The following is a 44,808-nucleotide window of genomic DNA, read 5'->3' as shown; positions in this document are numbered from 1 at the left end:
GCTCCACGCTTCCTCCCCACGGTCGGTCGCCCTTCCGCAGTTGCGCTTCACTTCGCTCGCTGTGGTCAACTTGCCGCGCGACTTGCACCCGCAAGAGTGCGCCCATGCTGGGCGCACAAAAAATGCCCGCCTATGTGGACGGGCTGAATCCATATCAGGAAGAGACAGTTCCAATAATACACAGATACACAGCACCTTGACGCGGCGCAATAGAAATTTCAGTAAAAACACCTATGGCGTCAAGTTGTCGCATCTGCGCGTCATTTTTTAAATGTTCTGCGAATAATCCGGCCGATTCGGCCCGAATTTCATCGCAAACAACGACGCAAATGACAGCGCAAGAACCGGCGCGTAACCTGATCGGCATGGCCCTAGAGTGGACGCATAACCCAGAGCCATCGAGGTCGACATGAATACCGCAGACACCCTGGACACGCTTCAACTGGAATCGGACGACGGCCGCTGGCAGGCCGTCGTGGATCGCGATCCGCGCGCGGACGGCGCGTTCTTCTTCGCCGTGCGCACGACCGGCGTGTTTTGCCGGCCGTCGTGTGCATCGCGCGCGCCGCGCCGGGAGAACGTCGAGTTCTTCACCACGAGCGATGCCGCCGAGCACGCCGGCTATCGTCCGTGCAAGCACTGCCAGCCGACCAGCCTGCCGCGCGAACTGGCCATCGTCGAGCGTGCGTGCAAGGTGCTCGACGCCGATCCGCAGCAGCGCATGACGCTTCAGCAACTGAGCGATGCCGTGCACATCAGCCCGTTTCATCTGCAGCGGCTGTTTTCGCGAATCGTCGGCGTTTCGCCGCGACAGTATCAGGCGGCGCAGCGCGCGGGCGTGCTGCGCGAAGCATTGCAGCGCGGCCGCGATGTCACGCGCGCCACGCACGACGCGGGCTTCGGTTCGTCGTCGCGGATGTACGAAGCCGCGCCCGCGGAACTGGGCATGACGCCATCGGCGTATCGGCGCAAGGGCGCGGGATCGACGGCGCACTTCGCCATCGCCGAGACCTCGCTCGGCTTCGTGCTGGTCGCCGCGACCGACAAGGGCGTTTGCAAGATCGCCTTCAGCGACGATCGCGCGGCGTTGAGCGAGCAGCTCGCGACGGATTTCGCGCAGGCCGAACGCATCGAGGATACGAAGCGGATGGAGCCGTTCGTCGCGCAGATTCGCGCCTATCTTCACGGCACGCGCGAACGATTCGACCTGCCGCTCGATATCGGCGCGACCGCGTTTCAGCGTCGCGTGTGGGACGCGTTGCGCAGCATTCCCTACGGCGAGACACGCAGTTATAGCGATATCGCCGCATCGCTCGGCGAACCGAAGGCTGTGCGCGCGGTGGCGAATGCGTGCGGCCGCAATCCGGTCGCGCTCGCGATTCCGTGTCATCGCGTGATCGGCAAGGATGGCGCGATCGCGGGCTATCGCTGGGGACTGCATCGCAAGGAAGCGTTGCTGGAAACCGAGCGCGCGAGCGGCGATACGGGCAAGATCGCGTGAGCTCGACATAGCTGCATCGGCGCGCTTTTCAGCCGTGCGCCGATGCGCCGCTTCTTCTTCCAAATCCCCTTAAAAGACCCGCAAACCCCTACGAACATTGGGCTCAAGCAAGCGTATCGGCGAGGTGTTAAAGTGCCCGCTACCCTAAAAATACGTCGCGCGCTTTGCACCACGCATCAATGTCAAACAAGAATACAAGCCACCCCAAAGCCGGCGCGTTCCAGCGCAGATTGGCCGCGCTCGCGTCCGGTCCGCATGCGGACGCATTGCGTCAGGGACTGCGTGGCATCGAAAAAGAAAGTCTGCGTGTCACGCCCGATGGCAAGCTCGCCATGACGCCGCATCCGCGCGCGTTCGGCTCGGCGCTCACGCATCCGTACATCACGACGGATTATTCCGAAGCGCTTGTCGAACTCATCACGCCCGCGGAAAAAGACGTGGCGATTACGCTCGACAAGCTCGACGCGCTGCATCACTTCGCGTTCGCGCATATGGGCGACGACGTGCTGTGGAACGACTCCATGCCGAACTCGTTGCCGCCCGAAGACGACATTCCGCTCGGCTATTACGGCACGTCGAATATCGGCATGCTGAAGCGCGTGTATCGGCGCGGGCTGGCGCTGCGCTATAGCCGCACGATGCAATGCATCGCTGGCATTCACTACAACTACTCGCTGCACGAAGACGTGTGGCGCGCGTGGCAGGCGCTCGATCCGTCGAGCACGCTGTCGGCGAAGGACTTCCAGTCGGAGCGCTACTTCGCGCTGATCCGCAACTTCCGCCGCACCAACTGGCTGCTGATGTATCTGTTCGGCGCGTCGCCCGCGCTGAACAAGCGCTTTGTCGAAGGCAAGACGCATACGCTCGAAGCATTCGATGCCGACACGTTCTATCTGCCGCACGCCACCAGCCTGCGCATGAGCGATCTCGGCTACACGAACAATCCGGCGCAGGCCGCGCTGCTGCCGAATTACGACGAAGTGAACGCCTACGTCGACGTGCTCGCCCGCGCGGTGAGCGAGCCGTACGCGCCGTATCAGGCGATCGGCACGCAACGCAACGGCGAGTGGGTACAGATCAACACCAACGTGCTGCAGATCGAAAACGAGTTCTACTCGACCATTCGTCCAAAGCGCGTCACGCATTCGGGCGAGCGGCCGCTGCGTGCGTTGTCCGAGCGCGGCGTGCAATACATCGAAGTGCGCTGTCTCGATATCGATCCGTTCGTGCCGACCGGCATTTCGCTTGAGACGTCGCGCTTTCTCGATGCGTACCTGCTGTACTGCGCGCTCGAAGATAGCCCGTTCCTGCCGCAGGACGCGAGCATCGAGGCCAACGCCAACTTCGGCGCGGTCGTGAAGGAAGGCCGCAAGCCGGGTTTGACGCTCACGCGCGACGGCCAGCCTATCGCCATGCGCGACTGGGCGGAGGAACTGTTCGACAACATCGCGCCGGTCGCGGCGACGCTCGACCGTCTCAACGGCAACGACGATCACACCCGCGCGCTCGATGCGCTGCGTCCGCGCCTCACCGATGCATCGCTGACACCGTCCGCGCGCGTGCTCCAGACGATGCGCGACAATAAGCAATCGTTCGATGCCTTCGCGCTCGATCTGAGTCAGCGTCACGCCGCGTATTTCCGCGCGCGTCCGCTGTCGGCGGAAGAAGAACGCGACATGGCGACGCTCGCCGCGCAGTCGCTGATCAAGCAGGAAAACGTCGAACGGAGTGACACCGAATCGTTCGATGTCTTCGTCGCCGGTTATCAGGACTACAAGCTCGACCGCGCGAACGTCTGAGCGGCCGTCGGGTCATATCAGCAGCTTTTTCCTTGCCGCCGCCGTCGATGACGCGCGTCGGCAAGGCTTACGTATGTTTGCAACAGACCGAAACGAGCGGAAGCATCGACCGATTTGTCTGGTAGAAAATCGATGATTTGTTCACGACTTGGCGGGGAAACGATGCAATTCAAACACTTAGGCGCGATGCTCGCGGCAGCGGCGCTTACGCTGCTGGCCGGCTGCGCATCGCAGGATCAGGTCAGCAGCACCGTGATGGAACAAGCCACGCAGCCGCTCACCTGCATGAGCAAGGCCGAGTGCGACGCCTGGTGGGCGCGCTCGCAAGTCTGGGTGACCAACCATTCGGAATACAAGATTCAGACGGTTACCAATTCGATCATCCAGACCGCCGGTCCGTCGAGCGGCAAGCGCGCGCTCGCCTATCAGATCACGCTGACGCCGACCAACGACGCTACCGCGACGATGGCTTTCGTCATCCTCGCGTCGTCGATCGAACCGTGAAGCGCTGCGTTATTGCGGCGTGAGCGGCCGGTTCGATTGGCCCGGCTGATTGTCGATGTTGAGCGGCACCGGCTGCGGAATCGGATTGACCTGCACGCCGTCCGGCGACGGCGCGGGCACGGCGGCCTGCGGCGTCACATAGCGCGCGGTCGACGGACCGTTGCGCACGAACTGCTTGAAGTCCGCGCCCGCTTCCCACGGATTCGGATCGCAGCCGAGCGAGCTGTCGCAATGCGCGGCGAAACCGATGCATATTGCGCGCACATGACGCGACAGGCGCGTGCCATGCACGCGCCATCTCAACATGTGAAGCGTTCGTCTCGCGACTGCGTCGCGCGGTTACGATGACTTCCTGCGCATCGACCACGCGGCGATCTTCGCGGATCATTTCGCTGGCACGTTCGGCGATCATCAAGGTCGGCGAATTCGTGTTGCCCGATGTGATCGTCGGCATCACCGATGCATCGACGATACGCAGACCGCGCAGACCGATTACGCGCAACCGGCTGTCGACGACCGCGCCCGGATCGTTATCGGTTCCCAATGCGGCACGTGCCGACCGGATGAAAGATCGTCGTGCCGACTTTTCCGGCGGCATCGACGAGTTCTTCCTGCGTCTGAAACTGGATGCCGGGGAGAATCTCTTCGGGCTTGTACGGCGCCAACGCCGGCGCACCGACGATGCGACGCGTCAGCCGCAACGCGTTCGCCGCGACTTCCTTATCGCGATCCGTGGAAAGGTAATTCGGCGCGATCAAGGGCGCCGCATGCGCATCCGGCGACGCGATATGCACGCTGCCGCGCGACGTCGGCCGCAGATTGCACACGGACGCGGTGAACGCGTTGAACGCGTGCAACGGCTCGCCGAACTTCTCCAGCGACAAAGGCTGAACGTGATACTCGACGTCCGATCGCGTGATCGACGCATCGTTCGGATTCGACCTCGCGAACGCGCCGAGTTGCGAGGGCGCCATCGACATCGGACCGCTGCGCGTCAGCGCGTATTGCAGACCGATAAACAGCTTGCCCCACCAGCGCGCCGACAGCGTATTGAGCGTGCGCACGCCGTTCACCTTGTACGCCATCCGCAATTGCAGATGATCCTGAAGGTTTTCGCCGACGCCGCGCAAATCCTTGACGACATCGATTCCAAGCCGCTGCAGACGCGCGCCATTGCCGATGCCGGACAGTTCGAGAATCTGCTGCGAATTCACCGCGCCCGCGCTGAGAATCACTTCGCTGCGCGCCTTTGCGATGTATTCGACATCGCCGCCGCGATATTCGACGCCGACGCATCGCGTGCCTTCGAACACGAGACGCTGCGTATGCGCGCCGGTGATGGTCGTCAGATTCGGACGCTTCATCGCTTCGCGCAGAAACGCCTTGGCCGCATTCCAGCGGATGCCGCCGCGCTGGTTCACATCGAAATAGCCGACGCCGGTGTTGTCGCCGCGATTGAAATCGTCGGTGGCGGGAATGCCGGTTTGCTGCGCGGCCTTCGCGAAGGTCTCGAGAATTTTCCACTTCAGCCGCTGCTTCTCGACGCGCCATTCGCCGCCCGCGCCGTGAAATTCGTTCGCGCCGCCGTGATGATCCTCGCTGCGCTTGAAAACCAGCAGCACGGAATCCCACGACCAGTTCGGATCGCCGCTGATATGCGCCCAGTCGTCGTAATCCTCGCGCTGGCCGCGCATATAGATCATGCCGTTGATCGACGAACATCCGCCGAGCACGCGCCCGCGCGGATACGACAGCGAGCGCCCGTTGAGCCCCGGTTCCGCCTGCGTCTTGTACAGCCAGTCTGTGCGCGGATTGCCGATGCAATACAGATAGCCGACCGGAATATGAATCCAGTGGTAGTCGTCCTTGCCGCCCGCTTCGAGCAGCAGCACGTTGACGTTCGGATCTTCGGTGAGGCGATTCGCCAGCACGCATCCGGCCGTGCCCGCGCCGATGATGATGTAGTCGAATTCGCCTTCGAGCTTGCGCGCGGTCTGTTTCATCGCTGTCTCCCTTTTTATGCTTCGGATTCAGCGAGCGTACCGCTGAAAAGCGCAGCAAATCCAATGAGAGTTGTTCAATAGCGATATAAGTCGCGCTAATATCAGCCGATGGACTACACCTTGTTGCGCGCCTTTCTGACCGTCGCCCGCGAAGGCAATCTGACGCGCGCGGCGGCGCAATTGCATCTGACGCAACCGGCCGTCAGTTTGCAGATCAAGAATCTTCAGGAGATGCTCGGCGTCGTGCTGTTTTCGCGGACATCGCATGGCCTGCTGCTCACGCGCGATGGCGAAGCGCTGCTGCCGCACGCCGAACGAGCGCTCGCCGCCGCATCGGATGTGCAGCGCGCCGCCGCCACGTTGCGTCATGAAGTGAGCGGCACGCTACGCATCGGCACGATTCTCGATCCCGAATTTCTGCGGCTCGGCGGCTTTTTGCGGCAACTGGTCGAAACCTATCCGCGCATCGAAACGGCGATGCGCCACGGCATGTCCGGCTGGGTGCTCGAACGCGTGAAATCGCGCGATTTCGACGTCGGCTATTTCATCGGCGATCCGACGATGGACGGCACGCGCGATGGCGAACGCTTTCATGTCGTGCGTCTGACGCCGTTTATCTATCGCGTGCTCGCGCCGGCGGGATGGAACAATCGCGTCAACAAGGGCAAGCGGAGCTGGGCCGCGCTCGCCAAACTGCCGTGGATCTGGACGCCGCCCGAATCCGCGCACAATCGGCTGCTGTCGCGCATTTTCCGCGACGCGCACGCGCATGCGTTGACCATCGTCGAAGGCGTGACGGTGCCGACGCAGCTGTCGTTCATCACGCTGGCGGAGCGCCGCGAGGAACCGGCGATCGCGGCGGCGCTGAAGCTGATCGAGGCGCAATGGGCGGTGTAAACCCGCGCGCGAACCGCTTTCAAACGAGGTTCACACATTCTTTGTTAGGCTGATCCTTTTCCCGATCAACCGTGATTCAGGAGCAGTCGTTCATGGCACGCAACATAGAAATCAAGGCTCGCGCGCATCAATTCGATCAACTTCGCGAACGCGCCCCCGCGCTCGCCACCGATGCGCCGCTCGTGTTCCGCCAGCAGGACTTCTTCTACGACGTGCCGACCGGACGCCTCAAGCTGCGTCAGTTCGACGACGGCACGCCGTCCGAGTTGATCTTCTATCAGCGCGACGACCGCGACGGCCCGAAAGTCTCGTACTACACGCGCAGTCCGGTGACGAATCCCGAAGCGATGCACTCACTGCTCTCGCAGGCGCTGTCGACGCGCGGCATCGTGTCGAAGGAACGGCATGTGTATATCGTCGGGCGCACGCGGATTCATCTGGATCGCGTGGACGGACTGGGCGATTTCATCGAACTGGAAGTGCTGCTCGCGCAAGACGACGACGAAGCCGGCGGCGAGCAGGAAGCGCACGACATGTTCAAACAACTGGGCGTCGAGACGCACGATCTCGTGCCGCTCGCCTATGTCGATCTGCTGAATCCGGCGGCGGAGGCGGCTTAAGCGGCGGTATCGCCGTTTTCCGCGGCAAGGTGACTAAGCGGTAATGGCCCGTTGCGCTTGAACGTCGTCAGCACGATGTTCGAGCGCACGCTGTCCACGCCCGGCACGCGCATCAGCTTCTTCATGACGAAGCCCGACAGCGCGTTCAGATCCGGCGCGACGATCCGCAGCAGATAATCCGCGTCGCCGACGGTCGCGTGACATTCGAGCACTTCCGGCAGCATGTCGATCTGCTGCTGAAACTGCTCGATGATCGTATCCCCGTGATGTTTGAGCTTGAGGCTCGTGAAGGCCGTCACGCCGAGCCCGAGCTTTTCGGGCCGCAGCACGACCCGATACCCTTCGATGACGCCGGTCGCTTCCAGCCGCTGCAGGCGCCGCCCAATCTGCGACGGCGACAAGGGCACCTGTTCGCCGAGTTGCTGATGCGTGGCCCGGCCGAAGCGCTGGAGCACATCGAGCAGGGCGAGGTCGAAATGATCGAGTTCCAGCATGAGGCGAATATGCGCGAGAGCCGAGGTAATTGCGACTTTATCGCATTGCTGTGTGCGCGCTCATCAACCCGTCGCACAAAAGGGACGTTTCGCGCGAACTTTTCGAATGGCTTTCGACACCAAACAAGGTAACTGGGTTGTTACCAATAATGACACTATCGAAAGGACCGGAAACACGCCGGCGAGCGGAAAAAACGCTCGCTGGAAGCTTTCGAAAAGCCTGGCAAAAGGCAAAACTTCGTTTATCTTTCAATCACGAAGGCCGTTTTTGAAACACTCGTAATGTTCCCAGGCGGCGCGGGCGTCGGCATCCAGTTGTTCGGGCGGCAGGCTTGAGCGACGCTGTACAATCAGCAGCGCATAGGGCTTGGACAGCGCGCTTGCCTCCTTGCACAGGCGCAGCTCATCGCCTTGTGACGGGGAACGGCCGCGAAAGAAATTGATCGCGGCTTCCAGTTCGTTGATCGAAATGATGGCCATGTCCAGGCAGAACGACATACGGTGTGCGGCCAGCCGCGCAAGCTGCAGATGCGCGCAAGGCCGCATGAAAAGTAGTGGTTTTAACCGGCTCGAACCCTCGCCGCCGCATCGCACATGTTCCCCGCATACGCCAGAGCGCCCCGCCGGTTCGGGTTCAACCCATTGTACTTGAGCGACTCCATGCGAATCCTTCTGATCGAAGACGACCGCCCCATCGCGCGCGGCATTCAAAGCAGCCTCGAACAATCCGGCTTCACGGTCGACATGGTGCACGACGGCATCTTCGCCAAGCAGGCGCTCGCGCAGAACCGCCACGAACTCGTCATTCTGGATCTGGGCTTGCCCGGCATCGACGGCATGACGCTGCTGTCGCGTTTCCGCCAGAGCAACCGCCACACGCCGGTCATCATCCTGACCGCGCGCGACGAACTGCACGATCGCGTGCAGGGCCTGAACAGCGGCGCGGACGATTACATGCTCAAGCCGTTCGAGCCGCAGGAACTCGAAGCGCGCATTCGCGCCGTCATGCGCCGCAGCAGTCCGCACGGCGACGTGCCGCGTCCCGAAGTGTCGCTGGACGGTCTGCGTCTGTCGGGCGTCGATCGCCGCATCTTCAATGACGAGCGTCCGCTCAAACTGTCGCCGCGCGAATTCGCAGTGCTCGAAATGCTGCTGCTGCGTCACGGCCGCGTGGTCAGCAAGGCGCAGTTGCAGGATCATCTGACGCATTTCGGCGGCGATCTCGGCGATACCGCCATCGAAGTCTACGTGCATCGCGTGCGCAAAAAGCTCGAAAACACGCGCGTGGAAATCGTCACGGTGCGCGGCTTCGGCTATCTGCTTCAGGAGATTCGTCAGGCGGCCTGACGCCTTTCGTCACGCCGCCGGGATAGTTTGCCTTGCGACTTCCAACCCGGCGCGCGGGCGACGAACGGTTCGCCCGCCAAGACTGGCTCGATCTGGCGCGATCGAAAGCCCAAGAGAAACCGGCATCGCCGAGCCTGCGCCGCACGTTGCTGCGCCGGCTCGCCGCGCCGTTGTCCTTGCTCGCGCTCATGTCCGGCCTGATGGCCTACTGGCTCGCGTGGCAGTACACGCAGCATGTGGTCGACCGGTCGCTGGCCGATCTCGCCACGGCCATCTCCAAGCAGATTCAGCTCGCGGGCGTCGACGCGCCCGTCACCGTGCCGCCGCTCGCGCAGGCGATGTTCTCCGATCCCGTCGAGCAGCTCATCTACCGTATCAGCACCGGCGACGAGGAAATCGCCGGCGAGCCGGAATTGCCGCTCACCGGCACCGCCGTGCGGCGCATCCATTACGCCTACGTCTTCGAGACGCACTATCAGGGCACCGCCGTGCGCGCGGCGCAGGTGCGCGTGCCGCAGCCGCAGGGCAATCCGATCGTCGTCGAAGTGGCGCAGCGGGTCGGCTCGCGCTACCGGATCGCGGTGGAATTTCTGGTCGCCATCATGATGACGCTGGCGTTGTTGCTGCTCGCCGGCTGGGTGATCGTCTGGCGCGTGGTGAACCAGCAGTTGAATCCGCTCACCGATCTCGCCGACGCGCTCAACAAACAGACGCACATCTCGCTGGAACCGGTCGACGAAACCTTCGTGCCGAGCGAAGTCCGTCCGCTGACGAGCGCGATGAACGGCCTGCTCGTGCGTCTGCAAGCCGCGCTGGATGCGCAGCGCAAGTTCATCGCCGATGCCGCGCATCAGTTGCGCACGCCGCTGACCGCCGTGAAGCTGCACGCGGAGCAGGCGCTCAGTTCGCGCGATCCCGCCAAGGCCGTCGAAGCGGTGATGGAACTGCGCGCATCGGCGGATCGCGCGGTGCGGCTGTCGAACCAGTTGCTGTCGCTGGCGCGCGCCGAACCGGGCGAACAGGCCGCGCGTTTCGCCGACTTCGATCTCGCCGCCCTCGCCTTCGAAACCGGCGCGGAATGGGTGCCGCGCGCGCTGGCCGCCAACGTCGATCTCGGCTTCCAGCGTCTGGACGATCCCGACAACGAACATCCGATGACCGTGCGCGGCAATATCGTGCTGACGCGCGAAGTGCTGGCGAACCTGATCGACAACGCGCTGAAGTACGTGCCGCCGTCGCGCGAGGAAGGCGCGCGCATCACGTTGACGGTCGACGAATGGCGCGACGACGCGGGCCGGCGTTTCGGCGAAGTGATCGTGGAAGATAACGGTCCGGGCGTGCCGGAAGATCAGCAGCCGGATCTGTTCAAGCGCTTCTTCCGTGGCGACGGACAAAGCGTGGAAGGCGGCGCGGGTCTGGGTCTCGCCATCGTGCACGACATCATCACGCTGCACGGTGGCACGGTACATTACGAAGACACGCCGGAAAGCGGCGCGCGCTTTATCGTGCGGATTCCGCTCAAGCAGGACACGCAGCCCGCTCAGGAGTAACGCACGCCGCGCTCACGGGCGCGGCGCGCGTTTCAAGCACTTACTTCTTCTTCTCTTTGGTCGCGAGCATGGTGCCGCGACACTTCTTCGCGCCGCAACGGCACTCGTATTCCTTCTTCAACTTCTTGGTGATGCGTCCGTCGATCACGAGCCCGTAGTCGTAGTTCAACTCCTCGCCCGGCTCGATATCGCGCCGCGCATGGATGAGCACGCGCCCTTCCACTTCTTCCGCTTCGCAGTTCGGCGCGCACGAATGGTTGATGTACTTCGCGCTGTTGCCGTCGATCTTGCCGTCGATCACGCGGCCGTCGTCGAGCGCGAAATAGAACGTGTGATTCGGTTCCTTCGGGTTGTGCGGATGGCGGCGCAGCGCTTCCTTCCACGAAATGCGCTCGCCCTTGTACTCCATCACCTTGTCGCCCTTTTCGATGGGCGCTACGGCAAAAACGCCCTTGCCATGCACGCCGGAACGGCGAACGGTGACCCTGCGTGAACTCATCGAACGAATCCTTGAATAACGAATCGGTGTGGGGTGTGAACGACGCCTGAGCTGACCGCGATCCGGACGCGCGAATGAAAAAAACGCGGTGGCCACGAAGGCGCCGCGTTCGCGTGGTTGGTCGCGAGTGTCGTCGCGAATGGGTTCGCGTCCGTTCAACTCAGTATCGCTTATCGTCGTTATCGTACACTCCCGCCGCGTCAATGCTCAACACTTCACATGTGAACGCGACACGGCGATCGTGACAAGTTGTGTCGATCAGCGTTGGCCGATGGTGATATCGCCGAACAGATGCTTCTGCTCGCGCGGCTGCGATCGCCAGTATTGCGGCGGCGCCTGCACGCTCGCGCCGAGTTCGGCCGCCGCGTGCCACGGCCAGCGCGCGTCGTACAGCACGCCCCGCGCGATGGCGACGTAATCTGCCTGCCCGCTCTCGATAATCTCTTCCGCGTGCTTCGGCTCGGTGATCAGCCCGACGGCGACGGTCGTCACGCCGGTCGCTTCCTTCACGGCCTTCGCGAACGGCACCTGATAGCCCGGCTCGAGCGAAATCTTCTGCAACGGCGACACGCCGCCCGACGATACATCGACCCAGTCGACGCCGCGCTTCTTCAGTTCGCCCGCAAACGCGATGGTGTCCTCGATATCCCAGCCGCCTTCGACCCAATCGGTCGCGGATACGCGCACGCCGACCGGCTTGTCGTCGGGGAACGCGGCGCGCACGGCATCGAAGATTTCGAGCGGGTAGCGCATGCGGTTCTCGCGCGAGCCGCCGTATTCGTCGGTGCGCTGATTCGACAGCGGCGACAGAAACTGATGCAGCAGATAACCATGCGCGCAATGCAGCTCAAGCCCGTCGATGCCGAGCCGCGCCGCGCGCCGCGCCGATGCCGCGAACGCTTCCTTCACGCGCAGAAGACTGGTTGTATCGAGCGCGAGCGGCGGCGTTTCTTCCGGCTTATGCGGAACGGCCGATGGCGCGTGCGTCATCCAGCCGCCATCGGCGACGGATATCAGTTGGCCACCGTCCCACGGCGCATGGCTCGATGCCTTGCGTCCCGCGTGCGCGAGCTGCATCGTCACCGGAATCTTCGAATACTTGCGGATCGCCGCCATCACCGGACGCAAGGCGTTTTCCGTGACGTCGTCCCACAAGCCGAGATCGGCGGGCGTGATGCGTCCGTCCGGTTCAACCGCCGTCGCCTCGATAAACAGCATGCCCGCGCCGGACAGCGCGAGGCTGCCCAGATGGATCATGTGCCAGTCGGTCGCTTCGCCGCGTTCGGCGGAGTACTGGCACATCGGTGATATGAAAATGCGATTGGGGGTCTGCAAGCTGCGTAACGTCGTGGGAGTAAACAGCGCGCTTATGGCGGGGCTCGTCGCGGTTGGATCAGCGGTTGATCAACGGTTGGGGTAAGCGGTCGAGCATAGCATTCCGAATTCCTTCGCGCAGAGCGCCAGGAACATCCGGAAAGCCAAGTCGTGAACAGGCTCAGGGCTGCTGCGAGATGCCGAAGCGATCGAGCCATTCGTCAAACATCGCGCGGGCCGCGCGCTCGAGCGCCGGGCCGTGACGCGCGGTGTCCTCGCGCAACGCGGCGGCCGTCGTGCCGCCATGCGCGATTTCGCCGGGATACGTGACGAGCCAGTTCTCGAAGCGATCCGTCAGCACTTCGGAATGGCATTGCAGCGCCAGCACATGCTCGCCCCACGCGAACGCCTGATGCGCGCAGTCATCGGTCGATGCGAGCAGCGTCGCGCCATCGGGAAGATCGAAGGTATCGCCGTGCCAGTGGAATACGGGAATCGGCGCGCCGTCGGCTTCGAGATGCCGCAACGCCGATGTGCGTCCCGCCTCGGTCAACTCGAGCGGTTTCCAGCCGAGTTCCAGCTTGCCCGACGGATACACGCGCGCACCCAGCGCCCGCGCGATCAGCTGCGAGCCCAGGCAGATGCCGATGGTCGGCAAGCCCGCCGCCATGCGCTTTTCCAGCATGGACAAAAGCGGAGCGAGATGCGGATAGTTGGCGTCGTCATACGCGCCGATCGGCCCGCCCAACACGACGAGCAAGGATGGATCGAGCGGATTGGGCGCATCGATGCGCCCGCGCCCGACATCGAGATAGCGAACCAGATTCCCCCGCTCGCCGAGCACGAGTTCGAGGCAACCCAGATCTTCGAAATGGACGTGGCGAATCGCCAGGACTTCTTGTTTCATCGGCTGTTTCCGTGGCTCGGATGGCGCGTGGCTCGGTAGGCGGCTCGAAGACGAGCCGATCCTCGCGGCGAGGCGCGACGGGCACAGTCTAACCGACTCGCCGCGGCCTCACAGCGTCCATCACCGCCCTTCTTGCCGGTGGTGATCCGCCTCGGAATGTTCCGAAGCTCAGGCGATCTGCGCGAAGATTTTCCAGCTCTTCTTCTGCGTGGCGACGTCGGCTTCTTCGTATACCGAACAGTCCAGACGCAGATCCGTATCCGCCATCTTGATCTGCAGCAACGAGCAGTGATGCGGAGTCTTCTTCGGATTCTTGCTCGGCTGGAAATGCACGCACGACAGACACATGCGATGCGCCGGAATCTGCTGCTGCGATTCGAGCTGATGGATGGTCTTGAGCAGCGTGCGATAGAACGCCGTCTGCTCGTCGTCCTTCAGCGTGCCGACCACCTTGGCCAGGAAGTCCGGCCATTGCAGCGCTTTCTTCGCCGCCGTGCGGCCGCGTGCCGTCAGACGAACCGCGAGTGCGCGGCCATCGTCGAGCGCGCGACGCTTTTCGACGAGACCCTTGCCTTCGAGCGTGCTCACGGCATCGCTCGTGGTCGCGGCGGTCAGCGCGGTTTCGCGCGCGATCTCGCCGAGACGCATCGGGCCCTTGCGCTGCATCAGCAGCACCAGGATTTCACCCTGGGTCGGCGTAAGCCCCGCACCTTCCGCCCATTCCCACGCCTGACTGCGCATCGCCGTGCTCAGTCTTAGCAGACCGTGGGTCACCCGCCCAGTCGGCTGCTCTCCGTAAACGCCTTCACTCATGATATTTCGCTTGTTGTTCCACTTATGGTTAGACGGCGCGTTTCGCGCAACCTACCGCTAACGCCCCACTCGACAAACCGCCACTGAGACACGTTGCCGCACCTCCGTAGACTGCCCTCGACCGTGGTCCCCGCCGTCTCAAAATTCAGGCGTACCTGACAATTCAGTGCGCCTGAATGGGGACATCACACCTCTTCGTTATACGCCTTCTTATGACTTACCCGTGGCGCTGATCTTTTGCCGACTATAACCCGATGTCGCCATTCTAAGCGACTATAAACAAACGTATACCTTAATTATCTACGCGGAACTGTGGATAACCCGAGAAACTTTGTCATTAAGTGTGAGCACATACTCTAATAAGCCTGAAACGCGGGGATGGCAAGGCGGTTTTGCGTTGCTTCGCCTGTCTGGACAGGCTTTCGCCGACCCGCCAAAGGTGTCGTTAAAACGTTGACTCTGCGCTGCTTTTTGACGTTCTGCACAGCAAAGCGCATGCCGCGCGTGTTACCGACTATTACGCAGGGTTAAGCGATCGGGCCGGTAAACCATATCGCTTCGCTTCAAACGTTGGCGAGAGCGGTTTATTACGCCATCGCGTCGCAAGCAGCGATTCACCGCCACCAACAAAATAGGCCGATTCTCATTTCCTCGAATCGGCCTGTTGCTTGTTTCGCGTTGCTTGCTTCAATTGAATGTCCGCGACCCGCGCGTTATCGACGCCATTCCAGACATTGCTGCCGAACGGCTTCATGCAGCGATTTTTCCTTGGCGAAAACCTGCCGCAGCCAGCTCGCATCGTTGACGCCGCCACGAGCGATATCGCCGACTTGCGCGAGCGCCGCCTGCGAGCCGAGCACTTCGGCGTGCGGCGCGAGCACGTCGAGCGTCGCGAGGATGTCTTCGGCGATGGTCCGGCGTTCGCCCGTCTGCGGATCGATGCAGGTGCCTTCCAGCCCGAAGCGGCACGCCTCGAAGCGATTGAAGGTGTACACGAGGTAGTCGTCCTCGCGCGGCGTCAGCGGCTTGTCGAGCAGCAGATAGCGCGACAGCGTTTGGATGTAGCACGCGATCGCCGCCGCGCGATCGACCGACAGCGGCGTGTCCATCACGCGGACTTCGATGGTGCCAAAGCCGGGCTTCGGCCGGATATCCCAGTAGAAGTCCTTCATGCTGTTGACGACGCCCGTGTTGACCATCTTCGAGAAGTACTCCTCGAAACCGTCCCACGTCAGCACGAACGGCGCGCGTCCTGACAACGGAAACGCGAATACCGAGTTCAGCCGTGCCGAATGAAATCCCGTATCGACGCCCTGGATGTACGGCGACGACGCCGACAGCGCTATGAAGTGCGGAATATAACGTGACATCGAATGCAGCAGGAACAGCGCGCTGTTCGGATCCGGACAGCCGATATGCACATGCTGCCCGAACACCGTGAACTGCTTGGCCAGATAGCCGTACAGCTCCGAGATGTACTGAAAGCGCGGCGCGTCGTAGATCTGCCGCTCGCTCCACTGCTGGAAAGCATGCGTGCCGCCGCCCGCGAGTCCGACATTGAGTTGATCGGCGGCCGCCACCAGCACGTCGCGAATCTTGCGCAGATCGGTGACGGCCTGCTCGTGCGTCGTGCAGATGCCGGTCGACAGCTCGATCATGCTCTCGGTGATTTCCGGCGTGATGTTGCCCGGAATCTCTTCGTTCTTGATGAGACGCATCAGATCGGACGCGGCGCGCGTCAGATCGTAGTCGTGCGTATTGACGACCTGGATCTCCAGTTCGACGCCGAACGTGAACGGTTCGGAGTTGATGAAAGGTTCGAGTGCCATGACGCCTCTAGAAAGATCAAAACTTCGGGCAGCGCTGAAAGCTTATTCGCGCCGCTCGCCTACCGCGGACAGGCTACGGTACACCACGAACGGCGACACGATCTGCAGGACGACCATCGAACAGAGGATGATCGCGCGCAGCGTCGGATCGTAGTCGGGATAGAGCACGTACATGTCGTCGACCAGCAGATACGCGAGCGCGGACATCGGCGTGAGCGCGACGCCGAGCGCCACGCCCTGCTTCCAGTCCAGGCCGCTCGGCTTGGCGAAAATCAGCACGCCGAGCAGTTTGCCGACGAAGCGCGCGACGATCAGCCCGAGTGCCGCCAATCCGCCGATGACGATATCGCGCCACTGGAACGACGTCAGCGTGAGCGCGAACAGAATGACGGTCAGCAGCCATCCCGCCGAGCCGAAATGCGATGGCCACAGTTGCGGCCGCTCATCCGCATTCTTGACGATGATGCCCGCCGCCAGCAGCGCGAGGATCGTCGAGAGCTTGAAGATATGCGCGACCGCGATGGCCAGCAGCACCAGCCCGAACAGCGCGACGAAGGAATGCTCGTCGTTGGTCGGCAGGCGGCGAACCAGCAGATTGCAGGCGCGCGCGAGCAGGAACGCGAGCACCAGCGAACCGATCAGCAGATACAGCGGCTGAAGGATCGTCGCAAACGCATTCCCGTAAATTTCCTGATGCAGCACGCCCGCCGCGAGCTTTTCGACCACCACGGCGTACACGCTGTTCAGCGCCGTCAGGGTCAACAGACGCTGCGTGACCTGACCTTCCGCGCGCAATTCCGTTTTCAGTTGAATGACCATTGCGGGCGATGTCGCCATTGCGATGGCCGCGATCACGACCGACTGCATCGTCGGGACCTTGAGCAGCATCAGCGCGATCAGCACCAGGACGAACGTCAAGGTCGATTCGGCGATGCTCGACAGGATCAGATACGGATTGCGGCGGATCCATCGCAAGTCGAGACGGCCGCCGAGTTCGAACAGCAGCAGGCCGAGCGCGACATCGAGCAAGGGACGCGACAGGCCGCCCGCCGTGCTGGCATCGATCACGCCGAGACCGGTATTGCCGGCGATCAGGCCGATGATCGCGTAACCGGTGATGCGCGGCAGCCGCCACGCGCGCCACAGCAACTCTCCGGCGAGTCCAGCCGTGACCAGCGCGAGACCGGCCCAGAGAATGGCGTCGGGTTCGAGCGGCCACACGGGCAGAAATGAAAATGCCGAATTCATCTTGTTGGCTTCTCCTTCGGTGCTGCAACGGACAGGCACGATCCGCCGCAACTCTGGCCACGGCCGCGCCACGCGAACCGCGCTGAGACGCATCGGTACGGTTCGTCGGCATGACGAGCGCTGGTTCATTCAGGCGAAACGAAATACGAACGAACACGGCGTCACGGAACAGACCGTGCACGGATTAGACGACGCGTCAGGCCGGCGGATTCGCGACGCGCAGGCCCGAACCGTCTCTCTCGGGTTCAAACGCTACACGCGACGCATGCTCGGACGCCGAAGCCGGACGCAGCAAACGATGAAAGCGGCGTTGGTGATCAGATTGTGTTTCCGCAATCATCGTTCCATTGATGCGCCTGGCCGCTGAGCGGCGCGACGTTGGAAGAACGGCGATTGTGCCATATGTCGATGGCGGTTACAGGTCAAGTCCAGCCTGTTGATTTCGTTGAAGTAAAAGCGACTGAGCGTGTCTGCGCGAAACGGCAAAGCTGACCGGCGCGGGGTTTGCGCCGTGGCGGTTTTTGGTTTGGCGGGTTTTGTTTTTTCGGCCGAAGGCCCGGTCTTTAGGGGTTCACAAGTTTACTGTATATAAGTAGTAGAGTTAACAAAGGGGCGCCTTTTCTGTGGATAACCCTTGTTTTATCTTTCGATTCAACCGCCTGCGGAAAGCAGAACTGCACCGTAAACATGTTCGTGCCGCGCGGTTAACCCGGAACAACTTTTAGGCCCTGGCGATGCGTGCGCCAGTTGTCCCGTTTACGTGCACAACGAGTACACACGAGTTTCTCCGGTAAACCAAAGCGTTATCCACAGCCTCACGAGGATAACTACGCCGGTCCGATTTCCCCGTGACGCAGCGCGCGTAAGAAGAAGCGCGACGGATCGACCGCTTCGGCCAGCTCGCGCTCGATCGGCCACGGCTCGCCTTCGATCTGCGATGCGATCAGTTCCCGCCAGCATCGACCAGACGAGACCGCGCGACCCGAAGGCAAACGCACCGTACAGACCCGGCAGGCGCGGCAGATCGAGCGGCCACGCGCCCGACAGCCGTTGCGCATCGCGGCGCGCGGCGGCTTCGTCGGCGAACTGGCCGATCATCGGCATGCGATCGCTGGTCACGCAGCGGAACGCGACGCGCCCGGCGCGCACCGAAGTTTGCGCGAGCGCGATATCGGGCAGCATCCGCGCGACGCGCTCGATGTTCTCCGCATGCCCGGCGTCGCGGATCTCGCGATCGGTGCTGTCGATGTCGTAGGTCGCGCCGATCAGCGTGCCGCGTTCGCCGAGCGGCACCGCGTAGCCATCGCCGATGACGGGCACGCGCAGGCAATCGGCCGCAATCGGCGCGAGCATGGTGAGTTGGCCGCGCACGCCGCGCGTTGGATCGCCGTGCTGATTCGCCAGTCGAGTCGCGTCGTGCGCGCTGGCGAGCACGAGCACCGGCGCGTGCGCGATTGCGTTGCCGTCGGCATCGAACACATGCCAATGCCGGCTGTCGTATTCGATGCGCGCGGCTTCGGTGTTCATGCGCATCGTCAGCGAATCTGCGGCATGGGCGAGTTGCGCGGCGCAGATCGCGGCTGGCGAGATCGCGCCGCCGTGCGGGAAGAACCAGCCGCCGCGCGTGACGTGCGCGCCCGCGATGCGCCCTGCGCGACTGCGATGCAGTTCGTGGCCCGCGTCCTCAAGCGTTTTCCACGCGCGCAATGCCGACAGAAAGCCCGCGCGCGTGAGCCGCGCGGCCACGCTGTCGTCGCGTCAGACGATCGGATGGAACACGCCGGCCGGATTGCCCGATGCATCGCGCGCGGGTTGCGCGTGACGATCGATCAGCGTGACGCGCCATCCGCGCGACGCGAGCCGCGAGGTCATCGCGCAGCCCGCGAGTCCAGCGCCGACGACGATCGCCTTGCGCGTGTCGCCGCGATTCGCGGCATCGATGGCGAGCGGCGGTTCGTGTCGACGCACCCGCCAGCGCGGCGCGAATCGCGCGCTTAGCGTCGCGTTCGATGCGTCCGATGCCTCGTCGCATTCGAAGCCCGACGCGCGTAGTGCATCGCGCAAGTTTGCGTCGGCGGTGGCGGATACCGTTGTGCCATCGCCCGCGATGCGCGCAAGCGACTTGGCGAGACGCCGGGCATCGGTAAGCGTGGATGCATCGAGATGAAAGGCATCGGCGCGTGCCCACAGTTTGGACAGCATGTTGCCGGTGTCATCGCGGTCACCGATAGCGAGCGTCAGCGTCACGCGTCCTGCATCGAATTCGAGACGATGCACGCCCGGCACGCGCATCGGCCAGACGCGCGCGAGGTCGGCATCGGCGGGCGGGGCGTCGAGATCGCGCAGCGTGCCGACGGCGATCACATGCAGACGATCGTATCGCGCATCGTCCGAACGCCAGGCGTGCCACATATCGAGAAAGCGCGCGCCGTCGAATCGCGTATCGACGAAGGTGAAGGTGCGCGCGTGCCGCCAGCGCGCGAGAAGGCCGTGCAGGGCGAGAAGATCGGGCGAGGGCGTGGGAAGCGTCGATTCGGACATGCGTCGATGAATTAAGACGAGAGCGGGCCGAAACTCGGGGGAACTCCTCGCGCCGCGACTCGCCGAAACGAGGGAATCGCGCCGTCAAACCCAATCCGGGCAAGGCTTCGGGGGCGAAGGAAGGTGCGCCGGACGAGCGTTGGCAAAAGCCAACGGCCGGCCGCATCCGGCGATCGGCGCGGAAAGCATGCGCCGGACCCGCAACTTCGACGCCGAAAAAACCGCGCGAAGGCCCCAAAAATATAAGGGTAAATCTTTGAAACCCTTATCCTGATAGGGTTTGCGCTGCGCTATCATACCAAGCGCCATGTGCAGAAGCGGCGCGAATGCAGTCATGCCCGGCCCTGCCGGCGAAGCAGCCCGAAAGTTCGCCGAATCGCCCGGAAAGCCCGTCAGCCGGGCGTTCCCGCTGGACGGCAGGCCTCGCGCACGTATAATTGGCGCGTTCGCGCTGTTCGTGTCAACCTAAACTGATAAAGGAACCTTAATGAACAAACAGGAATTGATCGACGCCGTTGCCGTTCAGACCGGCGCAAGCAAGGCTCAAATTGGCGAAACGCTGGACACGTTGCTCGAAGTGATCAAGAAGTCTGTGTCGAAGGGTGACTCGGTTCAGTTGATCGGCTTCGGCAGCTTCGGTTCGGGCAAGCGCGCAGCACGTACGGGCCGCAACCCGAAGACCGGCGAATCCATCAAGATTCCGGCCGCAAAGACGGTCAAGTTCATGGCTGGCAAAGCATTCAAGGACGCAGTCAACAAGCGCTGAGCATCCTGCCGATTGCGCGCCACGGCTCAGGTCGCGCGGCGCCAATCGATTGGGTCCTCCGCATGCGCGGAACCGGACCTTGTACGTGACCCACCAATGGCGGGTTTTTTTCGCGTTTTTTTTTGCGCGGGCGTCAATGGTCGTGATCGTCGCAGCCGCAGTCGGGACCGTGCTCGTGATCCGTCGTCGTGATCGTGTTCTTCGATGTCCCATGCGGGGAACGGATCGACGTAGCCTTGCCATGCGCCCGCGCCGCGTAGCCATTCTTCATCGGTCAAGAAGACACGCATCGAAGCGCGATTGCCACGCGTCGGCGTCGAGGTTTTCGCCGATCAGCACCAGTTTCTGACGACGATCGCCGACGCTGTTGTCGTCCGCATCGCCGAACCATTCCGCGACGATTTCCGCTTCGAGCTCGGGGTCGTCGGTCGGCCATTCGCTGCGATCCTGCGCCGCCCACCACACGCCCGCCGGTCCGTGGCGCAATGTGCCGCCCGCCTGCGACAGCGAACCGCCCACTTCGCCGCGCGTCGCCAGCCAGAAAAATCCCTTCGCGCGCAGCACGCCCGGCCATTCCTGATGCAGCAGATTCCACAAGCGCTCGGGATGAAACGGCCGCCGCGCGCGATACACGAGATGCCCGATCTCCGATGCCGCGTCGTCTTCCGGCGCGGGCGTTTCGTCGTTGAGAATCGCGAGCCAGCCGGGCGCGCTCGCGGTCGTATCGAAGTCGAAGCGGCCGGTGTCGAGCACGTCGTCGAGCGGCACATCGCCGTTTGCGGCGACGAGTTGATGCGCGCGCGGATTCATCGCGCGGATCATCCGCGAGATTTTCTGCGTATCGTCGGATTCGTCGATGATCACGACATCGCAAAACTCGATCTGCTCGACCAGCGCCTCGACGATCGTCTTGCCGTCGCCGCCGCCTTCGAGCGTTTCGGTCGATGCGTAGTCGCGCAGAAAATGCGGCGCGTCGATCACCGTGACGAAGGTGTCCAGCCGCGCGCGGCCGGCGAGGGTGGCGTCGTCGTCATCACCGAAGGCGAGTTGCTCGGCGATGGCCATCGGATCGAGCATCGCGGGCGCTTCGATGGCAATGGCGTCGAAACGCCGCTCGTCGGCCAGCGCGACGATCGCCTGCTCGATGGCTTCGATCGAATGATCGGGCAGCGTCACGCGACGGCATCCGTTGGGCAGATCGCGCGCTTCGTCGGGCACTTCCGGCGAGCCGAAGCCGATCACGCCGATGCGTTTTCCGTCGTCGTTGGCGAGCAGGCGGTCGAGCAATGCGGACTTGGCCGCGCCGGTGAATCCCGAAATCACGGTGACTGGCAGGGGCGTCTGGTTCATTGCAATGAAGTGTGGAAGGCGTCGAGCGCCGATGAACGGAAAGACGCGCAGCGCGCCACCCGAAAACGGGGGCGCGCTGGCTATCGGAAAGGGGATTTTGCATCAAACGAGCCGCGCGTGACGGCTCGCGATCGGTCGGGCTCGACGGGCGCTCGATGCGCCCGGACGATCAGCGCTTGGCTTCGACCATTTTCCAACGGCGCAGGATTTCGACGATTTGTGCCGAATACTTGTCGCGCAGCGCAGGTGTTTCGGAATGGTAAGCACCGACGGCCTGCCACGAATTGCCATACTTGTTCATCTTCTGGCGCAGATGCCACGCGGCCACGTAGACGCTCTTGCACGGCTGCATTAGCGTGCCGCTGTCGATGCCGTATTGGGCCAGCGTATTCAGATGGATCGAATTGATTTGCATCAGCCCGTAATCGGTGGAGCCATTGGCGTTCTTGTTAATGGCGTCTGGCTTGTTATGCGATTCCTGCCAGGCGATGGCACGCAGGATGAGAGGATTGACCTTCTGATACTTCGCCGCTTCGTCGAAACAGTCGGCGTGTGCGGAGGCGGCCGCCAACATGGCGCCGCAGCCTATCGCAAGTAATCGCAGTATTCGTTTCATATTCTTTCTACTCCATCCGCCCACGCAGAACGTCATGTAGCCTTTGTGGCGCCTCGCGCCATCGCCAACAAACACACGCCGCGGCCGGCGCGGCATCGGGAAAACCCACCCTTTATGTCGCCACCCGGAATGCGGAACCGCCCGTATCATACCCGCTGAAGTTTTTCGCCATAAGTTGGCCAGCAGACACACGGTTTCGGGCCCCACAACAAATTCTATTCGTGTAACGTTTGCCAGGATTGCAACAGTTCCGGCCTAAACGTATGAATATTAAGACTTCCGCTCGGGTTACAATGCGGCCCGTTTTGTAGGACCAGGCTGATAAATATCCGTCTCCGGTCTTACGGCAAAGGGTTTTGAAAGCTTGAGAGGCGCAAGGCAAAATTTTTTTGCAGTGCAGTGAGTTGTACGACGAATTGGAACAATTTTGTTACATAAAGCTGCTATCGTCATCACTTTTTGAATGATCGCGGTGAGCGGAACACGCGCAAACCGTTGACTGGCGGGGCGCTCGGCGAAGTCGGGTGTGACTGCCTTTAGCCGGCCCGGCAAAAGGCCGGCTCAGACAAGATATCCATGAGAAGACAACCTATGGCACTGCGTCGCATCGCGACGGCACTGCTGGCGGCGGGACTTATCGTCGCGCAAGTCGCGCACGCGCAAGTGACGTTGAATTTCGTCAATGCGGACATCGATCAGGTCGCCAAGGCCATCGGCGCCGCTACCGGCAAGACCATCATCGTCGATCCCCGGGTGAAGGGGCAGTTGAACCTCGTCTCGGAAAATCCGGTGCCGGAGGATCAGGCGCTGAAGACGCTGCAGTCGTCCTTGCGCATGCAGGGCTTCTCGCTGGTGCAGGATCACGGCGTTCTGAAGGTGGTTCCCGAAGCCGACGCCAAGCTGCAGGGCGTGCCGACTTATGTCGGCAATGCGCCGGCCGCGCGTGGCGATCAGATCATCACGCAGGTTTTCACGCTGAAGAACGAATCGGCGAACAACCTGCTGCCGGTGCTGCGGCCGCTGATTTCCCCGAACAACACCATTGCCGCGTATCCGGCGAACAATACGCTGGTCGTCACCGATTATGCCGACAACGTGCGGCGAATTGCCGGCATCATCGCGGGCGTGGATACGGCGGCGGGCCGCGAAGTCGATATCCTCCAGCTGAAAAACGCGAACGCCATCGATGTCACCGAGCAGATGAACAAGCTGCTCGATCCCGGCACGATCGGCAGCACGGACGCGACGCTCAAAGTGACCGTCACGCCCGACGCGCGCACCAATTCGCTGATGTTCCGCGCCTCCAGCAGCGCGCGCCTCGCTGCCGCCAAGCAACTGGCGATGAAGCTCGACGCGCCGACCTCGCAGCCCGGCAACATGCACGTGGTGGCGCTGCGCAACGCCGACGCCACGCGTCTGGCAAAAACGCTGCGCGGCATGCTGGGCAAGGGCGGCGGCAACGACAACATGTCGAGCAATTCGGGTTCGAACTCGCAGAATTCCTTCGGCAACAGCGGCGGCGGCCTCGGCAATTCGTCGATGGGCACCGGCACGTCCGGCACGCCGCCGCTGCCCAGCGGCTTCGGCAGCAATTCGAGCAGCAGCAGTAGCAGCAATCCGATGAGCGGCGGCGGTGGCACGCGCGACCAGAGCTTCTCGAACAACAATAACAACGACAACAACAGCAGCGATCAGGGCGGCGGCATGATCCAGGCGGATTCGGCGACGAACTCGCTGATCATCACCGCGCCGGATCCGGTCTATCGCAATCTGCGCACCGTGATCGACCAGCTCGACGCGCGCCGCGCGCAGGTTTATATCGAAGCGCTGATCGTCGAACTGTCGGCGACCACGGCGGCCAATCTCGGTATTCAGTGGCAGGGCGCGCTGTTGTCGAACGGCGGCAACAACGCGCTGTATGGCAGCACCAGCTTCGGTTCGGGCAATAGCAACATCGTCGATCTGACGCTGACCGGCAACATGATTTCCTCGACCGGCACCACGGGCCTGTCGTCGCCGATCCTGCCGAACGGCCTGAGCCTCGGCCTGCTGCACAAGTTCGGCAACTTCTTCGGGCTGGGCGGTCTGTTGCAGGCGCTGTCGTCGTCGTCGGATGCGAACATTCTGTCCACGCCGAACCTGATCACGCTCGACAACGAGGAGGCGAAGATCGTCGTCGGCCAGAACGTGCCGGTCGTGACGGGTTCCTACGCGACGCCGACCGCCAACACGGCAACGTCCGTCACCGCGTTCAATACCTTCGATCGCCGCGACGTCGGCGTGACGCTGCATGTGAAACCGCAGATCACCGAAAGCGGCGTGCTGAAGCTGCAGCTGTATCAGGAGGATTCGACGGTCGACAACACGACCACCAACAATCCCGGCGGCGTGACCATCAACACGCGTTCGATCCAGTCGACCGTGCTCGCCGACGACGGCGAGATCGTCGTGCTCGGCGGCCTGATGCAGGATCAGTACAACAACGGCAACAGCAAGATTCCGCTGCTCGGCGACATTCCGTGGATCGGCAACCTGTTTCGCAGCGAAAACAAGCAGCGCACCAAGACCAATCTGATGGTCTTCCTGCGCCCGGTGATCGTGCGCGATCAGGCGACGGCCTCGCAGATCGCCAATACGCGCTATGACTATCTGCGTCAGCAGCAGTACGGTTCGTCCACGGACAACCGCCTGATCCGCGACAAGGATGTTCCGATGATGCCGCCCAAGCCGCTCGGCTCGAGCGAAGGCGGCGGTCCGCCGGCGCAGAATCTGTTCGACTGGAACAACACGACGCGCGGCCAGTCGAGCAGCACGCTGCCGCAAAATCCGCAGGCCGGTCCGGCGCCGCAGCCGGTCCAGACGCCCCAGCAAGCGCCGACGCCGGAACTGTACAACAATAACGGTAACGGCGCGAACAGCTACGCGATTCCGAACAACCAGCCGAACGTGCAGCCCAGCCCCGCGCCGACCAATAACGGGACTACAGGAGCACAACCGTGAACACGGTCAACGGCGTCGCCGACCACGCGAGCGCCACGGCTTCACCGCTCGCGGCGCGGCTGGTGTCGTACGGCTTCGCGCGCACCGGACAGATTCTGCTCGCGCATCAGCATGCGGACAGCATCGAGGTGTGGATCAGCGAGCGCACGTCGGATGCGGCGCTCGCCGAGGTCGCGCGCAATTTCGGCGCGTTGTCGATCGTGCGCAAGCCGGCCGACGAACTCGCCTCCGCCATCAATTTCGCGTACGCCCGCAACGACGGCAGTGCGGCGCAGGTGGTCGGCGAAGTGGAAGGCGAGGTCGATCTTTCGCGTCTGATGCAGGACATTCCGGAAGTCGAGGACTTGCTGGAATCGGAAGACGATGCGCCGATCATCCGCATGATCAACGCGCTGCTGACGCAGGCGGCGCGCGAACAGGCGTCGGATATTCATATTGAGCCGTTCGAAAACGCGTCGGTCGTGCGCTTTCGCATCGACGGCACGCTGCGCGATGTCGTGCGCCCGAAGAAGGCGCTGCACGGCGCGCTGATCTCGCGTATCAAGATCATGGCGCAGCTCGATATCGCCGAAAAACGTCTGCCGCAGGATGGCCGGATCACGCTGCGCGTGGGCGGGCGTCCGGTCGACGTGCGCGTGTCGACGTTGCCGACCGGGCACGGCGAACGCGCGGTGCTGCGTCTGCTGGAAAAAGACGCGCAGCGCCTGAATCTCGAAACGCTCGGGATGGCGCGCGATACGCTCACGCATTTCGACAAGCTGATCGGCAAGCCGCACGGCATCGTGCTGGTGACTGGGCCGACCGGTTCCGGCAAGACCACGACGCTCTACGCGTCGATGTCGCGGCTCGAGACGACGACCACCAACATCATGACGGTGGAAGACCCGATCGAATACGACTTGTCGGGCATCGGCCAGACGCAGGTGAACGAGCGCATCGGCATGACGTTCGCGCGGGCGCTGCGGTCCATTCTGCGTCAGGATCCGGACATCATCATGATCGGCGAAATCCGCGATCTGGAAACCGCGCAGATCGCGGTGCAGGCGTCGCTGACCGGTCACCTGGTGCTGGCGACGCTGCACACGAACGACGCGGCATCGGCGGTCACGCGTCTGACCGATATGGGCGTCGAGCCGTATCTGCTGGCGTCGTCGCTGCTCGGCGTGCTGGCGCAGCGGCTCGTCAGGCAACTGTGTCCGGTCTGCAAGGAAGAGCGCGTCGAGGAAGACGGCACGAAGCACTGGTATCCGGTGGGCTGCGAGCGCTGCGGGCAGTCGGGTTACACGGGGCGTCGCGGGGTCTACGAATTGCTGCTGATCGACGAATCCATTCGCCCGCTGATCCACCGCAACGCCGCCGACGCGGAAATCCTCCAGGCGGGCCGCGAGCAGGGCATGCGCACCTTGCGCGAGGACGGCGATCGCTGGCTCGCGGCGGGCGTGACGTCGCTGGAAGAAGTGCTGCGTGTGACGGGCGGAGAATAAGGTATGCCGGCTTTCCGTTTCGAAGCGATCGATACCGCGGGCAAGACGCAAAAAGGCGTGCTCGATGCCGACAGCGCCCGCGCCGCGCGCAGCCAACTGCGCACGCAAGGTCTGACGCCGCTGATCGTCGAGGCGGCGGCATCGCGTACGCGCGGGGAGCGTCAGCAACGGTTGTCGCTGGGGCGGCGTCTGTCGCAGCGCGAGCAGGCCATTCTGACGCGTCAGCTCGCGTCGCTTTTGATCGCCGGTCTGCCGCTCGGCGAGACTTTGCAGGTGCTGACCGAGCAGTCGGAGCGCGATTACATCCGCGAACTGATGGCCGCGATCCGCGCCGAAGTGCTCGGCGGCCATTCGTTCGCCAACGCGCTCGCGCAGCATCCGAAGGATTTTCCCGAGATTTATCGCGCGCTGGTCGCGGCGGGCGAGCACACCGGCAAGCTCGGTCTCGTGCTGTCGCGGCTCGCGGACTATATCGAGCAGCGCAACGCGCTCAAGCAGAAGATCATTCTCGCGTTTACTTATCCGGGCATCGTGACGCTGATCGCGTTCGGCATCGTCACGTTCCTGCTGAGTTACGTGGTGCCGCAGGTCGTCAATGTCTTCGCCAGCACTAAACAGGCGCTGCCCGTCCTCACCGTGATGATGATGGCGTTGTCCGCTTTCGTCCGCAGTTACTGGTGGGCCGTGCTGCTCGGCGTGATCGTGTTCGCCTGGATGATCAAGAGCATTCTGTCGCGGCCCGGACCGCGCATGGCGTTCGATCGCTGGCTGCTGACCGCGCCGCTGGTCGGCAAGCTGGTGCGCGGCTACAACACCGTGCGTTTCGCCAGCACGCTCGCGATTCTGACGGCCGCCGGCGTGCCGATCTTGCGCGCGTTGCAGGCGGCGGGCGAGACGCTGTCGAACACCGCGATGCGCAATAACGTTGACGATGCCATCGTGCGGGTGCGCGAAGGTTCGTCGCTGTCGCGCGCGCTCGGCAACACCAAGACGTTTCCACGCGTGCTGGTGCACCTGATCCGCTCCGGCGAAGCGACCGGCGACGTCACCACGATGCTCGACCGCGCCTCCGAAGGCGAAGCGCGCGAACTCGAACGCCGCACGATGTTCCTCACGAGCCTGCTCGAACCGCTGCTGATTCTCGCGATGGGCGGCATCGTGCTGGTGATCGTGCTCGCGTTGATGCTGCCGATCATCGAACTGAATAACCTGGTGCAGTAATGAACGCCCTGCAAACCCGTCTTGTGACGCTCGCCGCCCTCGCGCTTTTCTGCGTGACGGTGACGTATTGGGTCGTCACGCTGACCTCGCGTCAGATCGCGCCGCTGCCGGCCGCCGCCGCGACGCGCACGCCATCGACCGAACAGGCGGCGGCGATCTTCGGCGGCCAGTTGCAGCAGAATGCCAATCAGGACGTGCATCTGTTCGGCATCCTCGCGTTGCAGCACGGCGCGGCGGCGATCGTCAGCTACGGCGGCGAGCTGGCCAAGGCGGTGGCGCTCGACAGTTCGCTCGCGGAAGGGCTGAAGCTGTCGGAAGTGCGCGCGAAATCGATCGTCATCCAGCGCAAGGGCGGCGCGAAGTCGGAGATTTTCCTGCCGCAAGTGCCGCCGGGACCGACGATCTACGTGCGTTGACGCGCGGCAAGCCAATTCGAGAGGGCGCGTGACGCGTATGAAAGCGCGTCGTTAGAATGGCTGGTTCCGGATCGGCGCCAGCGTCGTCGGACACGTTTGTTCAACATCGGGCGAGGGCCCGAAAAACAATATCCATTGAAGAGGTAGTAGTCATGCAACTGTTGACCCAACGCCGCATGCGGGCAGCACAGGCAGCACACACGCAAAGCCGCCTTCAGCGCGGTTTCACGCTGATCGAAATCATGGTCGTGATCGCGATTCTCGGCATTCTCGCCGCGCTGATCGTGCCGAAGATCATGAGCCGTCCGGACGAGGCGCGCCGCGTCGCGGCGAAGCAGGACATCGGCACCATCATGCAGGCGATGAAGCTCTACCGTCTGGACAACGGCCGTTATCCGACGCAGGAACAGGGCCTCCAGTCGCTGATACAGAAGCCGACCACCGAGCCGGTGCCGAACAACTGGAAGGACGGCGGGTATCTCGAGCGTCTGCCGGCCGATCCGTGGGGCGGCCAGTATCAGTATCTGAATCCGGGCGTGCACGGCGAAATCGACGTGTTCAGCTACGGCGCGGATCAAAAAGCCGGCGGCGAAGGCAACGATGCCGACGTCGGCTCGTGGCAATAGCCGCGCATCCGACAGGCGTTTGACGTGAACAGGCACGGCAGGCATCGGACGGCGCGGCGCAATGCGGGCTTTACGCTGCTCGAAATGCTCGTCGTGCTGGTGATCGCGGGCTTGCTCGTGTCGCTTGCCTCGCTGCAACTGACGCGCAATCCGCGCACCGATCTGAACGAGGAAGCGCAGCGGCTCGCGCTGCTGTTCGAATCGGCGGGCGACGAGGCGCAGGTGCGCGCGCGGCCTATCGCGTGGCAGCCGTTGCAGGGCGGTTTTCGTTTCGATGTCCGCACCGAGGACGGCTGGCGGCCGCTGCGCGAAGACGATCTCCTGCGCGCGCGCCACTGGGAAGGCGGCGTGACCGGCGTCACGATCAACTATCTCGATTCGGACAAATCGGCGGATCGGCTGGTGTTCGGCACCGAAGCCATCGATACCCCGATGGAAATCACGCTCGTCTCGGCCGTCGGCCGCGTGACCATCGTCGGCAGCGGCAACGGCCGTTTCGAGGTGCGGTGATGTGTCGTCGGCATGCGCAGAAAGGTTTCACGATGATCGAAGTGCTGGTCGCGCTGGCGATCATCGCGGTGGCGCTGGCGGCGTCGCTGCGCGCGGTCGGCGCGATGGCGGCGGGCGAGCAGGATCTGCATCGGCTGCTGCTGGCGGGTTGGAGCGCGGACAACGAACTTGCACAGATACGGCTCGCGCGCGTATTTCCGGACATCGGCTCGAAGAGCTTCGACTGTTCGCAGGGCAATCTGAAACTGATCTGCACGCAGCGCGTGAGCCGCACGCCGAATCCGCTGTTCAGGCGCGTCGAGATTCTGGTGACGACGCCGGGCGGCAGAGGCAATCTGGCGCAGATGGTCACGGTGGTGGGGAATGAAACGAACCGTTCCCTCTGAGCTCGCCGGGTCGCGACGCGGCGGCCGCAAGCAGCGCGGCTTCACGCTGCTGGAAATGCTCATCGCCATCGCGATTCTCGCGGTGATCGCGGTGCTGTCGTGGCGCGGGCTCGATTCCGTGATGCGCGGCCGCGCCACCATCACGGCGGCGATGGAAGACGAACGCGTGGTCGCGCAGTTGTTCGACCAGATGCGCATCGACGCGCGTCAGGCTGTCACCGACGACGAAGCCGGGCAACCGGCCGTGTCGGTGGCGAACGGGCAGTTGCAGATCGTGCGCGGGCTGTTCGCGCCGGATGTCGCGCCGCGTCTGCAAGTGGTGCGCTATCGGCTGTCGGACGGGCGAGTGGTGCGCTACGCGTCGCCGCCGCTGTCGAATATCGGCGAAGTGCGGCGCGCGCTCGGCTCGGGCGATATGGACGGCTGGAACGCCATCGAGTTGATGGGCGGCGTCGGCTCGCTCGTGGCGCGCGTCTATATCCCGCAGAAAGGCTGGACGACGAGGATGAACGACGTGGTCTCGCAGATCAACGAAAACGACAACAACCTGAAGGTGCCGCAACTCGGCAACGCGCCGCTGCCGCGCGCGGTGTCGGGCATTCAGGTGGCGATCGGCGCGAAGAATCTCGCGACGCCGATCACGCGCGTGTTTCTGGTCGGAGAGTGACGATGCGCGCATCCCGTCCCGGCAAGCAACGCGGCGTGGCGATCATCAGCGCGCTGCTGGTGGTCGCGATGTCGGCGATTCTGGTGTCGGGCATGTTGTGGCGTCAGCAGGTTCAGGTGCGACGCATCGAGAATCAGCGGCTGCTCGCGCAGGCGCAGTGGATTTCGCGCAGCGCGCTCGACTGGACGCGGCTAATTCTGCGCTCCGAGGCGGATTCGTCGCCGACGGTTACGTATCTCGGCGGCGTCTGGGACGTGCCGATCGCCAAGACGCGGCTGTCGGATTTTCTCGGGCAGATCGGCGAAGTGCGCGCGCAGGAAGATCAGTCGACCTATCTGTCCGGCTCGATCGAAGATGCACAGGCCAAGTTCAACCTGCGCAATCTGGTGTCGACGCCGACGCCCGGCGTGCTGACCATCAACGTCGCGCAGATTCAGGCGTTCCAGCGGCTGCTCGCGGAACTCGGGCTGAACGGGTCGCTGGCGAAAACCGTGGCCTTGCAGATGCGCGCCGGTCTCGCGCGATCGGCCACGCGTTTTCAGACGCAGCAGAGCAGCACGACGGCCAGCACGGAAAATTCCGCGCAGGCGACCATTCAGGCGCTGGCACAGGGCGGCGCGGCGGGCGGCGGCAATTTCTCCGACGATCCTGGTCTGAAAGACGCCGACAGCAACGCGCCGGTCGCGCCATTGCAGATGATCGGCGTCAATTCGCTGCTCGACGTGAACGGTTTCACGCCCGAAACCGTCGCGAAGCTCAGGCCTTTCGTCACCATTCTGCCGACGACCAGCGCCATCAACATGAACACCGCGTCCGCCGAAGTGATCGCGGCCGTGGTGCCGGGGATAAACCTGGCGCAGGCGCAGGCGTTCGTCGCGCGCCGGGCGACGGTGTTTTTCCACGACGTCGGCAACGTCCAGCTCGCGCTGAACGGCGCGGGCGTCAAGACGGCCACGTCCGTCGATCCCGACGAAATGGACGTGACGACCAAGTATTTCTTCGTGCATGGCAATGTCGAGCACGAACGCGCGCAATTGCAGCGCACCACGCTCGTGTACCGCGATCCGAATACGCATACGACACGCATCGTCTATTCGCGCGACGCGAACTGACGGCGATGCACTGACATACTGACAAAAGGAAGTGGCCCTTGAGCACACTGATCGTTCTTCTCCCGCCGCGCGATCCGGCGGTGCGCTCGGAAGAGTGGCAACTGCCGGACTTGCCGTTCCTGCTGCTCGACAAGCGCGGCGAGCCGCAGCGTTCCGGCCGCGCCGCGCTCGGCCTGCTGCCGCGCGCGAACGCGACGGTGCTGATCGTCGGGGCGCGCGACACGCTGCTGCTGCCCGCCGCCGTGCCGCCGCTCAAAGGACCGCGTCTGCGTCAGGCGCTGCCGAACGTCGTCGAAGATCAGCTGATTCAGGATCCGCAGACGTGTCACATCGCAGTCGACCCGGTCGCGCTGCCGGACGGCCGCCGCGTGGTCGCGGTGATCGATCGCGGGTGGTTCCGCTTCGTGCGCGAGGCGTTCGGCGCGGCGGGACATCGCAATGTGAAGGCTGTGCCGGCGATGCGCTGCCTGCCCGTGCCCGCCGTCGTCGAAGTACCGGAAGTAGAAGAGGGCAAGGACGCGCCGGCCGCACCGCCGACGCCGTTTATCGCGGGCCTGCTCGGACATGTCGTATCGACCGCGCCGGCGCTGATCGGCGAAATGACGACGCCCGAGCATATGCCGCCCGCGCTGATGGAAGTGGCCATCGCGCGGGGCGAACGCGCGGCGCTCGGCGAAGGGCTGGCGCTGCCGGAAGAATCCGTCGCGGCGACGCTGGCCGCGCTCGCGGGCGATCATCCCGCCGTGCTGTACACGCTCGTCGATCTGCCCGGCGATGAACCGCGTCTCGCGTCCGCGCAACATGTGCCGGGCGCGCAGCCGCTGGCGTTCGAGGTGCTCGCGCGCCATGCGGTCACGAGCCGCTTCGATCTGTGCCAGTTCGAATTCGCCGCGCAGCCGTGGCGACTGGATCGCTCGACGATGCGTCGTCTGCGCGTGCCGATCGCGCTGGTGGCGGCGTCGATCATCGTGTCGATCATCGGCGTGAACGTGCAGTGGCTGCAGCTTTCGCGTCAGCGCGATGCCATCAGCGCGCAAATGACCGAGCTGCTGCTCAACGCCTTCCCGAAGACCACGGTCGTGCTCGACGCGCCCGATCAGATGACGCGCAATCTCGACCGCCTGCGCACGGCGTCGGGCGAGCTGTCGCCATCGGACTTTCTGTCGCTGGCGGATGGACTCGCGCGCTCGCTCGGGCCGGTGCCGGTGAACGGCATCGCCGGGCTGGATTATCGCGATCGCCATCTCGAAGTGACCTTCAAGCCGGAAACGAAAGTGGATCCCGATCTGCAAAAACGTCTCTCGGCGAATGGCCTGAACGGCGCCATCGATACCAACACCGGCAAATGGACGATCAGGAGCGGCCAATGAAAGCGCAAATCGCACAAACGCTCTCGGAGTTCTGGGAAGCGCGCACGCCGTGCGAAAAAACCATGCTGATGTGGGGCGGTCTCGCGCTCCCGCTGGTGCTGGTTTATCTGGTGTTGTGGGCGCCTGCTTACGAAGGCCGCGACCGCCTGCGCACCAGCCTGCCCGCAATGCAGCGGCAACTCGCGACGATGACCGCGCAGGCCAACGAAGCGCGCACGCTCGCCGGCAACGCCGACAGCGTGACGCCGACCGGCGGCGCATTGCGCGACGCGCTGTCGAAATCGCTCGCCGATAGCGGCATGCAGCCCGCGCAGATTCAGGTGATCGGCGCGGCCGTGCAGTTCCAGTTGAAGAACGCATCGTTCCCGAACTGGACGCTGTGGCTCGACGACGCCCGCAAGCAGTTCAAGGTGCAGGTCAACGAGGCGCATATCACCGCGCTCAAGCCGGACGGTCAGGTGGATCTGACTGCATCGGTGCAACCGGCTACCGTCAAATGAGTTACTGGACGCGCCGTCTGAGAATGACGCTGCCCGCGATTTTCGTCGCGTTCGTCTCCGCCTTTCTCACCTTGCTCGTGATGATGCCCGCCGCGTGGATCACGCCGCAGTTTACGCGCGCGACCGCCGGGCACGTGAATCTGGTCGATCCGGCTGGTTCGCTGTGGCACGGCTCGGCCACGCTGATGCTCGCCGCCAGCACCGACGCGGGCGGCGCGACGCTGCTGCCGGGCCGCATCGAATGGACGACCGCGTTCTGGCCGCTGTTTACTGGCCGCGTGCATATGACGATGCGTCAGAGCGACGCCATGCCGGACGCCGTCACCGTCGATGCCACCACCCGCGGCGCAACAATGTCGGCGGGGCAGATCGGCGTGCCCGCGACCTTGCTCGCCGGTCTGGGCGCGCCGTTCAATACGCTGAATTTCGAAGGCGACGTGAAGCTCTCGTGGACCGATTTCCGCGTGCTCGGCCGCAATGCCTACGGCCAGTTGATCGTCACGCTCGACGACATGGCATCGCGCGTGTCGCGCGTGCGGCCGCTCGGGTCGTATCGGGTGGCGTTGCAGGCGCAGGGCGCGAACGCGACCATCGATCTGTCGACCGCGAAGGGTCCGCTGATGCTCACCGGCAACGGCGCGATCGCGCAGGGTTCGACGACGTTTCAGGGCACCGCGACCTCCGCGCCCGATCAGCGGGAAAATCTCGCGGGCCTGCTGAACCTGCTGGGACGCCACACCGACGAAAACACCGTCGAACTGACCTTCGCGCGATAAACGGTGGGCGCGCTCAACCGCCCGCGTTGTCCTTCGACACGGCGACCGGCGCGGCGATCGCGCCGGTTTCCTGATCCATCTGCGCGAGATCCCAGCCGCCGCCGAGCGCCTTCACCAGTCCGACCGACGACACCATCCGCTGTCCCGCGATATTCGCGAGCTTCTGCTCCGCCGTGAAGGCCGTGGTCTGCGCGGTCAGCACGCTGATATACGCGACCGTTCCCGCCTTGTACTGATTGTTGATGATCGCCAGCGCCTGCTGCGCCGACGCGACCGCATGCTCCTGCACGACGATTTCCTTCTCGAGAATCCGCAGCGACGCGAGGTTGTCCTCCAAGTCCTGAAACCCCGTCAGCACCGTTTGACGATAGGTCGCGACGTTCTGATCGTAAGCGGCGCGGGCGGCATCGGTGCGCGCGGCGCGCAGACCGCCGTCGAAGATCGTCGCGGCGAGACTCGGCCCGAGCGTCCAGAAACGCGACGGCGCGCGCAACAGTTGCGAGAAGATCGAGCTTTCGAAACCGCCTTGCGCCGAGATGGTCAGCGTCGGGAAGAAGGCGGCGATTTCCACGCCGATCTGCTCGTTTGCTGCCGCCGCCTTGCGCTCCGCCGACGCGATATCCGGCCGTCGCTCCAGAATGGCCGACGGCAATTGCGCGGGCACGGTGGGCGGCGTGGCATCGAGCGGAATGGGCGGGATCGAGAATGTCGACGCTGCTTCCCCGACCAGCACCGCGATGGCGTGCTCGTACTGCGCGCGCGCCACGCCGTTATCGATCGCCGATGCCTGCGCGGACTGCAATTGCGTCTGCGCCTGAATCACGTCCGAGCGCGCGACGATGCCCTGCGCGTACTGATTCTGCGTGAGCTTGAGCGACTGCTGATACGCCTGCACGGTGTCGTCGAGCAGCTTCTGCTGCGCGTCGAGCGCGCGCATCTGGAAGTAGGTTTGCGCGAGCGTGGCCTGCGCGGACAAACGCGCGTTGGCGAGATCCGCCGCGGCGCTTTGCTGCCCGGCTTTCTGTTCGGCCACCTGACGACGCACGTTGCCCCAGAGGTCGGGCTCCCAACTGGCATCGAGCGACAGGCTGTACTGATTGTTGATCGAACCCTGCTGACCGAAACTCGAACTGCTGGTCGAGCGATTGCCCGCGCCGGTTCCCGATCGCGTCGCCGACGCCGATGCGCCGACCGTCGGAAAATACGCCGCGCGCGCTTCGCCGACCAGCGCGCGCGCCTGCCGATATGCCGCCGCATATTGCGCGATGGTCTGATTCGACTGATTGAGCTGATTTTCGAGATCGTTCAGACGCGCGTCGCCGTAGATCGACCACCAGTTGCCGCGATCGGCCTGATCGGCGGGCTGCGCGACCTTCCAGCCTTCGGGCGCTTCGTTATAGGTGGCTGGGATCGGCGTGGCCGGACGCTGATAATCCGGCCCGACCGCGCAACCCGCGACGAGCGCGGTCAGCGCGAATGCGCTCAGACGCCACGCGAACGAAGACGCGGCGCGAGCATGAAGCGAACGGGAAGCGGCGAAGCGATACGGCATCTGCGAGTCGAAGTCCTGTCGGCGCCGCACCGTTCGATGCGAGCGAACGCGGCAGACCGAAATGGTAACGGAACTGGGAGAACGCGCGACGCCGAAAAGCGCCGCGTGTCAGGCAGACGTTAGCGTAACGGCTTCGTCGTAAGGCGGGTGTTACGCGGTGAAGGGAATCGGTTACGGCCCGTTACGCTTCTGTCGCCGCGTCAGTGTCCGCTTATGCGCCGGACGCACCGCCGCCAGGGCACGAGCAAGGCGTCGGCAGCAATGGATGCGAGGACGGCTGCGCCGATTTCGCCACATCGGACGCGCGCCGCCGATGCCGATTCTCGGACCAGCTCATCGCCAACACGACGAACGAGCGGCCCGGCAGCAGGAACACGATCACGTACAACGCGAGTTTCCACGCGCTCAGCTTCTGCGGAACGAAGTGGCGGGATGCGTTGGCGATGGTGCTGCTGACTTGGCCGACACGTCGGCGAGCGGTTCGGGCGATGCGGGTCATGGTTGGGTCTCTCGGAGTGTCGTGGCGACGCGGCGGGCGGTTCAGAACATTGTCTCGGTCGGGCGCGCGCGGAGAAAACAAATAAGGCGCCAAGCGAACGCGTTGCTCAGCGCCTCTTTTTGCATGGAAGGGGACATGATTCTCGGCGACACCATTCTGGAAACGCGAGGACTGACAAAGGAATTCAAAGGCTTCACGGCCGTGAATGACGTGAATCTGCGCGTGCGCCGCGGATCGATCCACGCGTTGATCGGTCCGAACGGCGCGGGCAAGACCACGTGCTTCAATCTGCTCACCAAGTTCCTCGTTCCCACCGCGGGTCAGATCGTTTTCAACGGCGTCGATATCACGCGCGAAAGCCCGGCGCATATCGCGCGGCGCGGCGTCATCCGGTCGTTTCAGATTTCGGCGGTGTTTCCGCATATGACCGTGCTGCAGAACGTGCGGATCGGATTGCAGCGGCAACTCGGCACATCGTTCCAGTTCTGGCGCAGCGAGAAATCGCTCGATCAACTGAACGATCGCGCGATGGATCTGTTTACGCAAGTCGGCCTTACCGATTTCGCCGATACCAAAACGGTCGAACTTGCCTACGGACGCAAGCGCGCGCTTGAAATCGCCACCACGCTCGCGATGGAACCCGAACTCATGCTGCTCGACGAACCCACGCAAGGCATGGGTCACGAGGACGTCGATCGCGTCACCGCGTTGATCAAGAAAGTATCGGCGGGCCGCACGATCCTGATGGTCGAGCACAACATGAACGTCATCGCGGGCATTTCGGACACCATCACCGTGCTTCAGCGCGGCGAGGTGCTCGCGGAAGGCAGCTACGCGGAAGTGTCGAAGAATCCGCTGGTGATGGAAGCCTATATGGGCAGCGCCGACGCGGCGCTTACCGGAGCGCACGCATGAGTACGACCGTGGAAGAACGCCGCTCGCTCGATGCGAACGGCGCGGGGAACGGCGCGCCCGCGCTTGAGATCGCGGGTTTGCAGGCGTGGTACGGCGAATCGCACATTCTTCATGGCGTCGATCTGAAAGTGAATCGCGGCGAAGTGGTCACGCTGCTCGGCCGCAACGGCGCGGGCCGCACGACGACGCTGCGCGCCATCATGGGTTTGACGGGACGTCGCACGGGATCGATCCGCGTCGACGGGCGCGAAACGATCGGCCTGGCGACGCACAAGATCGCGCATTACGGCATCGGCTATTGCCCGGAGGAGCGCGGCATCTTTTCGAGCCTGTCGTGCGAGGAAAATCTGCTGCTGCCGCCGCTGATCGGCAATCCGAAAGAAGCGATGTCGCTCGACGAGATCTACACGATGTTCCCGAACCTGAAGGAACGCCGTGGCTCGCAAGGCACGCGTCTGTCGGGCGGCGAACAGCAGATGCTGGCCGTCGCGCGCATTCTGCGCACCGGCGCGAATCTGTTGCTGCTCGATGAAATTTCGGAAGGTTTGGCGCCGGTCATCGTGCAGACGCTGGCGCGCATGATCCTCATGCTCAAGCAGCGCGGCTATACGGTCGTGATGGTCGAGCAGAATTTCCGCTTCGCCGCGCCGCTCGCGGACCGTTTCTATGTGATGGAGCACGGCAATATCGTCGAGCATTTCGGCGCGACCGAACTGGACGCGAAGATGCCCGTGCTGCACGAATTGCTCGGGGTGTAATCGATCGACATTTTTAATTAGCTGCACCGGAAGGGCATCACCAGTAATACCGCATCAAATCAAAACTCATGGAGACTGGAATGAAAAAGAAGACCCTCGCGCGCCTCTCGACTCTGTGCTTTGCGGCTGCGGCGGCGAGTGTGGCGTTCAGCACGAGCGCTGTCGCGGCCGATGGCAACACGGTGAAGATCGGCTTTATCACGGACTTTTCCGGCCTGTGCGCCGATATCGACGGACAAGGCGGCCTCGAAGCGATCCGCATGGCGATCGCGGATTTCGGCGGCAAGGTGAACGGCAAGCAGATCGAACTCGTCTATGCCGATCACCAGAACAAGGCGGATATCGCGGCATCGCGCGCGCGTGAGTGGATCGACCGCGACGGCGTGAACGCAATCATCGGCGGCACGAATTCGGCCACGGCCTTGTCGACCAATCAGGTCGCGGGCGAGAAGAAGATTCCGTACATCAATATCGGCGCGGGCGCGGACAACCTGACCAACGAGCAATGCACGCCGTACACCGTGCACTACGCCTACGACACGATGGCGCTCGCCAAAGGCACCGGTTCCGCGGTGACGAAGTAGGGCGGCAAGACGTGGTACTTCCTGACCGCCGACTACGCGTTCGGCAAGGCGCTGGAAAAGAACACGTCGGATGTGGTGAAGGCGAACGGCGGCCAAGTGCTGGGCGCGGTGTGGCATCCGCTGTCGGCGTCGAATTTCTCGTCGTTCCTGTTGCAGGCGCAGGCATCGAAGGCGCAAGTGCTCGGCCTCGCGAACGCGGGCGGCGACACGGTCAACTCGATCAAGGCCGCGAAGGAATTCGGCATCACCAAGTCGATGAAGATCGCAGCGCTGCTGATCTTCCTGTCCGATATCCACTCGCTCGGTCTGGAAACGACGCAAGGTCTGGTCGCCACGGATAGCTGGTACTGGAACAAGGACGACAAGACGCGCGCGTGGGCCAAGCGCTACTTCGACAAGATGAAGAAGATGCCGGGTAGCCTGCAAGCGGCGGATTATTTGGCCACGACGACCTACCTGAAAGCCGTGCAGGCCGCCGGCACGACCGACAGCGACAAGGTCATGGCCGAGCTGAAGAAGATGAAGATCGACGACTTCTACGCGAAGGGCTACGTGCGTCAGGACGGCGCGATGATCCACGACATGTATCTGATGGAAGTGAAGAAGCCGTCGGAATCGAAGGAACCGTGGGACTACTACACGATCAAGGCGACGATTCCCGGCGATCAGGCGTTCGGCACGAAGGCGGAATCGCGTTGCGCGGCGTGGAAGTAACAGCTTGAGCCCAGCCGGCGCGCGTTAGTGCGCGCGCCGGCATCCAAACGTCTTTCTTGGCAGGTTCAATGGAAATATTCGGCATCCCGCTCGCCGCGATGATGAGCCAGCTCTTGCTCGGGCTCGTGAACGGCTCGTTCTACGCGATCCTGAGTCTCGGGCTCGCGGTGATCTTCGGCTTGCTCAACGTCATCAACTTCGCGCACGGCGCGCTCTTCATGCTGGGCGCGATGCTCGCGTGGATGGGGGCATCGTACTTCGGCGTGCCGTATTGGCCGATGCTGATCATCGCGCCGCTTATCGTCGGCGTGTTCGGCATGCTGATCGAACGTTCGATGCTGCGCTGGCTCTACAAGCTCGATCACCTGTACGGTCTGCTGCTGACGTTCGGCCTGACGCTGGTCGTCGAAGGCGTGTTTCGCTCGATCTACGGCTCGTCCGGTCAGCCGTACGACGTGCCGTCCGTGCTGCAAGGCGCGACGAATCTCGGCTTTATGTTCCTGCCGAACTATCGCGCGTGGGTGGTGGTCGCGTCGCTGATCGTGTGTTTCGCGACGTGGTTCGTGATCGAGAAGATGCGCGTCGGCGCGTATCTGCGCGCGGGCACGGAGAATCCGAAGCTCGTCGAGGCATTCGGCATCAACGTGCCCCTGATGATCACACTGACTTACGGCTTCGGGGTCGCGCTGGCGGCGTTCGCGGGCGTGCTGGCCGCGCCGGTCATTCAGGTCTCGCCGCTGATGGGCCAGTCGATGATCATCACCGTGTTCGCGGTGGTCGTGATCGGCGGCATGGGTTCGATCATGGGTTCGATCCTGACCGGTTTGCTGCTCGGCGTGATCAAAGGTTTCACGCGCGTGTTCTATCCGGAAGCGTCCGCGACGGTCGTGTTCGTCATCATGGCGCTCGTGCTGATGGTGCGTCCCGCCGGTCTCTTCGGCAAGGAAAAATGATGCAGAGAAAAGCGCTCTACGTTCTGCTGCTGATCGGCCTGATCGCCGTGCCTTTCGCGGGCGTGTATCCCGTGTTCATGATGAAGGTGCTGTGTTTCGCGCTGTTCGCGGCGGCGTTCAATCTGCTGATCGGCTTTACCGGTTTGCTGTCGTTCGGCCACGCGATGTTCCTGGCGACGGCGGGTTACGTCACCGGCTATGCCATTCAGACGATGATGTTTACGCCCGAACTCGGCGTGATCGCGGGCACGCTCGCCGCGACGCTGCTGGGCATCGTGGTCGGCCTGCTGGCGATTCGCCGCCATGGCATCTACTTCGCGATGGTCACGCTCGCGCTCGCGCAGATGGTCACTTCGTCTTTCTGCAGGCGCCGTTCACGCATGGCGAAGACGGTCTGCAAGGCGTGACGCGCGGCAAGCTGTTCGGCATGATCGATCTGAACAGCGATATCGCGCTGTATTACATCGTGCTCGTCGTGATGCTGCTGGCGTTCGCGCTGATCGTGCGGATCGTGCATTCGCCGTTCGGCCAGGTGCTGGTCGCGATCAAGGAGAACGAACCGCGCGCGGTGTCGCTCGGCTACGACACGGCGCGCTACAAGCTGCTGGCGTTCGTGCTGTCGGCGGGACTGGCGGGGGTTTGGCCGGCGCGATGAAAACCGTCGTGCTCGGCTTCGAAACGCTCGGCGACGCCTACTGGACCATGTCCGGCCTCGTCGTGCTGATGACGCTGGTCGGCGGCATGAGCACGATGTTCGGGCCGCTGCTCGGCGCGTTCATCATCGTGCTGCTGGAAGACAGGCTCGGCGATATCGGCGGCGGCATCGCGAAAGTGACGGGTATCGGCTGGTTCAATTCGCTCGGCGAATCGGTGACGATCGCGACGGGCGTGATTTTTATTGCGTGCGTGCTGGCGTTCCGGCGGGGCATCGTCGGGGAAATCGTCGCGCGGGTCCGGCCGCTTCAGGGTTAATGCGAAGTTATCGCGGATAGTTGGATATCCAGATTAATTCATGCACAGTTAACGGCCAGAAAGCCGCCCATTTGAGGTGCTTTTATGCACCACTAGGGTAAATGCTAGGTTGTAGCAAAACGGTACACCCCGTAATTTCTGTTTTAATTCTGTTGCACCCAGATTTTTGAGGTGGAGAACGAGGAGACATGAGGCACGAAGTGCCCAGACAAAAAGCGCTGTTGGACTCATCCAACAGCGCTTTTTTATTTGCCTCGACGGATTGACCGTCGCTTGCCTGAATATCGCTAAACGCTTGAAGCAACGGCGTTTTATGCATGCCACAAAATTCCTCAAATCGCTTGCTGGGCGCGGCTTTCGTCCGCTAAACTGCATTTCCGCCTCATTTGCCGACCCATCGGTCGGTTAATTGCGGCGAATGAATTCAAAAGCATCGCTCAGTCGAATCCGGCGCACGATTTCTCACGCAGCAGTCGATTTACGGGGTTTAAATCAATGAAGTGGGCTTTACGGGGTAAGGCGGTCGCAATGGCCGTCGCGGGATTATCCGCGGTATTCAGCACGCAGGTTTGGGCGGATGTGAAAATCGGCATGACGGTATCCGCCACGGGACCGGTGGCATCGCTGGGCATTTCGGGGAAGAACACCATCGCGTTGCTGCCCAAGGAAGTCGCGGGGCAGAAGATCCAGTACATCGTGCTCGACGATGCCACCGATTCCACGCAAGCCGTGAAGAACGCGCGCAAGCTCACCAGCGAAGATCACGTCGATGCGCTGGTCGGCCCGACCGTCGACCGTCGTCCCCAATTCGCTCGCCATGATCGACATCGCCGCCGAAACCCACACGCCGATGATCTCGATGGCCGCCGCCGCGAGCATCGTCGAGCCGATGGACAGCAAGCGCGCGTGGGTCTTCAAGACGCCGCAGAACGACATCCTGATGGCGACGGCGATCGCGCAGCACATGTCGAATCATGGCGTGAAGACGATGGCGTTCATCGGCTTCTCGGATGCGTACGGCGAAAGCTGGTTCAAGGAATTCACCAAGGCGGCCGATCTCGCGAAGATCAAGGTCGTCGCGAACGAGCGCTTCGCGCGTAACGACGCATCGGTGACGGGCCAGGTGCTCAAGATGATGTCGCAGAACCCGGACGCGGTGCTGATCGCGGGCGCGGGCACGCCGGCGGCGCTGCCGCAAAAGACGCTGAAGGAGCGCGGCTACAAGGGCAAGTGTATCAGACGCACGGCGTCGCCAATAACGACTTCCTGCGCGTTTGCGGCAAGGATTGCGAAGGCACGTTCCTGCCCGCCGGTCCGCTGCTCGTCGCCGATCAACTGCCGGACAGCAATCCGGTGAAGCAGGCCGCGCTGACCTATAAGAAGGCCTACGAAGGCGCGAACGGCGCGGGTTCGATCTCGACCTTCGGCGGTTACGCGTGGGACGCGGGCCTCATCCTGCAACGCGCGATTCCCGTCGCGCTGAAGAAGGGCCAGCCCGGCACCGACGCCTTCCGCGACGCGCTGCGCGCCGCCATCGAAGACACGAAGAATCTGCCGGCATCGCACGGCATTTTCAACATGAGCGCGAACGATCACTCCGGCCTCGATCAGCGGGCGCGGGTGATGGTCGAAATCGTCGGCGGCAAGTGGAAGCTCTCGGGCAACTGAGGCGGCGACGATGAAATGAGTCACGAAAAAGGCGCGTTGAAGATAACGCGCTTTTTTTCTGGGCGTCGCAAACGTGCGCGCGGACCGAAAGCTGTTGGTCAGGGAAAACCACTCTAGCCACTTGATAACACTAAAAATAGATTGAGTCGGCTGGCAATAACCGTCCAGTCGGTCGAATCGAAAAAACAACTCGCAGCGCGTTTGGAGACGCAATGAAAATGAAGAATCGTTGGATCGTGGCGGGCGTCGCGCTTGCGCTGTTGGGCGCGAACGCGGCGTATGCACAGGTGAAGATCGGCGTGACGCTGTCGGCGACCGGGCCGGCGGCATCGCTCGGGATTCCCGAGAAAAATACCGTCACGCTGCTGCCGAAGGAAATCGGCGGCAAGTCGGTGCAGTACATCGTGCTCGACGATGGTTCCGACACGAGTCGCGCCGTACAGAACACACGCAAGCTGATCGACGAAGATCACGTCGATGCGATTATCGGCTCGACGTTCACGCCGAACTCGCTGGCGATGATCGATCCGGCATCGTCGGCGAAGACGCCGATGATCTCGATGGCCGCGTCCGCCGCGATCATCGCGCCGATGGACGCCAAGCGCGCGTGGGTCTTCAAGACGCCGCAAAACGACGCGCTGATGGCCGACGCCATCGCGAGTTATATGGAGAAGCACGGCGTGAAGACGGTCGGCTTTATCGGCTTCGCGGATGCGTACGGCGACGGCTGGTACAACGTCTTCAACGCGGCCGCGACGGCGCACAAGCTGAAGATCGTCACGAACGAGCGCTATAACCGCACGGACACGTCCGTCACGGGGCAGGTGCTGAAGACGATGGGCGCGAATCCGGATGCGGTGCTGATCGCGGGCGCGGGCACGCCGTCGGCGCTGCCGGCGAAGGCGCTGAAGGAGCGCGGCTACAAAGGCAAGGTCTATCAGACGCACGGTGTCGCCAACAACAACTTCCTGCGCGTGTGCGGCAAGGATTGCGAGGGCGAGATTCTGCCCGCCGGTCCGGTGCTCGTGACCGAGCAGTTGCCGGACAGCAATCCGGTAAAAAAATCATCGGTGGCTTATAAAGACGCTTATGAAAAAGCCTACGGCGCAGGCACACTGTCGACCTTCGGCGGTCATGCATGGGATGCCGGTCAGATGCTTCAGCGCGCCATTCCCGAGGCGCTGAAGAGGGGCCAACTGGGCACGCCCGAGTTTCGCGATGCACTGCGTGCGGCGCTCGAGAATCTGAAGGATCTGGCGGTCGCGCACGGCATCATGAACACGACGGCGAACGATCACAACGGCTTCGACGATCGCGCGCGCGTGATGGTGCAGATCGTCGATGGCAAGTGGAAGTTGCTGAACGACTGACAGCAGGGACGCGCTCGATCGCGCGTTCCTGTTTGTGCGCCGAGCATGCGCAACAGCTTGGGGGTGCAAGTTCCCTGTCCAGCCTGATGGGGCGAAGGCCTAGTGAAACGCAAGGGCGTCGTTGTGAGGCGGGGTCTGAAGGAAGCGTGTAGCAAAG

36 protein-coding genes and 7 pseudogenes are annotated in these 44,808 nt (G+C 63.1%); 28 read left to right on the top strand and 15 right to left on the bottom strand.

Annotated features, from left to right (window positions below; translation table 11 throughout):
* The 4 genes from BVER_RS33475 to BVER_RS06670 form a co-directional block, all read left to right on the top strand.
* A partial coding sequence (locus BVER_RS33475; RefSeq protein ID WP_232316417.1) for a hypothetical protein occupies window positions 1–271 on the top strand: 271 nt, incomplete at its 5' end.
* 138 nt (window positions 272–409) lie between these two features.
* Entirely contained in the window at window positions 410–1,501 is a 1,092-nt protein-coding gene (ada, locus tag BVER_RS06680; protein WP_050452610.1) for a bifunctional DNA-binding transcriptional regulator/O6-methylguanine-DNA methyltransferase Ada, read from the top strand.
* A 179-nt stretch (window positions 1,502–1,680) separates the two neighbouring features.
* Window positions 1,681–3,300, top strand: coding sequence for a glutamate--cysteine ligase (gene gshA / locus BVER_RS06675; RefSeq protein ID WP_050452609.1), 1,620 nt, complete (start codon window positions 1,681–1,683; stop codon window positions 3,298–3,300).
* A gap of 162 nt (window positions 3,301–3,462) precedes the next feature.
* A complete protein-coding gene (locus BVER_RS06670; RefSeq protein ID WP_370444202.1) occupies window positions 3,463–3,804 on the top strand; it encodes a hypothetical protein in 342 nt (113 codons plus the stop codon).
* A gap of 9 nt (window positions 3,805–3,813) precedes the next feature.
* Here BVER_RS06670 and BVER_RS31255 read toward each other — a convergent pair.
* Both BVER_RS31255 and BVER_RS31250 read right to left on the bottom strand, forming a co-directional pair.
* A pseudogene (locus BVER_RS31255) lies at window positions 3,814–4,053 on the bottom strand (hypothetical protein); the annotation flags it as partial.
* Window positions 4,054–4,171: 118 nt separating this feature from the next.
* Window positions 4,172–5,807 (bottom strand): annotated as a pseudogene (locus BVER_RS31250) (GMC family oxidoreductase); the annotation flags it as partial.
* A 108-nt stretch (window positions 5,808–5,915) separates the two neighbouring features.
* Between BVER_RS31250 and BVER_RS06655 the strand changes: the two are divergent.
* Together BVER_RS06655 and BVER_RS06650 are read left to right on the top strand one after the other, a co-directional pair.
* Entirely contained in the window at window positions 5,916–6,704 is a 789-nt protein-coding gene (locus tag BVER_RS06655; protein ID WP_050452608.1) for a LysR family transcriptional regulator, read from the top strand.
* 92 nt (window positions 6,705–6,796) lie between these two features.
* Entirely contained in the window at window positions 6,797–7,324 is a 528-nt protein-coding gene (locus tag BVER_RS06650) for a class IV adenylate cyclase (RefSeq protein WP_050452618.1), read from the top strand.
* Here the strand turns inward: BVER_RS06650 and BVER_RS06645 are convergent.
* Window positions 7,321–7,818 (bottom strand): Lrp/AsnC family transcriptional regulator, encoded by a 498-nt coding sequence (locus tag BVER_RS06645; protein WP_050452607.1) that lies wholly within the window; start codon window positions 7,816–7,818, stop codon window positions 7,321–7,323. The genes BVER_RS06650 and BVER_RS06645 overlap by 4 nt on opposite strands.
* Before the next feature lie 249 nt (window positions 7,819–8,067).
* Window positions 8,068–8,298, bottom strand: a complete 231-nt coding sequence (locus BVER_RS06640) for a DUF3717 domain-containing protein (RefSeq protein WP_050452617.1) — start codon at window positions 8,296–8,298, stop codon at window positions 8,068–8,070.
* A 180-nt stretch (window positions 8,299–8,478) separates the two neighbouring features.
* Between BVER_RS06640 and BVER_RS06635 the strand changes: the two genes are divergently transcribed.
* Together BVER_RS06635 and BVER_RS06630 are read left to right on the top strand one after the other, a co-directional pair.
* Window positions 8,479–9,165 carry a response regulator transcription factor gene (locus BVER_RS06635; protein ID WP_050452606.1) on the top strand — a complete coding sequence of 229 codons (687 nt, stop codon included), beginning with the start codon at window positions 8,479–8,481 and terminating at the stop codon, window positions 9,163–9,165.
* A gap of 92 nt (window positions 9,166–9,257) precedes the next feature.
* The gene (locus BVER_RS06630; protein WP_050452616.1) at window positions 9,258–10,715 is read left to right on the top strand and encodes a sensor histidine kinase; all 1,458 of its coding nucleotides are present in this window, start codon (window positions 9,258–9,260) and stop codon (window positions 10,713–10,715) included.
* Between the two features lie 40 nt (window positions 10,716–10,755).
* Here the strand turns inward: BVER_RS06630 and BVER_RS06625 are convergent, their stop codons facing one another.
* The 7 genes and pseudogenes from BVER_RS06625 to mnmC1 form a co-directional block, all read right to left on the bottom strand.
* Complete coding sequence (locus tag BVER_RS06625; RefSeq protein ID WP_050452615.1) at window positions 10,756–11,214, bottom strand: SET domain-containing protein; 459 nt, start codon at window positions 11,212–11,214, stop codon at window positions 10,756–10,758.
* 258 nt (window positions 11,215–11,472) lie between these two features.
* Window positions 11,473–12,585 (bottom strand): NADH:flavin oxidoreductase/NADH oxidase, encoded by a 1,113-nt coding sequence (locus BVER_RS06620; protein ID WP_050452605.1) that lies wholly within the window; start codon window positions 12,583–12,585, stop codon window positions 11,473–11,475.
* A 124-nt stretch (window positions 12,586–12,709) separates the two neighbouring features.
* Window positions 12,710–13,435 (bottom strand): glutamine amidotransferase, encoded by a 726-nt coding sequence (locus BVER_RS06615; RefSeq protein ID WP_050452604.1) that lies wholly within the window; start codon window positions 13,433–13,435, stop codon window positions 12,710–12,712.
* Window positions 13,436–13,603: 168 nt separating this feature from the next.
* A complete protein-coding gene (locus BVER_RS06610) occupies window positions 13,604–14,248 on the bottom strand; it encodes a MarR family winged helix-turn-helix transcriptional regulator (protein ID WP_050452603.1) in 645 nt (214 codons plus the stop codon).
* Between the two features lie 713 nt (window positions 14,249–14,961).
* Window positions 14,962–16,077: a YbdK family carboxylate-amine ligase gene (locus BVER_RS06605; protein ID WP_050452602.1), complete on the bottom strand. Its 1,116-nt coding sequence runs from the start codon at window positions 16,075–16,077 to the stop codon at window positions 14,962–14,964.
* 42 nt (window positions 16,078–16,119) lie between these two features.
* Entirely contained in the window at window positions 16,120–17,325 is a 1,206-nt protein-coding gene (locus BVER_RS06600) for a cation:proton antiporter (RefSeq protein WP_050452614.1), read from the bottom strand.
* Between the two features lie 827 nt (window positions 17,326–18,152).
* Window positions 18,153–19,866, bottom strand: a pseudogene (mnmC1, locus tag BVER_RS36440) (FAD-dependent 5-carboxymethylaminomethyl-2-thiouridine(34) oxidoreductase MnmC1).
* Between the two features lie 487 nt (window positions 19,867–20,353).
* Between mnmC1 and BVER_RS06590 the strand changes: the two are divergent.
* Window positions 20,354–20,632, top strand: coding sequence for an HU family DNA-binding protein (locus BVER_RS06590; protein ID WP_050452601.1), 279 nt, complete (start codon window positions 20,354–20,356; stop codon window positions 20,630–20,632).
* Between the two features lie 133 nt (window positions 20,633–20,765).
* Here the strand turns inward: BVER_RS06590 and BVER_RS06585 are convergent.
* Together BVER_RS06585 and BVER_RS06580 are read right to left on the bottom strand one after the other, a co-directional pair.
* Window positions 20,766–21,982, bottom strand: a pseudogene (locus tag BVER_RS06585) (GTP-binding protein).
* Between the two features lie 169 nt (window positions 21,983–22,151).
* The gene (locus BVER_RS06580; RefSeq protein WP_050452600.1) at window positions 22,152–22,598 is read right to left on the bottom strand and encodes a lytic transglycosylase domain-containing protein; all 447 of its coding nucleotides are present in this window, start codon (window positions 22,596–22,598) and stop codon (window positions 22,152–22,154) included.
* Between the two features lie 591 nt (window positions 22,599–23,189).
* On the opposite strand from BVER_RS06580, the gene gspD reads away from it, so the two are divergent.
* From gspD to BVER_RS06520, 12 genes are all read left to right on the top strand, one after another.
* Window positions 23,190–25,598 carry a type II secretion system secretin GspD gene (gene gspD / locus BVER_RS06575; RefSeq protein WP_050452599.1) on the top strand — a complete coding sequence of 803 codons (2,409 nt, stop codon included), beginning with the start codon at window positions 23,190–23,192 and terminating at the stop codon, window positions 25,596–25,598.
* Window positions 25,595–27,082 (top strand): type II secretion system ATPase GspE, encoded by a 1,488-nt coding sequence (gene gspE / locus BVER_RS06570; protein WP_050452598.1) that lies wholly within the window; start codon window positions 25,595–25,597, stop codon window positions 27,080–27,082. The genes gspD and gspE overlap by 4 nt, the downstream gene beginning before the upstream one ends.
* Window positions 27,083–27,085: 3 nt before the next feature.
* Entirely contained in the window at window positions 27,086–28,303 is a 1,218-nt protein-coding gene (gspF, locus tag BVER_RS06565) for a type II secretion system inner membrane protein GspF (protein ID WP_050452597.1), read from the top strand.
* The gene (locus BVER_RS06560) at window positions 28,303–28,719 is read left to right on the top strand and encodes a hypothetical protein (RefSeq protein WP_050452596.1); all 417 of its coding nucleotides are present in this window, start codon (window positions 28,303–28,305) and stop codon (window positions 28,717–28,719) included. The genes gspF and BVER_RS06560 overlap by 1 nt, the downstream gene beginning before the upstream one ends.
* Before the next feature lie 152 nt (window positions 28,720–28,871).
* Window positions 28,872–29,345 (top strand): type II secretion system major pseudopilin GspG, encoded by a 474-nt coding sequence (gspG, locus tag BVER_RS06555; RefSeq protein ID WP_050452595.1) that lies wholly within the window; start codon window positions 28,872–28,874, stop codon window positions 29,343–29,345.
* Window positions 29,346–29,369: 24 nt separating this feature from the next.
* The gene (locus BVER_RS06550) at window positions 29,370–29,855 is read left to right on the top strand and encodes a GspH/FimT family pseudopilin (protein ID WP_050452594.1); all 486 of its coding nucleotides are present in this window, start codon (window positions 29,370–29,372) and stop codon (window positions 29,853–29,855) included.
* The gene (gene gspI, locus BVER_RS06545; RefSeq protein WP_050452593.1) at window positions 29,855–30,241 is read left to right on the top strand and encodes a type II secretion system minor pseudopilin GspI; all 387 of its coding nucleotides are present in this window, start codon (window positions 29,855–29,857) and stop codon (window positions 30,239–30,241) included. Before BVER_RS06550 ends, gspI begins: the two co-directional genes overlap by 1 nt.
* A complete protein-coding gene (locus BVER_RS06540; RefSeq protein ID WP_083452070.1) occupies window positions 30,219–30,908 on the top strand; it encodes a prepilin-type N-terminal cleavage/methylation domain-containing protein in 690 nt (229 codons plus the stop codon). Before gspI ends, BVER_RS06540 begins: the two co-directional genes overlap by 23 nt.
* A 2-nt stretch (window positions 30,909–30,910) precedes the next feature.
* Window positions 30,911–32,020, top strand: a complete 1,110-nt coding sequence (gspK, locus tag BVER_RS06535; RefSeq protein ID WP_050452592.1) for a type II secretion system minor pseudopilin GspK — start codon at window positions 30,911–30,913, stop codon at window positions 32,018–32,020.
* Window positions 32,021–32,058: 38 nt separating this feature from the next.
* Entirely contained in the window at window positions 32,059–33,390 is a 1,332-nt protein-coding gene (gene gspL, locus BVER_RS06530) for a type II secretion system protein GspL (RefSeq protein ID WP_050452591.1), read from the top strand.
* A complete protein-coding gene (locus BVER_RS06525) occupies window positions 33,387–33,890 on the top strand; it encodes a type II secretion system protein M (RefSeq protein ID WP_050452612.1) in 504 nt (167 codons plus the stop codon). The genes gspL and BVER_RS06525 overlap by 4 nt, the downstream gene beginning before the upstream one ends.
* Window positions 33,887–34,666, top strand: a complete 780-nt coding sequence (locus BVER_RS06520) for a type II secretion system protein N (protein ID WP_050452590.1) — start codon at window positions 33,887–33,889, stop codon at window positions 34,664–34,666. Before BVER_RS06525 ends, BVER_RS06520 begins: the two co-directional genes overlap by 4 nt.
* Window positions 34,667–34,679: 13 nt before the next feature.
* Here the strand turns inward: BVER_RS06520 and BVER_RS06515 are convergent, their stop codons facing one another.
* A complete protein-coding gene (locus tag BVER_RS06515; RefSeq protein WP_050452589.1) occupies window positions 34,680–36,218 on the bottom strand; it encodes an efflux transporter outer membrane subunit in 1,539 nt (512 codons plus the stop codon).
* Between the two features lie 211 nt (window positions 36,219–36,429).
* Entirely contained in the window at window positions 36,430–36,717 is a 288-nt protein-coding gene (locus tag BVER_RS06510; protein ID WP_050452588.1) for a hypothetical protein, read from the bottom strand.
* Window positions 36,718–36,852: 135 nt separating this feature from the next.
* On the opposite strand from BVER_RS06510, the gene BVER_RS06505 reads away from it, so the two are divergent.
* The 7 genes and pseudogenes from BVER_RS06505 to BVER_RS06475 all read left to right on the top strand — a co-directional run bounded on the left by BVER_RS06505 (window position 36,853) and on the right by BVER_RS06475 (window position 44,651).
* Entirely contained in the window at window positions 36,853–37,632 is a 780-nt protein-coding gene (locus BVER_RS06505; protein WP_050452611.1) for an ABC transporter ATP-binding protein, read from the top strand.
* On the top strand, window positions 37,629–38,390 hold the full coding sequence (locus BVER_RS06500) for an ABC transporter ATP-binding protein (protein WP_050452587.1): 762 nt from the start codon (window positions 37,629–37,631) through the stop codon (window positions 38,388–38,390). Before BVER_RS06505 ends, BVER_RS06500 begins: the two co-directional genes overlap by 4 nt.
* Window positions 38,391–38,470: 80 nt before the next feature.
* Window positions 38,471–39,688 (top strand): annotated as a pseudogene (locus BVER_RS06495) (ABC transporter substrate-binding protein).
* A gap of 68 nt (window positions 39,689–39,756) precedes the next feature.
* Entirely contained in the window at window positions 39,757–40,641 is an 885-nt protein-coding gene (locus tag BVER_RS06490) for a branched-chain amino acid ABC transporter permease (RefSeq protein ID WP_050452586.1), read from the top strand.
* A pseudogene (locus tag BVER_RS06485) lies at window positions 40,641–41,613 on the top strand (branched-chain amino acid ABC transporter permease). The gene BVER_RS06490 and the pseudogene BVER_RS06485 overlap by 1 nt, the downstream one beginning before the upstream one ends.
* Window positions 41,614–42,108: 495 nt before the next feature.
* Window positions 42,109–43,281: pseudogene (locus tag BVER_RS06480) on the top strand (ABC transporter substrate-binding protein).
* A 212-nt stretch (window positions 43,282–43,493) separates the two neighbouring features.
* Complete coding sequence (locus BVER_RS06475; RefSeq protein ID WP_050452585.1) at window positions 43,494–44,651, top strand: ABC transporter substrate-binding protein; 1,158 nt, start codon at window positions 43,494–43,496, stop codon at window positions 44,649–44,651.
* Window positions 44,652–44,808: the final 157 nt, after the last annotated feature.

This window comes from Candidatus Burkholderia verschuerenii, assembly GCF_001189365.1.
Classification (GTDB): Bacteria; Pseudomonadota; Gammaproteobacteria; order Burkholderiales; family Burkholderiaceae; genus Caballeronia; species Caballeronia verschuerenii.
The sequence above is the reverse complement of the archived record's forward strand: the minus strand, read 5'-3'. Positions and strand labels throughout refer to the sequence as shown.

Coding starts and splice junctions, on each gene's coding strand:
- ada (WP_050452610.1), top strand. CDS start 410: ATGAATACCGCAGACACCCTGGACACGCTTCAACTGGAATCGGACGAC.
- gshA (WP_050452609.1), top strand. CDS start 1,681: ATGTCAAACAAGAATACAAGCCACCCCAAAGCCGGCGCGTTCCAGCGC.
- BVER_RS06670 (WP_370444202.1), top strand. CDS start 3,463: ATGCAATTCAAACACTTAGGCGCGATGCTCGCGGCAGCGGCGCTTACG.
- BVER_RS06655 (WP_050452608.1), top strand. CDS start 5,916: ATGGACTACACCTTGTTGCGCGCCTTTCTGACCGTCGCCCGCGAAGGC.
- BVER_RS06650 (WP_050452618.1), top strand. CDS start 6,797: ATGGCACGCAACATAGAAATCAAGGCTCGCGCGCATCAATTCGATCAA.
- BVER_RS06645 (WP_050452607.1), bottom strand. CDS start 7,818: ATGCTGGAACTCGATCATTTCGACCTCGCCCTGCTCGATGTGCTCCAG.
- BVER_RS06640 (WP_050452617.1), bottom strand. CDS start 8,298: ATGGCCATCATTTCGATCAACGAACTGGAAGCCGCGATCAATTTCTTT.
- BVER_RS06635 (WP_050452606.1), top strand. CDS start 8,479: ATGCGAATCCTTCTGATCGAAGACGACCGCCCCATCGCGCGCGGCATT.
- BVER_RS06625 (WP_050452615.1), bottom strand. CDS start 11,214: ATGAGTTCACGCAGGGTCACCGTTCGCCGTTCCGGCGTGCATGGCAAG.
- BVER_RS06615 (WP_050452604.1), bottom strand. CDS start 13,435: ATGAAACAAGAAGTCCTGGCGATTCGCCACGTCCATTTCGAAGATCTG.
- BVER_RS06610 (WP_050452603.1), bottom strand. CDS start 14,248: ATGAGTGAAGGCGTTTACGGAGAGCAGCCGACTGGGCGGGTGACCCAC.
- BVER_RS06605 (WP_050452602.1), bottom strand. CDS start 16,077: ATGGCACTCGAACCTTTCATCAACTCCGAACCGTTCACGTTCGGCGTC.
- BVER_RS06600 (WP_050452614.1), bottom strand. CDS start 17,325: ATGAATTCGGCATTTTCATTTCTGCCCGTGTGGCCGCTCGAACCCGAC.
- BVER_RS06590 (WP_050452601.1), top strand. CDS start 20,354: ATGAACAAACAGGAATTGATCGACGCCGTTGCCGTTCAGACCGGCGCA.
- BVER_RS06580 (WP_050452600.1), bottom strand. CDS start 22,598: ATGAAACGAATACTGCGATTACTTGCGATAGGCTGCGGCGCCATGTTG.
- gspD (WP_050452599.1), top strand. CDS start 23,190: ATGGCACTGCGTCGCATCGCGACGGCACTGCTGGCGGCGGGACTTATC.
- gspF (WP_050452597.1), top strand. CDS start 27,086: ATGCCGGCTTTCCGTTTCGAAGCGATCGATACCGCGGGCAAGACGCAA.
- BVER_RS06560 (WP_050452596.1), top strand. CDS start 28,303: ATGAACGCCCTGCAAACCCGTCTTGTGACGCTCGCCGCCCTCGCGCTT.
- gspG (WP_050452595.1), top strand. CDS start 28,872: ATGCAACTGTTGACCCAACGCCGCATGCGGGCAGCACAGGCAGCACAC.
- gspI (WP_050452593.1), top strand. CDS start 29,855: ATGTGTCGTCGGCATGCGCAGAAAGGTTTCACGATGATCGAAGTGCTG.
- BVER_RS06540 (WP_083452070.1), top strand. CDS start 30,219: ATGAAACGAACCGTTCCCTCTGAGCTCGCCGGGTCGCGACGCGGCGGC.
- gspK (WP_050452592.1), top strand. CDS start 30,911: ATGCGCGCATCCCGTCCCGGCAAGCAACGCGGCGTGGCGATCATCAGC.
- BVER_RS06525 (WP_050452612.1), top strand. CDS start 33,387: ATGAAAGCGCAAATCGCACAAACGCTCTCGGAGTTCTGGGAAGCGCGC.
- BVER_RS06520 (WP_050452590.1), top strand. CDS start 33,887: ATGAGTTACTGGACGCGCCGTCTGAGAATGACGCTGCCCGCGATTTTC.
- BVER_RS06515 (WP_050452589.1), bottom strand. CDS start 36,218: ATGCCGTATCGCTTCGCCGCTTCCCGTTCGCTTCATGCTCGCGCCGCG.
- BVER_RS06510 (WP_050452588.1), bottom strand. CDS start 36,717: ATGACCCGCATCGCCCGAACCGCTCGCCGACGTGTCGGCCAAGTCAGC.
- BVER_RS06505 (WP_050452611.1), top strand. CDS start 36,853: ATGATTCTCGGCGACACCATTCTGGAAACGCGAGGACTGACAAAGGAA.
- BVER_RS06500 (WP_050452587.1), top strand. CDS start 37,629: ATGAGTACGACCGTGGAAGAACGCCGCTCGCTCGATGCGAACGGCGCG.
- BVER_RS06490 (WP_050452586.1), top strand. CDS start 39,757: ATGGAAATATTCGGCATCCCGCTCGCCGCGATGATGAGCCAGCTCTTG.
- BVER_RS06475 (WP_050452585.1), top strand. CDS start 43,494: ATGAAAATGAAGAATCGTTGGATCGTGGCGGGCGTCGCGCTTGCGCTG.